At 70.7% G+C, this 55,177-nt stretch carries 48 protein-coding genes and 6 pseudogenes; 23 read left to right on the top strand and 31 right to left on the bottom strand.

Translation table 11 applies throughout. The annotated features are described in order from the left end of the window. A pseudogene (locus AB0B01_RS22670) lies at positions 1–158 on the top strand (IS5/IS1182 family transposase); the annotation flags it as partial. A gap of 19 nt (positions 159–177) precedes the next feature. Here the strand turns inward: AB0B01_RS22670 and AB0B01_RS22665 are convergent. Beyond that, a complete protein-coding gene (locus AB0B01_RS22665) occupies positions 178–1,098 on the bottom strand; it encodes a LysR family transcriptional regulator (protein ID WP_361721919.1) in 921 nt (306 codons plus the stop codon). A 71-nt stretch (positions 1,099–1,169) separates the two neighbouring features. Here AB0B01_RS22665 and AB0B01_RS22660 point away from each other — a divergent pair, with 71 nt between their 5' ends. Further along, positions 1,170–1,832, top strand: coding sequence for a maleylpyruvate isomerase family mycothiol-dependent enzyme (locus tag AB0B01_RS22660; RefSeq protein WP_361721916.1), 663 nt, complete (start codon positions 1,170–1,172; stop codon positions 1,830–1,832). A gap of 26 nt (positions 1,833–1,858) precedes the next feature. On the opposite strand, the gene AB0B01_RS22655 is transcribed toward AB0B01_RS22660, so the two are convergent. Next, positions 1,859–2,176, bottom strand: coding sequence for a hypothetical protein (locus AB0B01_RS22655; RefSeq protein ID WP_361721913.1), 318 nt, complete (start codon positions 2,174–2,176; stop codon positions 1,859–1,861). 175 nt (positions 2,177–2,351) lie between these two features. Here AB0B01_RS22655 and budA point away from each other — a divergent pair, with 175 nt between their 5' ends. The 3 genes from budA to AB0B01_RS22640 all read left to right on the top strand — a co-directional run bounded on the left by budA (position 2,352) and on the right by AB0B01_RS22640 (position 4,147). Continuing rightward, positions 2,352–3,242: an acetolactate decarboxylase gene (gene budA / locus AB0B01_RS22650; protein ID WP_361721910.1), complete on the top strand. Its 891-nt coding sequence runs from the start codon at positions 2,352–2,354 to the stop codon at positions 3,240–3,242. 141 nt (positions 3,243–3,383) lie between these two features. Beyond that, entirely contained in the window at positions 3,384–3,593 is a 210-nt protein-coding gene (locus AB0B01_RS22645; RefSeq protein WP_030315760.1) for an HTH domain-containing protein, read from the top strand. Beyond that, positions 3,593–4,147, top strand: coding sequence for a Clp protease N-terminal domain-containing protein (locus AB0B01_RS22640; RefSeq protein ID WP_361721907.1), 555 nt, complete (start codon positions 3,593–3,595; stop codon positions 4,145–4,147). Before AB0B01_RS22645 ends, AB0B01_RS22640 begins: the two co-directional genes overlap by 1 nt. Before the next feature lie 81 nt (positions 4,148–4,228). Here AB0B01_RS22640 and AB0B01_RS22635 read toward each other — a convergent pair. Continuing rightward, positions 4,229–4,276: pseudogene (locus AB0B01_RS22635) on the bottom strand (hypothetical protein); the annotation flags it as partial. On the opposite strand from AB0B01_RS22635, the pseudogene AB0B01_RS22630 reads away from it, so the two are divergent. Beyond that, positions 4,268–4,519 (top strand): annotated as a pseudogene (locus tag AB0B01_RS22630) (NAD(P)-binding domain-containing protein); the annotation flags it as partial. The pseudogenes AB0B01_RS22635 and AB0B01_RS22630 sit on opposite strands and share 9 nt — an antisense overlap. Before the next feature lie 16 nt (positions 4,520–4,535). On the opposite strand, the gene AB0B01_RS22625 reads toward AB0B01_RS22630, so the two are convergent. From AB0B01_RS22625 to AB0B01_RS22535, 19 genes and pseudogenes are all read right to left on the bottom strand, one after another. Continuing rightward, on the bottom strand, positions 4,536–5,345 hold the full coding sequence (locus AB0B01_RS22625) for a hypothetical protein (RefSeq protein WP_361721904.1): 810 nt from the start codon (positions 5,343–5,345) through the stop codon (positions 4,536–4,538). A gap of 64 nt (positions 5,346–5,409) precedes the next feature. After that, complete coding sequence (locus tag AB0B01_RS22620; protein WP_361721901.1) at positions 5,410–5,925, bottom strand: hypothetical protein; 516 nt, start codon at positions 5,923–5,925, stop codon at positions 5,410–5,412. A gap of 174 nt (positions 5,926–6,099) precedes the next feature. Next, the gene (locus AB0B01_RS22615) at positions 6,100–6,750 is read right to left on the bottom strand and encodes a PIG-L family deacetylase (RefSeq protein ID WP_361721898.1); all 651 of its coding nucleotides are present in this window, start codon (positions 6,748–6,750) and stop codon (positions 6,100–6,102) included. Continuing rightward, positions 6,747–7,562 carry a WbqC family protein gene (locus AB0B01_RS22610; RefSeq protein ID WP_361721895.1) on the bottom strand — a complete coding sequence of 272 codons (816 nt, stop codon included), beginning with the start codon at positions 7,560–7,562 and terminating at the stop codon, positions 6,747–6,749. Before AB0B01_RS22610 ends, AB0B01_RS22615 begins: the two co-directional genes overlap by 4 nt. 15 nt (positions 7,563–7,577) lie before the next feature. Next, positions 7,578–7,745 (bottom strand): hypothetical protein, encoded by a 168-nt coding sequence (locus tag AB0B01_RS22605; RefSeq protein WP_361721892.1) that lies wholly within the window; start codon positions 7,743–7,745, stop codon positions 7,578–7,580. A gap of 67 nt (positions 7,746–7,812) precedes the next feature. Next, positions 7,813–7,899, bottom strand: a pseudogene (locus tag AB0B01_RS22600) (4'-phosphopantetheinyl transferase); the annotation flags it as partial. A 138-nt stretch (positions 7,900–8,037) separates the two neighbouring features. Further along, on the bottom strand, positions 8,038–8,577 hold the full coding sequence (locus AB0B01_RS22595) for a flavin reductase family protein (protein ID WP_361721889.1): 540 nt from the start codon (positions 8,575–8,577) through the stop codon (positions 8,038–8,040). Beyond that, positions 8,570–9,910: a hypothetical protein gene (locus AB0B01_RS22590; protein WP_361721886.1), complete on the bottom strand. Its 1,341-nt coding sequence runs from the start codon at positions 9,908–9,910 to the stop codon at positions 8,570–8,572. The genes AB0B01_RS22595 and AB0B01_RS22590 overlap by 8 nt, the downstream gene beginning before the upstream one ends. Beyond that, positions 9,907–10,917, bottom strand: a complete 1,011-nt coding sequence (locus tag AB0B01_RS22585) for a hypothetical protein (RefSeq protein WP_361721883.1) — start codon at positions 10,915–10,917, stop codon at positions 9,907–9,909. The genes AB0B01_RS22590 and AB0B01_RS22585 overlap by 4 nt, the downstream gene beginning before the upstream one ends. Beyond that, entirely contained in the window at positions 10,914–12,455 is a 1,542-nt protein-coding gene (locus AB0B01_RS22580; protein WP_361721880.1) for a Gfo/Idh/MocA family oxidoreductase, read from the bottom strand. The genes AB0B01_RS22585 and AB0B01_RS22580 overlap by 4 nt, the downstream gene beginning before the upstream one ends. An 18-nt stretch (positions 12,456–12,473) precedes the next feature. Then, positions 12,474–14,966 carry an SDR family NAD(P)-dependent oxidoreductase gene (locus tag AB0B01_RS22575; protein WP_361721877.1) on the bottom strand — a complete coding sequence of 831 codons (2,493 nt, stop codon included), beginning with the start codon at positions 14,964–14,966 and terminating at the stop codon, positions 12,474–12,476. Further along, positions 14,963–19,129 (bottom strand): beta-ketoacyl synthase N-terminal-like domain-containing protein, encoded by a 4,167-nt coding sequence (locus AB0B01_RS22570; RefSeq protein ID WP_361721874.1) that lies wholly within the window; start codon positions 19,127–19,129, stop codon positions 14,963–14,965. The genes AB0B01_RS22575 and AB0B01_RS22570 overlap by 4 nt, the downstream gene beginning before the upstream one ends. Before the next feature lie 36 nt (positions 19,130–19,165). Further along, positions 19,166–19,972 (bottom strand): SDR family oxidoreductase, encoded by an 807-nt coding sequence (locus AB0B01_RS22565; RefSeq protein ID WP_361721871.1) that lies wholly within the window; start codon positions 19,970–19,972, stop codon positions 19,166–19,168. A gap of 5 nt (positions 19,973–19,977) precedes the next feature. Then, positions 19,978–20,781 (bottom strand): phosphopantetheine-binding protein, encoded by an 804-nt coding sequence (locus AB0B01_RS22560; protein ID WP_361721868.1) that lies wholly within the window; start codon positions 20,779–20,781, stop codon positions 19,978–19,980. 55 nt (positions 20,782–20,836) lie between these two features. Continuing rightward, positions 20,837–21,541: an ABC transporter permease gene (locus AB0B01_RS22555; protein ID WP_361721865.1), complete on the bottom strand. Its 705-nt coding sequence runs from the start codon at positions 21,539–21,541 to the stop codon at positions 20,837–20,839. A 40-nt stretch (positions 21,542–21,581) separates the two neighbouring features. Then, the gene (locus AB0B01_RS22550; RefSeq protein ID WP_361721862.1) at positions 21,582–22,496 is read right to left on the bottom strand and encodes an ABC transporter ATP-binding protein; all 915 of its coding nucleotides are present in this window, start codon (positions 22,494–22,496) and stop codon (positions 21,582–21,584) included. Between the two features lie 42 nt (positions 22,497–22,538). After that, positions 22,539–23,156: a hypothetical protein gene (locus tag AB0B01_RS22545; protein WP_361721859.1), complete on the bottom strand. Its 618-nt coding sequence runs from the start codon at positions 23,154–23,156 to the stop codon at positions 22,539–22,541. 87 nt (positions 23,157–23,243) lie between these two features. After that, the gene (locus AB0B01_RS22540) at positions 23,244–24,410 is read right to left on the bottom strand and encodes an LLM class flavin-dependent oxidoreductase (RefSeq protein WP_361721856.1); all 1,167 of its coding nucleotides are present in this window, start codon (positions 24,408–24,410) and stop codon (positions 23,244–23,246) included. A gap of 38 nt (positions 24,411–24,448) precedes the next feature. Next, positions 24,449–25,441 carry an Ldh family oxidoreductase gene (locus AB0B01_RS22535; RefSeq protein ID WP_361721853.1) on the bottom strand — a complete coding sequence of 331 codons (993 nt, stop codon included), beginning with the start codon at positions 25,439–25,441 and terminating at the stop codon, positions 24,449–24,451. 553 nt (positions 25,442–25,994) lie between these two features. On the opposite strand from AB0B01_RS22535, the gene AB0B01_RS22530 reads away from it, so the two are divergent. Next, positions 25,995–26,366 carry a hypothetical protein gene (locus AB0B01_RS22530; RefSeq protein ID WP_361721850.1) on the top strand — a complete coding sequence of 124 codons (372 nt, stop codon included), beginning with the start codon at positions 25,995–25,997 and terminating at the stop codon, positions 26,364–26,366. A gap of 21 nt (positions 26,367–26,387) precedes the next feature. Here AB0B01_RS22530 and AB0B01_RS22525 read toward each other — a convergent pair whose 3' ends face one another. The 5 genes from AB0B01_RS22525 to AB0B01_RS22505 form a co-directional block, all read right to left on the bottom strand. Then, positions 26,388–27,401, bottom strand: a complete 1,014-nt coding sequence (locus tag AB0B01_RS22525; protein ID WP_361721847.1) for a HEAT repeat domain-containing protein — start codon at positions 27,399–27,401, stop codon at positions 26,388–26,390. Positions 27,402–27,407: 6 nt separating this feature from the next. Continuing rightward, positions 27,408–28,076, bottom strand: coding sequence for a HEAT repeat domain-containing protein (locus tag AB0B01_RS22520; protein ID WP_361721931.1), 669 nt, complete (start codon positions 28,074–28,076; stop codon positions 27,408–27,410). Positions 28,077–28,228: 152 nt separating this feature from the next. Continuing rightward, positions 28,229–29,302 carry a nucleotide disphospho-sugar-binding domain-containing protein gene (locus AB0B01_RS22515; protein WP_361721928.1) on the bottom strand — a complete coding sequence of 358 codons (1,074 nt, stop codon included), beginning with the start codon at positions 29,300–29,302 and terminating at the stop codon, positions 28,229–28,231. Then, the gene (locus AB0B01_RS22510; RefSeq protein WP_361721844.1) at positions 29,220–29,867 is read right to left on the bottom strand and encodes a hypothetical protein; all 648 of its coding nucleotides are present in this window, start codon (positions 29,865–29,867) and stop codon (positions 29,220–29,222) included. The genes AB0B01_RS22515 and AB0B01_RS22510 overlap by 83 nt, the downstream gene beginning before the upstream one ends. Positions 29,868–29,936: 69 nt before the next feature. Further along, a complete protein-coding gene (locus AB0B01_RS22505) occupies positions 29,937–30,170 on the bottom strand; it encodes a hypothetical protein (RefSeq protein WP_361721841.1) in 234 nt (77 codons plus the stop codon). 725 nt (positions 30,171–30,895) lie between these two features. Between AB0B01_RS22505 and AB0B01_RS22500 the strand changes: the two genes are divergently transcribed. The 3 genes and pseudogenes from AB0B01_RS22500 to AB0B01_RS22490 all read left to right on the top strand — a co-directional run bounded on the left by AB0B01_RS22500 (position 30,896) and on the right by AB0B01_RS22490 (position 32,192). Beyond that, positions 30,896–31,369 carry a hypothetical protein gene (locus tag AB0B01_RS22500; RefSeq protein WP_361721838.1) on the top strand — a complete coding sequence of 158 codons (474 nt, stop codon included), beginning with the start codon at positions 30,896–30,898 and terminating at the stop codon, positions 31,367–31,369. Positions 31,370–31,385: 16 nt separating this feature from the next. Further along, positions 31,386–31,661, top strand: a pseudogene (locus AB0B01_RS22495) (polyprenyl synthetase family protein); the annotation flags it as partial. Between the two features lie 363 nt (positions 31,662–32,024). Beyond that, positions 32,025–32,192: a hypothetical protein gene (locus AB0B01_RS22490; RefSeq protein WP_361721934.1), complete on the top strand. Its 168-nt coding sequence runs from the start codon at positions 32,025–32,027 to the stop codon at positions 32,190–32,192. A 227-nt stretch (positions 32,193–32,419) separates the two neighbouring features. Here the strand turns inward: AB0B01_RS22490 and AB0B01_RS22485 are convergent, their stop codons facing one another. Continuing rightward, positions 32,420–32,809, bottom strand: coding sequence for a hypothetical protein (locus AB0B01_RS22485; RefSeq protein WP_361721835.1), 390 nt, complete (start codon positions 32,807–32,809; stop codon positions 32,420–32,422). An 849-nt stretch (positions 32,810–33,658) separates the two neighbouring features. Here AB0B01_RS22485 and AB0B01_RS22480 point away from each other — a divergent pair. Together AB0B01_RS22480 and AB0B01_RS22475 are read left to right on the top strand one after the other, a co-directional pair. Further along, positions 33,659–36,754: a hypothetical protein gene (locus AB0B01_RS22480; RefSeq protein WP_361721832.1), complete on the top strand. Its 3,096-nt coding sequence runs from the start codon at positions 33,659–33,661 to the stop codon at positions 36,752–36,754. A gap of 153 nt (positions 36,755–36,907) precedes the next feature. After that, a complete protein-coding gene (locus AB0B01_RS22475; RefSeq protein ID WP_361721829.1) occupies positions 36,908–38,305 on the top strand; it encodes a M20/M25/M40 family metallo-hydrolase in 1,398 nt (465 codons plus the stop codon). 25 nt (positions 38,306–38,330) lie between these two features. Here the strand turns inward: AB0B01_RS22475 and AB0B01_RS22470 are convergent, their stop codons facing one another. Next, the gene (locus AB0B01_RS22470; protein ID WP_361721826.1) at positions 38,331–39,629 is read right to left on the bottom strand and encodes a peptide ligase PGM1-related protein; all 1,299 of its coding nucleotides are present in this window, start codon (positions 39,627–39,629) and stop codon (positions 38,331–38,333) included. A gap of 140 nt (positions 39,630–39,769) precedes the next feature. Then, the gene (locus AB0B01_RS22465) at positions 39,770–40,450 is read right to left on the bottom strand and encodes a DUF2071 domain-containing protein (RefSeq protein WP_361721823.1); all 681 of its coding nucleotides are present in this window, start codon (positions 40,448–40,450) and stop codon (positions 39,770–39,772) included. A gap of 269 nt (positions 40,451–40,719) precedes the next feature. Between AB0B01_RS22465 and AB0B01_RS22460 the strand changes: the two genes are divergently transcribed. From AB0B01_RS22460 to AB0B01_RS22430, 7 genes and pseudogenes are all read left to right on the top strand, one after another. Continuing rightward, on the top strand, positions 40,720–41,154 hold the full coding sequence (locus AB0B01_RS22460; RefSeq protein WP_361721820.1) for a YciI family protein: 435 nt from the start codon (positions 40,720–40,722) through the stop codon (positions 41,152–41,154). Next, a pseudogene (locus AB0B01_RS22455) lies at positions 41,151–42,015 on the top strand (DUF6596 domain-containing protein); the annotation flags it as partial. The gene AB0B01_RS22460 and the pseudogene AB0B01_RS22455, both read left to right, overlap by 4 nt. 260 nt (positions 42,016–42,275) lie before the next feature. Beyond that, positions 42,276–43,655: a polysaccharide lyase family 1 protein gene (locus AB0B01_RS22450; protein WP_361721817.1), complete on the top strand. Its 1,380-nt coding sequence runs from the start codon at positions 42,276–42,278 to the stop codon at positions 43,653–43,655. 143 nt (positions 43,656–43,798) lie between these two features. Next, positions 43,799–44,266, top strand: a complete 468-nt coding sequence (locus AB0B01_RS22445; protein ID WP_361721925.1) for a SigE family RNA polymerase sigma factor — start codon at positions 43,799–43,801, stop codon at positions 44,264–44,266. After that, entirely contained in the window at positions 44,263–44,946 is a 684-nt protein-coding gene (locus AB0B01_RS22440) for a hypothetical protein (protein WP_361721814.1), read from the top strand. Before AB0B01_RS22445 ends, AB0B01_RS22440 begins: the two co-directional genes overlap by 4 nt. A gap of 337 nt (positions 44,947–45,283) precedes the next feature. Then, on the top strand, positions 45,284–46,837 hold the full coding sequence (locus tag AB0B01_RS22435) for a cellulase family glycosylhydrolase (protein WP_361721811.1): 1,554 nt from the start codon (positions 45,284–45,286) through the stop codon (positions 46,835–46,837). A gap of 14 nt (positions 46,838–46,851) precedes the next feature. Beyond that, positions 46,852–48,579: a glycoside hydrolase family 6 protein gene (locus AB0B01_RS22430; protein WP_361721808.1), complete on the top strand. Its 1,728-nt coding sequence runs from the start codon at positions 46,852–46,854 to the stop codon at positions 48,577–48,579. 112 nt (positions 48,580–48,691) lie between these two features. On the opposite strand, the gene AB0B01_RS22425 is transcribed toward AB0B01_RS22430, so the two are convergent. Next, on the bottom strand, positions 48,692–49,777 hold the full coding sequence (locus AB0B01_RS22425) for a LacI family DNA-binding transcriptional regulator (protein WP_361721805.1): 1,086 nt from the start codon (positions 49,775–49,777) through the stop codon (positions 48,692–48,694). A 442-nt stretch (positions 49,778–50,219) separates the two neighbouring features. On the opposite strand from AB0B01_RS22425, the gene AB0B01_RS22420 reads away from it, so the two are divergent. The 4 genes from AB0B01_RS22420 (at position 50,220) to AB0B01_RS22405 (ending at position 55,083) form a co-directional block, all read left to right on the top strand. After that, positions 50,220–51,551, top strand: coding sequence for an ABC transporter substrate-binding protein (locus AB0B01_RS22420; protein WP_361721802.1), 1,332 nt, complete (start codon positions 50,220–50,222; stop codon positions 51,549–51,551). Positions 51,552–51,675: 124 nt separating this feature from the next. Continuing rightward, positions 51,676–52,680: a sugar ABC transporter permease gene (locus AB0B01_RS22415; protein ID WP_361721799.1), complete on the top strand. Its 1,005-nt coding sequence runs from the start codon at positions 51,676–51,678 to the stop codon at positions 52,678–52,680. Between the two features lie 40 nt (positions 52,681–52,720). Beyond that, entirely contained in the window at positions 52,721–53,584 is an 864-nt protein-coding gene (locus AB0B01_RS22410; protein ID WP_361721922.1) for a carbohydrate ABC transporter permease, read from the top strand. A 56-nt stretch (positions 53,585–53,640) separates the two neighbouring features. Next, a complete protein-coding gene (locus AB0B01_RS22405) occupies positions 53,641–55,083 on the top strand; it encodes a GH1 family beta-glucosidase (protein ID WP_361721796.1) in 1,443 nt (480 codons plus the stop codon). The last annotated feature ends 94 nt before the right edge of the window (positions 55,084–55,177 follow it).

Raw genomic sequence — 55,177 nt, 5'->3', positions numbered from 1 at the left:
ACAAGCAGCGGAACACCGTCGAGCGCCTGATCAACAAGCTTAAGGCCTGGCGAGGCATCGCCACCCGCTACGACAAATCGCCCGAAAGCTACCTCACCGGCCTCCACCTCCGCGCCGCAATGATCTGGATCGACGACCTACTCAAGACCAACGAATGATCAGGACATCACACAGGCCCTAGCCCGCGGGCGGCTTCGGCAGGGCTTCGCGCAGACGATCGAGGAGCGCCTGGGCCGCCGGGCTCGCGGGTCCGGTGGCCCGCCAGGCGAGCGCGATGCGGGCGCGCATCTCGGGCCGGACGATGCGCAGTGTCCGGAGCTGTCGTCCGTCGCGAGCCAAGCCGGCCTCGCCGGCCGGCAGCACCGCAACGCCCAGGCCGTGGCCGGCGAGCTGCGCGAGCACGTGGGGGGCTGCCGCCTCGAAGGTGACGCGGGGACGGAATCCGGCCTGCGCGCAGCCACGTTCGAGTGCAGCGCGCACTCCGGTGCCGCGCGGCAGGCAGATCAGCGGCCGGTCCCGCAAGTCTGCCAGCGGCACACTCGTGCGTTCAGCGGGATCGAGGAGGGGATCTCCGGGTGCGACGGCGGCTGCCAGCGGAACGTCGATCACCGTCTGGAAGGCCACTCCGGGCGGGGGCGCCTCCTCCGCCGGCCCGAGGAGGGCGATATCGAGCTCGCCGGCCAGGAGCGCGGCCTGCATACGCTCCGAGGTGTCCTCGGTGAGTGCGACCTCCAGAGTGGGATGGGCGTCGTGGAAGTCGGCGAGGAACGCGGCGATGTCGAAGGCGTGGCCGGCGGCGCCGGACACCAGCCCGAGCGTGACCCGGCCGCGGAGCAGCCCCGTGTACGAGTCCACCGTCTGCTGCACCGCATCCGCCGCGGCCAGTGCGGCGCGGGCGTAGGGCAGGACTGCCCGGCCCACCTCCGTCAGGGTCACCGACCGGGCGGATCGGTCGAGCACGGGCTGCCCCAGCTCCTTCTCCAGCTGACGTATCCGGGCGCTGAGACCCGGCTGGGCCAGGTGCAGCCGTGCGGCGGCGCGGGTGAAACCGCCCTCGTCGACGACGGTGACGAAGTAGCGCAGCTGTCTGAGCTCCATAACCCAGGATTCTAGGTCGGAGCAGAAACATCTATTGGAGATATCGACCGGCGGCCCGCACGCTGGATCACATGGAGAACGTGACAGCGCGCAAGGCGACGAAGGCCGAGGTGAGGGCTGCGATCGCGACGGAGCGACGGGAACTGGCCGATGTACTCGACGGCTTGCGGCCCGACCAGTGGAACGGGCCGAGTCTCTGCGCGGGATGGCGGGTGCGGGAGGTCGCGGCCCACATGTCGATGGGGTTCCGGCTCTCGCTGCCGGCGACGCTCGGCGAGCTGGCAAGGGCACGCGGTAGCCTGCACCGTATGACCGACCGCGTGGCACGCAGGGACGCGGCCGCCCACTCAGCCGCCGAGCTCGCCGCCTTCGTACGGGACAACGCCGACCACCGCTGGACCCCGCCGGTCGGCGGGGTCGCGGCGGCCCTCGGCCACGATGTGGTGCACGGGCTGGACATCACCGTCGCTCTCGGCCTCGACCGGCGCGTCCCCGAGGACCGGCTGCGGATCCTGCTCGACGAGATCCGGCCCAGCAGCCTGAAGTTCTTCGGCGCCGACCTCGACGGCGTACGGCTGTGTGCCGAGGACCTTGACTGGTCATACGGCTCCGGCTCGCCCGTGTACGGCGTCGCCCAGGACCTCCTCCTGCTGGCCTTCGGGCGCAGGCTTCCGGCTGGACGGCTCCGAGGTGAGCCGAGCGGCCGTTTCGTCCGAGCCGCCACGGAGGGATGACCCATGGGCACCCCGATGTCGGCCGTTCATCTGCGCCAGGGCAGTCGGGGCCCGTGGCCCTGGATGTGGGAGACCGTGAGGACCGCGCCGATCCAGGCCATCACACCGCCCCACGCCAAGGGTTCGGATTCCACGAGACTCGCCGAAACGAGAAGCATCACCGCCGCCGGCAACAGCACTGCCGTCACGCCCAGACGACGTGCTCTGCCTGTTTCCGGACGTCGCGTTCGCGTGGACTCCGGCGCGGCGGAGCCATCGTCCAGCTCCGCGACCAGCTGGTCCCAGAGCGCGGATTCCCGTGCGGTCAGCTGGGTCCCGGCCATGTCCACCTCCTTGAACGCCACACAACGGCTGTGCCGGAACGCATGCCCTCCATCCCCAGGCTCATGCCATGGCGCGCCTTGAAGACGCTGGTCGCGCGTCCTCGTGGTGGGGGCGCGTAGGGGTGTCACACGGCGGGGGCTGGTCCGGTGCACTGCCGAGCGCAACGTGCGACCGTGTGCGCGCCGTTGTGACGATATGGCTGGTTCCATAACGTGCTGCGTGCCGGTCTGGCGGGGGAAGCGGATGCGCACTGCGAAGTCGCCGGCGGACCGTCGCGTTGACGGGAACCCAGGGGGACACATGCGGGAACCGGAGTCGACTCCGTGCGACAGGCCGGAGCCACAGGAATCGCTTACCCGGCCCCGGGGGAGGATCTTCCAGGCATCGACCATGACGGCCATGCTGGAAGGCGTCTACGAAGGCACGACGAGCATCGCCGAGCTCTGCCGCCACGGCGACTTCGGCATCGGGACCTTCGACCGGCTCGACGGCGAGATGATCGTCCTCGACGGCCGGTGCTACCGACTACGCGCCGACGGGACCGCCGGGGAAGCCGACCTCGCCGCGCGCACTCCCCTCGCGGCGGTCACCTACTTCCACGGCGAGTACGACTGGCGGGTGACCGAGCCCGTCGACGCCGCAGGGCTGCGGGCGGTGGTCGACACCGCGCTCCCCAGCCCCAACATGTTCTACGCGGTCCGTGTCGACGGACACTTCGACCACATGGTCACCCGGATGCTCCCCGAGCAGCACCGCCCCTACCCCCGGCTGATCGACGCGGTGGCGGGTCAGATCATCTCCACCCACACCGACCTGCACGGGACCATCGTCGGTTTCCGCAGCCCCACCCACATGCTCGGGGTGGCCGCCGCCGGATACCACCTGCACTTCCTCTCCGGCTGCCGCACGCGCGGGGGACACGCCTACGACTTCGTGCTCCGCTCCGGGCGGGTACGGGTCGACGTGGGCTACGAGCTCGTCCTGCGCATGCCACGCACGCAGGACTTCCACACCGCTCAGCTCGGCCGCGGCGATGTAGCGGGGGAGATCGAGGCGGTGCTCCAGGGCGGCCCGAAGCGGCCATAGGCAACGCCGCGTGCCTGCGCGGAATGACCGGGCCCCGCCGCAGAGGCCGGGGCGCGTGCGGGAAACGGCGGCATGAACCGGGCCGGGGGTCGCTTGTCAACCAATGTTGACACAGCAGTGTCGTCAACGTAAGTTGACATCATGACCGATGCGACCGATCTCGCCGCGCGGGCGGGCGACCGCGACCCTCGGGTCGGGTTGCGGGCCGTCTCCGCCCTACGGCGACTGTTGGAACAGCTGGAAGCCGTCCAAGTGCGCAGTGCGCGCAATCAGGGATGGTCGTGGCAGGAGATCGCGACCGAACTGGGAGTCAGCCGGCAGGCCGTCCACAAGAAGTACGGGAGGCAGTGATGTTCGAACGGTTCACGAAAGCCGCACGTGCCGTGGTGAAGGGGGCGGTCGAGCACGCGGATCGGGCCGGAGCGGTGGCCGTCACCGAAGAGCACCTGCTGCTGGCCCTGCTCGACCGAGACGACACCCGGGCGGCAGCGGCGCTCCGGGAGCTGTGCCCGCCGGACCGCCGCCCGTCCCTTGCAGCCGCCCTGGCCGACGCCAGGCGCCGGGCAGGCTTGTCCCGTGCGGACACGGAGGCGCTGGCGGACCTCGGCATCGACGTCGGGGCGATCGTGGAGCGGGTGGAGGAAACCCACGGCGCAGGCGCGCTGGCGGGCGATCGCAAGGACGCGGGGTGGCGGTCGCGGCGCCCGTCGTTCTCGCGGGAAGCCAAGACCGTCCTGGAGAAGTCCCTCCGGGTGGCGCTGGCACGCAAGGACCGGGAGATAGGCGACGAGCACATCCTCCTGGCGCTCACCACGACCGGCGGGATCGTTGCGGAGGCACTGGCCGACCATGGCGTGACGTACGCCTCCGTCGACACGGAGGTCTCCAGCCCGGCCGCCCCCTGATCGAGGTTGACCACCAGATCGGCCCCCTTGCGGGTGGGGCGGCGCGACCAGCAAGGCGCCGCCCACCGGGCTCGACGGACCCTTGTTCAACCAGGCGGACGCCGTCCAGCAGCCCAGGCTGTGGGCCACCAGCACAACGCGCACCTTCTAGCGTCGTGGCGAACGGTCCGGGCAGGTTGGGCGCTCGCCGGCCACTGGGTCCGGGCCGGGCACGACGTGGCGGTCGGCGGACGGGACATGCACAAGGCGGAGCGGCTCGCGACACGGCTCGGGGGCAGCGCGAAGCCCGTCGGTCTGCGTGCGGCGGCCGACTTCGGGCAGGTGGTAATGGCCGCGCTGCCCTTCGACGCAGGCGCGGTGGTGCGGGATGTCGGGTCACCGCCAGGCATCAGGGCCGGTCCTGGGGTGGTGTGACCTCCACCAGGCGGGGGGTGACGAAGCTCCAGCGCAGCCACAGCACTGACTCGATGTCCCAGTACGGCGCCACGGCCAGGCCGTCCGCCACCGGGATCCGGAACCCCTGGGCCGCGACGATCGCGCGCAGCGTCATGTGCACCGCGGCGAAGTCCCGGGCGGCCTTCGCCCAGTCGGGGTAGACGTCGTCGCCGTGAACGAGGGGATAGCGCCCGACGAAGGCCACCCAGTCGCCTGCGCCGCCGACTTCGAGGATGTCGGTGGCAGGGGCGGTGACCGGCAGCTGCCACGTCTGCCAGGGCCGGGGATGGAGACTCGATCCCAGGTCGAGGTACATCCGCCACATGCCCGGCCCGTCAGGCTGTGCCGTGGACGTGTAGAGCCCGAGGTGGAACGGCTTCGCACTGGGCGGAGCCGGGTCCCGGCCCGGTGCGGTGAAACGCTCCCGCGCCAGGGCTGGTTGCCGGTGGGGCGCCAGTTCGTGGGGGCTGGTGCCGATCCAGTGCTGGCGGGCCCGGTCAAGGGGCCCTCGGACGAGGCTCTCTCGGTCCCGGGCGAGCCGGCCCAGCAGCAGGCAGCTGTCGGCGATCTCGTCCGCTTCCTCCACCTCGGAGGCGGCGAGGACCGCCGGACCGCCCGCCAGAGCCGTCGTTTCGGGCTCGGTCCACCCCGTCATGACGGAGGTGAAATGGCGCAGGGCCTGGTCCGTGTCGGCGGTGACGTGCGCAGCGGCGTCGAGCTGCGTCACTCGGCGGCGCAGGATCCGGGCGGGGATGGGGCGCACGCCGGAACTCCTTCCCCGGCGGCGCGCCCGTGCACCACGGGGTTGTCCTGCCGGCGGCCGCGGATCAGCAGCTGAGGGCCACTTCCTCGCCGAGGCCGTTGCCGGAGCCGGTGGGGGGCCGGTAGCCGGGCGGGAAGACGACCTTGAAGTACATCCAGCCGCGGTAGTTGCCGGGAGAGCAGCGCACCGCCGCGTTGTTCTGGCCGCTACGGGTGTTCCTCTGCGTCCTCAGCGCGGACTGGTTGACGAGCTGTCCGTTCTTGTAGAGGGCCGCCCGGGTGGTGATCTCCGGCACCGGTGCGGTGCACGAGACCGTCACGACCACGTTGACGGTGCCTGGCACGTGAGTGGAGTTGTGCGGTCGCTGTACCTGGCCCTCGCACCGGATCACCGCGGAAGCATCGGCGTCCGAGCCGGACCTCCCGGCTTCCACGCCGCCCTCGTGAAGGCTCCCTGTGGACACGGTGGCCGGAGCGGAGTGGTCCGTCCCCGCCCCTGTCGCCGCGACGGGGGAGGTGGCGCCGATGAGCGCCAGGACCGCCATCGACGCGGCGCCGGCCGCCGTCCTCCATGTACGCATGACTGCTCCTCCGCGTTCGCCCGCTCCGGATGGGCGCGAGCACACCAGAGATGACCATACACAAAGTAATCGATTCAGCACCCACGGTGAGAATGTGTTCGAGGATGCATCCGGCCAGTCCGATACGGATGCGCTCCGCTGCTGCGGGCGGGGCCGGGACGGCCGTGCGTCGGGCTACGTCCCGCTTCCGAACTCGATCGAGCGCTGCACCCTGAACATCTCGCAATAGGCGGAGTCGTCACCGAAGCGCTCGACGACCCGGTGGTGGACGTGCTGGCGGTACGCCACCGCCCCCAACTGCCGGAAGACGTCCATGTCCAGCTGCCGCTGCGAAGCGAAGGACTCCAGGGCCTTGACCTTCGCGTCCATCAGCTTCTCCGTACCGACGAAGAACATGTTCGGCTCGAATCCGGTGCTGTACGGGGAGCGGAAGTAGCGCAGTCCCATGGCTTCCCGCATCGCCACGGCAGTCACCTCCTGCCCCGTGATCGAATGATCGAGGTGCTGGTCGTCCGGATAGTGCGTGTAGACGATGTCCGGACGCGATGCGCCGATGACCCGGAAGAGCTCGGAATTGATCCGCCCCCTGTGTTCCACGAAGCGGGTGTCGGGGACGTCGGAGAAGGTGTATTGCTCCACCAGCAGTACGGCGCCCGCGCTCAGGCATTCGTTCCGCCGCGTCTGCGAACCCTTCTCCTCGGGTTTGCCGGTGCTCAGGCAGTGCACGTGCACGCGGACGCCGCACTGCGCGTACCAGTGGATGCGCATGCCCATCGAGATCTCGGCGTCGTCCGGGTGGGCGACGACTATCAGGACGTTCTTCATTTCCCCCCTATCCGGTACAAATTCGGCCGCTCGCGTGCGCCGGTACCGGTGCCTGCGCCGAGCAGGATGTCCCGCGCCTCGGGGCCGTGGTTGAACAGCAGGTCGTAGGCCGTGAGCTCCTCCTGGAAGGGGAAGCCCGGGGTGTGTTGGGCCTGTGCGTAGCGGGGGTGGCGGTAGCCGAAGGTCCGTACGCGCACCCCCCGGGCCTCCATGACCTCGTGTTCCGCAAGGGCAGGGTCCTTCCCGGACGGCCGGCGCAGGTAATGGTCCTCACCCATGGGGTGTGAGCAGGCGAGGTAGGTGAGGGAGGGCTCGCGGCCGGACGGGATCACGGTCTCGGCGGCGCGGTGTACGACGTCGGCGAGCAGGGCGCCCTTGGCCGCCTCGGGCTCGCCCATGAGGTGCGATGCGCGCAGGTAGGGGGTGGTGATGCCGAACCCCTTGCGCGCTACGTCCGTCAATGCGTCGCACAGGTCGTTGAGATACGTCCAGGAGGCCGCGTAGACCTCCCCGAGCGCCCCCTCGTACGCGCTGAAGTACGGTGTGCCGCGGTAGATCGAGGTGATGCGGTCCCAATGGGAGGCAAGCGCCGGGGGATCCGCCAGGACTTTCCTCCGGATCGCCTCCCGGCCGCCCCGTACCGGAAGGGTGAGCCACCGGCGGACTCCTTCGTGGACGAACACCTGCCGGTTCTGCCAGTCCGATCGCGCGAACTGCACGTGGTCCAGCGACACGAACACGTCGGAGATCGCCATCTTGTAGAAGTAGTAGAGATGTCGGTGGTATCCGGGCTGGTGCACTGCCACGCGCACGGCGGTCTCCCTTTCTCAGGCGGTACGTGTGCTGCCGGGCCCGGAGTGCTGCTCGGCGGCCGGAACGGCGATCACTGTGAGGAGCAGCCCCCGGTCGGCGGTCCACCGGCCGGCGAACGTGTCGGGGACGGCCCCGGCCACCGGCAGATCCGGCTCGGCGTCGATGCCGATGGCGGCAGGCACGGGTGCGGGCGACGGCGGCTGCCCGGTAGCCGTCGCAGTGGGTCATGCTGCCGACGACCCCGCCGGGCCGGCGGGGAGCGCCCGCTTCATCAGGTACCAGGGGATGCGGCCCCTCACCGAGCCGGTCCAGAGCCTTTCGCGCACACCAGCGCACCGTGGTGAACTCCCGGCGGCGCTTGTCGGTCGCGCGGCCGAGCACGGCCCCCTCCTGGCGGAGCAGGACGGCGTCCGGGGGGTCGTGGAACGCCTCCGCGACCACGAGGGGCAGGAACAGGATGCGCTCCAGCACCCCTCACACCTCCCCGCCCGGTGCCGCGAGCCGGGCATAGCGCCCCCGGTGCCGCAGCAGCGGGCCACCGCCCGAGGAACCCGTGTGGTGCAGCCGGACGACGACGATGTGGTGGTCTCCGGCGCGGTGCTCGTCGACGACGGAGCACTCCAGCCACGCGACGGATCCCCCCAGCACCGGCATGCCGCCCGGGGACGGCGTCCACGACACGCGGGCGAACCGGTTCTCCGCGCCGGCGAACTGGCGGGAGAGGTCCTGCTGGCGCTCGTTGAGGATGCTGACGCACAAGCCGCCGGCCGCTCGGAGCTGCGGCCACGTGCGGCTCGTGAGCGCCGGGCAGAACAGGGCCAGCGGGGGTTCCAGGGACACGGACGTCAACGAGGAGACGGTCATGCCGACCGGCCGGCCCCGGTCATCGAGGGCTGCGACGACCCCGACGGTACCCGCCAGGGTCCGCATCACCTCCCGGAACCCCGCCGGGCACGAGGGGGAACCCGCGGTCACCACCGGGTCGATGCGGCCCGTGTCGACGGCGTCAGCCATCGCACGTCCTCCTTTCGTGTCGGCCGCCGGGCGGCGGCGCGGCGTGGGTGCGCACCACGAAGGCGCTGTGGAGGCGGCGGCCCTCGATGCCGCGCCAGCGGAACCTCCTCTCCCCCGCCCCGGGCCACTGGAGGTAGTGGAGGTTGCCGACCACCTCGTGCTCCCCCTCGCGCCGGAAGGCGATCTTCGAGGACTGTCCCCCGTCGAGGTGGTGGGCGGTGCGCGGATCGACGCCCGACCTCTCCAGGTCGCGGACCACCTCGACGGGGGTCATCCCGCGGAAGGAGTCCGTCAGGGGTGCGCCGTCGACGACCCGGAAGCAGAGCGTCCGACCTTCCGGCCACAGCAGGGTCCGCGCGTAGCGGACGGGCCGGAAGGGGGAGGTCCCCAGGCTCGCGTCGTACGCCGCCACGTCGCCGAAGGCCGCGTCGGCGGCGCTCGGGCCGATGGAGATCCCGCTGCCGAGATGTTCGGTGGCCAGGCCCGCGATGCCGGTCACCCGTACCTCGGTGCCGACGGCCAGGGGCCGCGCGTGAGCGGCGGCGGCCCGCAGCACGTAGCTGCCGCTGAACAGGCTCGCCCCGCCGCCCGGGTGGACGCTGCGGATCACGTGCGCGTCCCGTGCCACGCGCTGGACCACTGCGTCCACCACGCCCGCGTCCCGGGGGGTCACGTTCTCCGTGCGCTCCACGAACCGGGTGAACCCCGTCAGCGCGTCGTCCGCGTAGCGGATCGTGCAGTTGGCGGCGCCGAAGACGGCGAGCGCGCCCCGCCGGAGACTGGCCGGGGCAGCGGTTTCCTTGGAGCCGATCCATTCACGGACGGCCCTGCCCAGGACCAGGGTCCCGACTGCCGGCAGGGTGCGGAGCGACGGCCGGCCGCGGTGCACCAGGAAGGCCGGTTTGGTCACGGTCGGCAGGCTGACCGTCTCCCCCTGACGGGAGCAGAAGTCCAGGCAGGGCTCGGCCGGCTGGTGGTCGGGTTCGTCGGAGATGAAGGAGAACGATCCGCTGACGGCTGCGACGGCGTCGGCGCCGCACCGGTCGCGCAGGGCGAACCCGACCGGGTCCGACTCCACTTCCACCCGAGCCGCCGACCGGGCGACCCGCAGGGTGTGGACGTTGGCGAAATCGCCGCCGCCCAACTCCACGCTCTCCTCCTGGAGGCGGACACCGGGAGCCAGGACACGCTCCCGGGCCGCGACCCGCACCGCGAACGGGCGCTGATCGCGGGCGATCTCCTGGATGTCGTGCACGTGATAGCCGCGGGCCCTGAGGGCCGCGAGGGCCAGCCGGTCCTCGGCGTGCGGCGGAGGGGGGACGGAGAGCGTCATCGGGCGCCCGCCAGTGTGACGGCCAGCTCCTGCGGCGGGAAGGGACCCCGGTCCAGCAGGCGGATCACCGCCTCCCTGAGCCGTTCGCGCTGCTGCGCGCGCAGCCCCAGGTCGTAGGGAACCCTCGCGTTGTCCAGCCGGTACAGAAGCACCCCGGCGGCCACCGCCGCGAGCAGGGCCGCTTCGCGCGCCTCGGGCGGGCGGCCCGCGCCGTAGGCGTCGAGCAGCGCGGGAGCCACGGTGGGCAGGTGACCCGGCCAGGCCACATGGTGGATCAGCAGGTGGGCCAGTAGGTAGCCGACGTCGAAGAGCGGCCGGCTCCGGTGCACGTTGTCGAGGTCGCACAGGGCGACCCGCCCGCCGGCCAGGCTGAGGTTCTTCGGGGCCAGGTCTCCGAGGACGAGCTGCTGCGGATCCTGGGTGCGCAGTTCCTCGCAGGCCCGCTCCAGCGCGGGGTGGCCGCTGCCGCGCAGGCAGTAGTCGAAGGTGTGCTCGCGGAACCACACGTCGCCCTGGGACCGGATGGTGACGCGGACGTCCTTCGTCGCCCCGTGGATCCGCCGCACGGCCGCGCCCAGGCGCACGAGCTCGTCCGCCGTTGCGGGGCGTTCCCGCAGGTGGTCCTCGTAGGTCCGCCGGTCCTCGAACACGTCGGTCATGACCATGGCATGAGCCTGCGGGTGGAACGCCAGGACGCGCGGAAACGTCGAGGGCACCAGCGCCCCGTACACGTCGAGGGCCCGCCGTTCGTCCGCGATGTACGCGGGATCCGTACGCAGCGACGGAATGCGGGCGAACACGGCCGTGCGCACCTTCAGGACGACACTGCCGCGCGGCCCCTCCACCCGGAACACGTGGCTGACGTTGCCGCCCTTCAGCCGGCCGATCGCGGTGACGGGGCCCACGTGGGCCCGGCAGTCGGCGAGGACGTCGGGCAGCGCGTCGCCCAGCAGGTCGGCGGGGGCCGGCAGGACCGTCGCGGGTTCCCGTCCGAGGAGGCCGGTCACAGCGGTACGTCCATCAGGTGGGGCGCGCCCCCGCCACCCCGGCGGGGGCCGGGCCGCATGGCCCCGTCGCCCTGCTCGCGAAAGTCCAGTCGGGCGATGGAAGGGCCGCCGACCCACTGCCGGGCGGCGGACAGGTAGGCCCCCGCCATCAGCGTCGAACCGCGCCGGTGGTCCACGAGTTCCGAGGACATCTCGGCGCGACTGCGCCGGCCGTTGACGTACTCCAGGAACTCCTCCACGGCACGGCGCCGGGAGGAGGACTGTGTCGGTTCCTCAAGGCCGGATGCGGACACGGTCGTGAGCGCGTCGTAGTCGAGCGTCTCGTACTTCTTCCAGCGCGATTTGAAACCGCTGTTGCGGAAGACGTGCACCTCGATGTGTCCCTGGCTGCCGATGCCGTAGGCGTCCCCGTCCTGCTCGTCCCCGCCCAGGGTCTGCAGCGAATGGAAGTGGATGGCCTGGAAGGGTCCCTGCTGCAGGATGTGGCTCTCGTGCCGGACGCGGCCGTTGCCCTTGTAGAGGTTGGCGTGGGCCGGGGCGAAGCGCCCGCGCTGCGAGAAGCCGTTGTGCACCAGGTTGATGCTGCCGAGCGTCATGGTCCGGCCGCGGCTCTTGTAAACCATGGAGACGAACGCGTCGACCTCGCCGAACGACTCGGTCGCCGCGATCAGTTGTTTCTGCGTGTACGGATTGGCCTCCTCGAACTCGGGGAAGAGCCGCGCGTAGTCGTCCAGGTCGAGCTGCGCCAGGAAGTCACCGGGCCGGCTGAAGTTGGCGTGCACCTCCACGCTGTCGAGTTCCTTGCCGGGCGTCTCGCCCGCCCGCAGCAGCCAGGGAACGATGTCGAAGAAGTGGTAGCCCGAGTGGGCGCACTTGCCGTAGCCCTGGTCGAAGGAGTGGTAGGAGATGTCTATGAGCTCGTTCGGCATCCGCCATTGGCCGTCGCTGTGGAAGGACTGCACCGAGGTCACCGGGCAGTTGGTCTCCTCAGCCATCTCGGCGATCAACTCCCTCATCCTCAGGAAGGCCGGGTGGTGGCGGCGTTGGCACTGCACGGCGACCAGGACCTCGGGGTGGACCCGGCGCACGGCCTCGTAGCGGTCGAGCACCTCGTCGAAATCGGTGAGGATCGAGGCTGCCCGGTCGGGATCGACGGAGCAGTTGACGTGCACACTGAGCGGCTTGTCGAGCAGCACGCTCAGCCCGCGGTCGAGCGCCCAGTGGGTGTAGACCATGTGGAAGGCCGGTTCGGTCGAGACGACGACCGCGTCGATGGCGTGCTCGTGCACCAGCGTGTCGAGGGTGTCGCGCACCGCGGCGGGCAGGGTGCGGCAGGCCGGGTCGAAGGGGGTGATGAAGGTGACCGGTATCCGGGTCCCGACCGCGGCGGCGTTGAAGGCCGCTATGTCTTCGGCGGCATGGGTGAGGTCGACCCCGATCACGGTCCCGACGAGACCCGCCGCCCGGCCGGCCGCCAGCGTCGGGAGATGGTTGCGGCGCGCGTGGGGACCGATGCCGACCACGAGGAAATTCTTCACGTTGCCTTCCTTGGTGACCTATGACTCGCGCCCGGTGAGTTCGAGGTTTCGGATCTCTGCCATGACCCGGCCGGCAGGATCGGCCAGTGTCACGTTCAGCTGTTCGTCCCCGGCATCCACGAGGGCCCAGCCTTCGGACGGACCGTCGCCGAGCGGGGCATGGACCGCCAGTTCCCCGACGGCCGTGGGCAGGCCGCCCGCGCGGGATCCCGGGTGGAAGACCAGCGTCTGGAGGGCGAGGTCGAGGAGGCCGACACCGAGGAAGGACGGTCCGCGGACGTCAGCGGTCCAGTCCGCACCGGCCTGTAGCCGCGCCAGGTGCAGTGCGCTGTCCTTCCCCCGGCAGCAGGAGACGATCTCGCGGAAGGCCGGCCCGTAGTGGATGCCCTGGGTGGCGAACTGCTCCGTCAGGCCTGCCACCGGCACCGGCTCGGACTGCGGGAGGTCGGTCTCGATGCGGGGTGCGGGCCGCTGTCCGGTCAGTGGATGCACGTCGGCGCTCGCGTGCTCCAGTGTCACCGGGATCCAGCCGTGGTCGGGCCGCACCGGCGAGCTCTCGACGCTCACGTGCAGGCTGCCGTCCTGCTGCCGGACCAGTGTGGTCCGCAGTTCCCTGGGCCGGTCGGGCGCCAAGGTGAGCGGCTGGTGCACCCGCAGCCCGCGCAGGGTGAAGCCGCCGGTGTCGTCCAGGCACGCGGCCGCGGACTGGCACACCAGTTCGGCGAAGAAGGCCAGAGGGACGCGCACGTTCCCGTCGACACGGTGGTCACCCAGGGCGCCGTCCAGTTCCGGCTGATAGGTCCACCGGGCCTCCCAGCGGCCGGGGCCGGTCTCGTGGCACAGGTCCACCAGCCGCCCCTTGACCGCCCTGGCGGAGCTCCAGGGGGCCGTGGTGCGGGTGACCGCGGTCTCCTCGGGCATGTCGCGGTAGCCCAGGGTGAGGCAGGTCGGCACCCTGCCCGGACTGCGCAGCAGCGCCCCTGCCCAGGCCAGGCCCTCGGACACCTTCATGAACGGGATGTCCCTGCGCTCCAGCGCGGCCCGGGAGGACGGGCGCACCGCCATCCCCACCTCCGCCCAGGCGGGCCAGGCCACCGACCGCACCCGGGCGGCGGGGAAATCGGCCGCCAGCCGGTGGGCCGCGGTCCCCAGGAACTCACTGGCTCCGGCGTAGTCGATCTGTCCCGGGTTGCCGTACGTCCCTGCGGCCGAGCCGAACAGCATGATCAAGCGGGTCTCGTCCCCCAGCACCGGGCTCAGGTTGTACAGGCCGCCGGTCTTGACGGCGATGATCCGTTCCCAGGACTCCCGGGTCTTCCCGCACAGCGGCTTGCTCGTCTCCACGCCGGCGCCGTGCAGCAGGGCCTGGACCGGGCCGCCGGCCCTGACCACCTCCTCGGCGAAACGGCGCGTGGCGCGGCCGTCCGTGACGTCCAGGCACCGGTATTCGGCGCGGGCACCCAGGTCCCGCAGATGGGTCACGGTCTGCAAGACCTCCAGGGAGTTGGCGATCCGCGCCCAGTGGCGTTCGAAGGCGGGCGGCAGCAGCGCCGGGTCGTCGCGGCGCATCGCCGCGAACTGCCGCCGCTTGTGCCCTGCGAGTTCCTCCGGGGACATGTGCAGGAGCTCGTCCCGGTCGCCGACCCCGAGGGCCGCCTTCACATCCACCAGGTCGGTGGTTCCGAGCAGCACGTAGCGGCACGGCACCTCTTCGGCCATCATCCGCACCACCCTGGCCGTCACCCCGCGCCCGCCTCCGGTGGCCAACACCGTGTCACCGCGCTCCAACGGCAGGCGCCCGTCCGCCCCCGGCACGTCCGCGGGCTGCTCGTAGGCGGGGACGAGCGTGGTGGTGTACGAACGGGACCCGGCGAGCCCCAGTTCCACATGGCCGTGCGCGGTGTCCGAGGCGAGCTGCAGCAGCCGGTCCACGGCGGTCCCGGCGGAGACCGAGGCGCCGACGTCGAGCACGACCGTACGGATCACCGGGATCTCCACGTGCAGGGCGCGCACCGCCCCGTGCAGTAGGCCGGCAAGCGCGTCCCCGGAACGGGCGCCGGAGAGTCCGAACCTTCCGTCCGCCCGGGTGACCACGGCGAACCCGCCGGAGCCACGCTGCACCCAGCGCCGCCCGAGCTCGGACAGGGTGTGGAACAGGGTCCGTGACATCCCGTGCGCGTAGAGGCCCTCTTCCGGGCGGAACTTCTGCTCCGGGCGTGCCCTCCCGGTGTACCCGGGCAGGAAGAACACCCAGTCCGGCAGCGGTCCGGAGGCGAGGCGTCCGGCCAGTTCCTCGGCGCCGAGGAGCCGGCCGCAGTAGCCCGAGGCGTTCGCGCGTACCGTCTCGCGCACGGTCACCGCCTCGGCCTCGGCCCCCGCCGCGGCAAGCCGGTCCAGCGTCTCGGCGGCGAGGCCGTCGCCGTCCGAGAGCACGAGCACCCGCCTGCCGGACAGGTCACGGCGGATCGGACGCGGCTCGGCCGGCGTGGCGATGGGGATCATTCCGATCATGGTGCGACCTCCCTGGTGGTCACGGCGCGGACCGGGTCGGTGTCGGTCAGGCCGATGGCCCACAACTGTGCTGCTGCACGCTCCAGTTGCGTCAGCTCTCCGCCCTTGGGGTGGAGCAGGTGCACGACCCGTACGCCCTCGGCCGGCGCGCCGAGGTTCTCCGTGACGAGCGAGGACAGGGCCCGCTTGGGACCGGTCTCGACGAAGACGCGCGCCCCGCGGTCGTAGGCGTCGCGGATCATGGTCTCGTAGTAGACGGGGAGCACGTACTGGTCGGCCAGGCTCTGCCGGATCCGGTCGGGCTCGGCGTCCTGCGGGTAGGGGCGCGAGGTTCGCGTCTCGTAGACCGGCGCCGACGGTGCGGCGAGGGGGACGGCGTCCAGGAACTCTCGGTATTCCGGGACGGCTTGCCTCAGCAGCGGCGAGTGGAAGGCACGCTCGATGGGCAGCGTACGGCCCTCGATCCCCTCCGCGGCAGCGCGTCCGAGGACGCGGGTGATCGCGGCGGCCCGTCCGGCCAGCACGATCTGCCGCCGGCTGTTCCAGTTGGCGATCACGACGTCGGACTCGTCCTCCCCGATCAGCCGTGCCCCCTGTGCGGCGGAGGTGAAGAGCACGGCCATGCTCTGGGAGGGGCCGCCCCGGGCCCGGCCGGCGATGACGCCCCGCCGGTGGGCGGTGCGCAGCGCGTCCTCGAAGGAGAGGGCTCCGGCGGCCGTCAGTGCGGAGACCTCGCCGAAGCTGTGGCCCAGGTGGAAGTCGGACGGCACGCCGAGGGCGGTGAGCCAGTCCCCGAGCACGGTACTGACCAGCAGGGTGGCGACCTGGCAGTTCTCGGTCCGCGACAGCCACGCGTCGCTCGCCCCGGGTTCCGCGTGCCAGAACCCGTCCAGTAGTCCCGGCAGCTCTGCGGTGAGGGCCTCGGCCGCTGCGCGCAGCCTGGTCTCCGCGCCGTCCACGGCCCGGGCGGCGTCCCGCAGCATTCCCGCGTACTGGCTGCCCTGGCCGGGATAGAGCCGGCAGACCCGGCCGGGGGTCACGTCCGTGCGGCCGGTGAACACCCCCATGGCGTCCCATTGCGCGGGGGTCAGCGTTCCGGGTCCGGTGGCCAGGTACCGTCGGACCCGCTCGCGCAGCACCTGGTCCGCTTCCGGGCCGGTGCCCGTGTGGATCGCGAGCCGGTGTGCGTGCTCCGCGGCCGGGGCCGGCGGGGCCTCACCGTGCTCGGCGAACGTGGTCAGCGCGCTGAGCATCTCGGCGGAGCCGGGGGCCGTCCAGACCGCGGTGTGCGCCGGTTCCGCCTGCGCCACTGCGGCCCGGCCGACCGACCGTGGCCCGGGCCGGGGAGGTACGTACTCCTCCAGCACGGCGTGGTAATTGATGCCCCCGAGGCCGAAGGCGTTCACGGCGGCGCGGCGCGGGGCCCCGTCGCGCGGGGCCGGCCAGGGCTTGGACTCGGTCAGCACCCGGAAGCGGCGGCTTTCCAGCTCCAGCGCACGGTGCGGAGTCCCGAAGCCGGGGGTGGGGACGAGCTCTCCCCGCTGGAGGCAGAGGACGGTCTTGATCACGGAGGTCATGCCCGCGGCGGCCTTCTGGTGGCCGACGTTGCCCTTCACGCTTCCGAGGAAGACGGTCTCCTTGTTCGCGAGGGCCCCTGACAGGGCTTCCACCTCGGACAGGTCCCCGAGCGCCGTCGCCGCGCCGTGTCCCTCCACGTAACTGATGCCCGCCGGGTCCAGGTTCGCCCCGCGATAGGTGCGCTCCATCGCGAGCAGGCGTCCGGCGGCGTTGGGAGCGAGCAGGCTGCGCCCCTTGCCGTCACTGCCGCCGCGCACCTCACGTACGACGGCGAGGATCGGGTCCCCGTCGCGTTCCGCATCCGCCAGCCGCTTCAGGCACAGCAGACCGGCGCCGCCGCCCATGATGAACCCGTCGCCCTGGTCGTCGTACGGACGGCCCGCTCCGGTCCCGCTCAGGGCCCGGATCGAGGCGAGTGCCGAGTGGTTCACCAGGCCCACACCCATGCCGACGGCTCCGCACAGGACGAAGTCCAGCGTGTGCTGGCGCAGCTCCTGCAGGGCCAGCGACAGTGCGGCGAGCCCGGTGGCACAGGCCGCGCGTACCGCGTAGCTCTTTCCCCTGAGGTCGAAGGAGCTGGCCAGCGAGGAGGCGAGGGTCGAACCGAAGCCCGCCACCGAGGTGTCCTGGTTCACGGCGTGCAGGTCGAGGGCGGGGTCGTTCCACAGCTCGTCGCGCAGCACCTGCCAAGGGGCCTCGATGCCGCGTGCGCGGGCGAGGCCGCGCAGCCGGCGCAGCCACGGCATGAAACGCAGGGACTGCATGAGTTCGAACTCGCGGTCCGAGTCGGGTAGTTGACCGATGATGCAGCCCGCACGGGTGGGGTCGACCGATGCCGTCGCCTGCTCCACGGCGGTGGCGAGGTTGGCGGCGCACGACAGCAGGACGAGGTACTCGTCGGTCAGGTCCGGCACCTGCTTGGGCAGGATGCGGAAGCGGGCGTTGTCCACGGTGCGCGGGACGTCGGTGAGCGCCGCGTTCTGCAGGTACTCCGCCTGGCGTTCCAGACCGGCATCGTCCAGGTCCCGTTCGAGACCGGGCACCCGTACCCGCAGGTCCCTGCTGCTGGGCCGCCCTGCCCGGAGGTTGCGCCAGAAGGCGTCCGCGTCCGCGGCGTCGGGTTGGACCGCCTCGACCGCCGTGATGGCGATGGGCACCCGCTGGGGACGGCGCGCGGGCTTGGGCCGGGTCGTTCCGGCGCTTTGCCCCTCGGGCTGTTCGAGGAGGAGGTGGTAGTTGATGCCCCCGTATCCGAAGGCGCTCACGCCGATCCGCCACGGCCGGCCCGGCACCCGGGCGAGCGGCTCCGCCGAGCGCTGGAGCCGGAGCCGATCGGCTGCCTCGGCGGCTTCCGGCCTCAGCTCGTCCACGTTCACCGTCGGAGGCAGGTGGCCGGAGCCGAACACGAACAGGCCGCGCAGCATCCCGACCAGGCCGGCGCTCTCGACGGTGTGGCCGACCAGGCTCTTGGCGGAGCCGAAGGGCAGCGGACGCGGGCGCGGTACGGAGCCGTACGTGCGGGTCATCGCCGCGAGTTCGGCTCCGTCACCGGCCTGGGTGGAGGTGCCGTGGGCTTCCACGTAGTCGACGTCCTGCATACCGAAGGGCATACCGTCGAACGCGCCGCGGATGGCGCGCTCCTCCGCCTCGGCACTGGGGGCCCAGGTCGAGGTGGTGCGTCCGTTGGCGCTGTGCCCGATGCCGCGGATCACACCCAGCACGGGCCGGCCCTCACGCCGGGCGTCCGACAGCCGCATCAGCAGCATTCCCACGCCGCCTTCGCCCGGCACCAGGCCGCCGGCGGCGGCGCCGAAGGGGAAGGCTCCTTCCGCGGACAGGGTCCGGGCGGCGCTGTTCACGACGAAGATGTCCGGGGTCAGGATGCCGAGCGCCGTCACCAGCGCGGCATCGAACTCCCCTTGGTGCAGTCCCATGCAGGCCGAGTGCACTGCCGCCAGCGAGCTGCCGCACGCCGCGTCGATGCCGTAGTGGGCACCGCGGAGATCGAAGTAGTTGGCGATGCGCCCGCCGATCGTCCCGGACTCCCCGTTGAGGGCGAGGTCCTCGCGCTTGTCGGCGTACCGCTCCCGTTCCCGCTCCTGGACCTCGTCGAGGACGTTCGCGAGGGCGGGCTCCCGGCGGCGCACGGCGGCCGCCCACCGCTCGGCCTGCACTTTCATGTTGGCGTTGACCCGGCTCGTGGAACCGCCGGCCACATTGGCGACGATCACGGCCGTCTCGTCCTTGGGCAGCGGGCCGCTCCGCTCGGCCCGGCCGATGACCCGGTGCGCCAGTTCCATGCCGAGCGCGTGGACGGGGTCCATCCGCTCGATCACCCGGGGGGCGATGCGGAAGGTGCCCGGATCCAGCTGCCAGGGGTCGAGGAACCCTCCGAGGTCGGTGTACGAGGTGTTCGTGTGGCCGCCGGCATTCTTGTCGTAGATCTCGCACCCGTCCCAGAAGGCCCCGTCGGCCTTCCTGATCGAGCAGACTGCGCGGCGGTTGTTCGCGTAGAAGTCCTCCAGACGGGCGGCTCCGGGAAGTCTGCAGTCGGCAGCCACGATCGCGATCGGTTCGAATTGCATTCTCTCCACTCCCAGACTGGGACGATGGACGGCGGTTCACTCCGAGGTCGAAGTGGGCCCGGCTCCGGCCGGGGCGGTGCGCTGTACGGAGGTCAGCCAGCCGCCGTCCACGTTGAGGACCTGGCCGGTGATGTAGTGGGCGCCGCCGGAACAGAGGAGCAGAATCGTTTCCGCAAGCTTCTCCGCCGGCGGCGGCCCGAGCGGCGACTCCCGGTCGCACATGGCCAGCCAGTCGTCGCTGCCGGAGAAGTAGCGCAGGGAGAGGCTGGGGAAGGCAGTGGTGCGCACCCCGTTCACCGTGATCCCCGAGGGCGCGAGTTCCAGGGCGAGCGACCGGACGAGGGCCTCGCTCGCCGCCTTCGCCGCGCCGACGACGCCATAGCCGTGCGAGGCCCGGATGGCGCCCATGCTGCTCATGTAGACGAAGCGCGAGCCGGGCGGCATCAGCGGCGACAGGTGCCGCGCCAGCGTGACGAGGGAGTACGAGTTCACGCTGAAGGTCCGCTCGAACATCGGCAGGGTGGCGTCCATGACCCGCGCCTCGGACCCTCCGGCCGCGCAGTGGACCACGATGTCCAGACGGCCGATCTTCTCGCGCACCACCTCGGCCATGGCCGCCACCTGGTCCTCGCGGGACACGTCGGCGCAGATGTACTGGGCCTGGCCTCCTGCGTCCCTGATGGACCGTGCGACGATCCTGCCGTCCACGGCGGTCGAAGCGGAGTTGACGATGACCCGGGCCCCTTGGCCGGCCACGAGCTCCGCGATCCTGCGCCCCAGGCCCCGGCTGCTGCCGACCACGAGCGCGACTTTTCCGGTGAATCCGGGTAACTCGTCCCGCATCGCGGTCAGGTCTCCGTGGTCAGGCGGCCGACGATGTAGTCGGCCATCTTCCCGATGGTCGCGTAGTCACGCATGACGAAGTCCTCGTCCATGGGCAGGCCGTACTCCTCGCGAACCCTGCCCAGCGTCTCCACCTGTTTGATGGAGTCGATGCCGAGGTCCACCTCCAGGTCCAGGTGGTCCTCGAACACCTCCGGCGGATAGCCGCTCACCTCCGCGACCAGTTCGACGAGTCGGGCCTTCACTTCCTCTACGGAGGCTTGCCGGCGCTCCGGGCCGGGGCCTTCCTCCTCGTCGGGGTCGAAGAAGTCGACCGTTGCGGCCGGGGCCCGGACGGCACCGGGGTCCGGCTCCGGGCGGGCGGCGGGCGCTGCCGCCGCTGACGGCGCCACCGCTGCTTCGGCGGCGGCGGCCGCCCCGGAACCGGTCCCGCCGGCCCGGGAGGCCTCGGCCCGGGACGCCTCGGCCGGCTCGGCCGACGCGGACGGGGTGCCGGCCGGAGCGGTTGCGGCGGCGGGGGCGGTTGCGGCGGCGGCTGCGGTTGCGGCGGGCGGGACCGCACGGGCGGTGGTTCGGGCCGGGGTCTCCTCGGAGCGCCGGTCGGCCGGCCGGCGCGGCCCACCGGGGCCGCCGATGGCGGCGAAGGTCGTCCAGGCATCGAGGAGGAGCTGCCCCCAGGACTCCGGGTTCTCCTGCAGCGAGTTGAGCATCTCCTCGTCGGCGGCGCGCAGCAGCTCCTCGCCGAAGAGCACCTTCCAGGCGAGCTGCGTGGATGCGGAGACGCGGTCGTGTATCCGTACTTCGGGCACAGTGCCCTCCTGTCGTGTGGATGGTTGCCTGACTTGCCCGGTCGCTCCGGTCCCTCTAGTTGGCCTTCCACTGCATGCGCGATCCCGCGAACCAGAGCGTGACCCCGGTGAGCCCCGCCAGGACGAGCAGGTCGATCCAGAGGCGTCCGGTCACCGGGCCCACCAGGACCTGCCGCAGCGCCGAGGCCGCGTACGTCGTGGGGCTGACATGGCTGATCGTCAGCAGCCATTGCGGCAGCCGGCTCGCCGGGATGATCACAGGACCGAAGAACAGCAGAAGCATGGTCACGAGCAGGGTGAACGAGCTGGACTCCTCCTGGGTGCGGGCCAGCACTCCGATGACCGCTCCGATTCCCGCGAGGGGAAGTACACACAGGGGGACGACCACGAGGACGAGCCAGCTCACGGAGAGACTGACACCGAGCAGCGTGGACCCGAGCAGCAGAGTGACCACGAGTGCCGGTGCGGAGAGCACGAAGAAGGCGAGGACCGTCGCCAGAATGACCATGTAGCGGCGCACCGGGAGGGTGCCCAGGAAATCCAGTGTCCCCATCGCCTTCATGAAGGCGAAGTTCTGCGCCACCTTGTTCTGGTTCTCGAACATCAGCGACAGCAGGATGCTGCCGGTGAGTACGTACGTGAGCGCTTCCTGGCCGCGCCCGTGGGCGAATGCTCCGAGCGCGGCGATGCTCATCATGGGGGCGAAGATTCCCGTGACGACCATGGCGCGCCAGGACCATCGCCAGTTGGACAGCTGCATGAGCCACAGGTCAACGAACTGGGCTCCCATTCCCGGGCGTTCAGTCTGAAGTCGCATAGTGAAGGTACAAGTCTTCCAGGGTTGCCGAGTAGAGCCGGTAGTCGACGGATTCGTGCAGCCGCAGTTCGGACAGCAGGGCCGGCGCGCGATCGCGCGGGACGGACAGGACGACGTTGTCGTCCGATTTCCAGTGCTGGGGGATGTCCGGCGGGAAGACGGGTGGCTCACCCGGAGCCAGCCATACTTCGAGACGCATGTGTTCCAGCAGTTCACGCTTCAGTTGGGCGGGCTGACCGGTCACGAGGAACCGGCCGTGGCGCATGATTCCGACGCGATGGACGATCCGCTCCGCCTCGATTGCGTCATGGGTGATGAACAGAATGGTCGTGCCGTATTCGGCGTTGGACTTCTTCAGTACTTCCCATACGTGCTTCCGGTTGACCGGATCGAGGTCGTTGGTCGGCTCGTCCAGCACCACGACGGGCAGCCGTCCGGCCATGGCGAGGGCGAGCTGCAGCAGGCGCTGCTGACCGCCGGACAGGCGGGAGCTGGACTTGTCCCGTACCGCTCCCAGCTGCCAGGTCTCGATCATGGCGTCGCGCTCCAGGCGCGCGTCCCGGCGGGTCATACCGCGCAGGTGAGCAGCGAAGTAGATGGCCTCGCCCACCTTCAGCCGGTTGAGTGCACCGCTGCTCTGCGGCATGAAGGCGACGGACCGGCTCACGTGCAGCGGGTGCTGGGAGACGGGCCGACCGAACAACCGGATCTCACCCGATGTCGAACGCAGCAGGTTGACCATCTGCCGTACCAGCGTGGTCTTTCCGGCTCCGTTGTCACCGAGGATCCCGAACACTTCCCCGGTACGGATGTCGAGCGAGACGTCATTGGTCGCGGGTTCGGTCTGGTGCGGGTAGATCTTCACGAGGTGTTCGATCTCGTATGCAAGGTCGGTCAATTGGCTCTCTTTCCGTCGGCGCACGGCACGAACGATCGCGAATCACAGTTCGTAGTAGACGCTGTGACTCTTGTCGAGGGCCAAACGGTCCTCGACGATGTGTTCGCTGTATTTCCGTGCCTGCTTCGCGTAGTGCTCGAACTTGAGCTCCATGTCGATGTTCTCGGTGGCCACGAGTCCGAATATCTGATTCGGCGTGATGTCCATCAGGTCGAAGTCCATGGCCATCAGGTCGAACCGTTCGAGCGCCAGCGTCTCCTCGACCTCGGGGTTGTAGTAGTACCCTCCCTCGATCAGGCGGGTTTCCCGGCTGCCGAAGTCCATCATCCAGGTGCGTCCGCCGAGGTCGATCTCCATCGCGATGTGCGCCGTGGACGGGCCGAAGCCCGGCACCCTCCGCTCGTGGTAGACGATGGTGGGCCGGATGCCGTGGTGCCGGAGCACCGCGGAGGCAACCAGGGTCCGGTCCGGGCAGGGACCGAAGGCCATCACGTCGCCTTCGGCAAGGATCACCGGCACCGTTCGGTTGCCGAAGGACTTCTTGAGCCGCTCCATGTCCCACACGCTCTTCGGGACACTCTGGTGGATGAGGTCCACCACGCAGAGCAGGAGGCCGGCACCGGTCTCGCAGAAGGTCGGGATCCTGAGTTCGCCGGGCATGTCTCCTCGTTCCACACGTCGTTGCCGCAGGTCATGGCCGCAGGTCATTGCTGCTGGGAGTGGCCGCAGGTCGTTGGCGCCTTCCCGTCACCCGGCGGCGACCAGGGGCGGCGCGAGCCCCCGGTGGCGCAGGAGCGGGAGCACTCCCTCGCCGACCCAATAGGCTTCCTCCAGGTGGGGGAACCCGGACAGGATGAACTCCTCGATGCCCAGGTCCGCGTATTCCTCGATGCGCTCTGCCACTTCCTCGTGGCTGCCGACCAGAGCGGTTCCGGCACCGCCGCGCAGGAGCCCGACGCCGGCCCAGAGGTTCGGATGGATCTCCAGGTCCTCGCGGGCCCAGCTGCCGCGAAAGCCCTCGTGCAGGGAGCGCATGCGGGCCTGGCCCGTCGACTCGCTGGCTCCGAGGACGTTCTGCACCTGGGCGACGTGCGCCGGGTCGAGGCGGTCGAGCAGCCGCTCGGCTGCTGCCCACGCCTCGGCAGCGGTGTCGCGCGTGACCACGTGGAAGCGGATGCCGAAGCGCAGCGTACGTCCTTCTTCGGCCGCGAGCTTCCGCATCCGGCCGATCTTCTCCGCCACCAGCGCCGGCGGTTCGCCCCAGGTGAGGTAGGTGTCGACATGGCGGGCGGCGACGGGCCCGGCAGCCTCGGACGAACCGCCGAAGTACACCCTGGGCACCGGGTCCGGGGGTGCGGCGACGGTGGCACCGCGGACGTCGTAGTACTCGCCGCTGAAGTCGAAGGGGACTCCGCTCCAGGAACCGCGCAACACCGTGAGGAACTCGGCCGTCCGTGCGTAGCGCTCTTCCTTGGAGAGGTGATCACCGAATCGGGCCTGCTCGTCGCGCTCTCCGCCCGTCACCACGTTCAGCAGGAGCCGTCCGTGGGAGAGCCGTTGGAAGGTGGCGGCCATCTGGGCGGTGAGCGTCGGGGAGATGAAGCCCGGCCGGAAGGCGACCAGGAACTTCAGCCGCGCGGTCTCCCGGGCCAGCGCCGCGGTCACCAGCCAGGCGTCCTCGCACCAGGTACCGGTGGGGGTCAGGATACCGTCGAAGCCCTGGTGCTCGGCGGCGCGGGCGATCTGGCTGAGGTAGGACATGCTCGGTGCCCGGAATCGGTCGGCGCCGCCTTCGGGCGCGTGCTCACCGCCGGCGGCCGATCCGTGCGTCCCGTGCGTACCGACGGTGAGAGACCGTCCGTCACTGGCTGTGGGCAGGAACCAATGGAATTTTGCGGTTGATCGTTTCGACATCGCACTCCGTAGAAGTAGAGGAGGCACCCCGGAGGGGGTCAGTCGCAGGCGAAATCCCCCGCGGCGCGCGCCTCAAGCCTCCGGTAGACGGACTCGTCGACAGTCAGCTGTCCCGTAGAGAGGGCCGTACGACGGCGTTCACGACTTTCCTGTCCGGGAATCCGCAGCGGCAGGCCGTCGCGCGTGACCACGCCCTCCATCGACCGGACCAGCTTCGTGTTGGCGTCCGGGAACCCGTCGAGCACTCCGCCGAAGGACGGGTCCACGGCGATGAAGGTGTACCCGGTGGTCCAGGTCGAATCGATGTCCCCGCTCATCGGAAATCCGAACAGGGACCCGGTCATGATCTGGATCAGCAGGGAAAGGGAAAATCCCCTGTGATCTCCGAACACCATCGCCGACGCAGCCTCGTTCGGGTCGGTGGTGAAATTCCCGTCGCGGTCCACGAAGGCTTCTGGGGGAAGTGCCGTACCGGCGCGCCGCGCTTCCCACAGCACGCCCATGGGTGACCGGGTGGTCGACATGTCCACCACCAGCGGCTCACCGCGGGTCGGAACGGCGTAGCTGATCGGGTTCACCCCGAGAAAGGGCGTCCGGGCTCCGGTCACCGTACTGTCGGCCCGGGAGGTGTTCATGACGATCCCCAGGAAACCTGCCCTGGCCAGGTGTCCGGACCAGGGTGACAAGACCCCGTAGCGCTGAGTGTTGATCATGCCGACGATTCCCACGCCCCAACGTCGCGCCCGGCTCTCCGCGGCGCGCACGGCGTAGTCCGCGCTGACCGGCCCGATCTCGCGGCGGGCGTCCACGACGGCGAGCGCCCCGTGCTCGCGCACCGTGCTGGGCGTGCCCTGCCGCTCACGGAAGAACCGGGATTCGAAACAGAATTTCGCCACGCCGTGCGAGTGCTTCCCCTGGGTCTCACCGAGGAGGAAATGGTCGACGACGGGGTCGACGGATTCCTCAGGAACTTCGGCGTGGCGACAAGCCTCCACCATCAGGCGGCGCACCTGTGCGAGGTCAACTCTCATATGACTGTCCAGAAAAAACGAGCAATTTTCAGCGCCCTCGTTTCTGCAATGGTGCTGCAGTCGCTCTCGCCCTCCCCGACTCCCTCACTGATAACGAGCGTCACATGCGCAAATGCACAACACAAGTGTGCGGTCAGAAATTCGCCACGGAGACGATCACGGCGGTCTCCGAGCCCCTGCTCGTCCCGACGGACGAGCGCCCCCTACGTAGGGTGAAGGGCCCCCGTAGGACGTCCCGCCGGCGAACGCGCAGCGTAGCCCCTCCGAAAACGGCCAAGCACAGACACGTGGCGCACGAGGGCAGATCGTGGCCGGAAACCACCGAGGTTGCCCTTTGGCCGAGTCACGAGGGGCGTGGCAGCACGCGTGTTCTCTGTGCCGTCGGCCCGCACTCGCCACAACCCATCAGCCCCGTTCCGCGTCCTCTTCGCAGAGCCATCTCCGACCGACGGGTGCGGAGCAGCGCCGAACCTGGAGGAACCTCATCGCTACTTTCACCCCCGGCCGTCCCGACCAGGCCGCGCGGGCCCGCCGGACGACCGGAATCGGCAGGATGCTGCTGGGCGGCGTGGCGGGTGTCCTGCTGACCGTCGTCCTCATGACCGTTCTGTTCCTCATGACCGTTCTGTGGTGGCCGCGGACCGAGGTGACGTACCGCAGCAGTGCTCCCTCAGCGATCGTCTACGACCGGTCACCCTACTTTCTGGCGCTGGTGCACTCTTACAGCCTGTCCGGGCGGGACGCCTACAGGCTCGCGATCGGCAGGTCCCCCACCCCGTCCTACGGACACTGGGTGGACGTCGACACCGCTCTGGGCGCCGGGGGAATCGAATCCACCACATGGAGCGACTCCGGTGTACGCGTCCGCTTCCCCACCGGCCACGAACTCTTCGTCCCGGCCCGCTCGTTCCTGGGCGGCAGGTGACCCCGAGAAGCCGTGGATCCGTTATCGGGCGTCGCGTATCCCGAGAACGTACGCCGCAGTCAGCGCAACGGCGCGGTCTTCGTCGTGCGACAGATCCGCGAGGGCACGTGACGCCGTGCTCCCCGGGATGTCCGCGAGCGCCTGGGTCAGCCGGCTGCGTACAGAGGGTGCAACGGTGCCGTGGGCGAGGCGGTCAACGAGCCGGGTGGCGATCTGGTCCGCCACACCGGGGCGAGTCGCCAGCGCGCTCAGTGCGTCGGCTGCATCGGCGTCGTTCGTCCCGTCGACGATCATGTCGATGAGCGTGGGGACCGCGTCGGCTGCTCCGCGTGCCCCGAGCGCCAGAGCTGCATACCTGCGGACCACGATGTCGGAATGCGTGAGGGCGGCCTGCAGCAGTGCGGTGGCCTCGCCGTTCGGAATCTCGGCGATGGCCTGGACGGCACGTTTGCGCACCTCGGCTGCTCGTGAGCCGAGGCCCTCCGCCAGCAGTGCCGATCCGCCGCCGTCGCCGTCGCCCGACTGCGCCAAAGCCCATCGCAGGGCTCCGGCGACGTTCGGGTCCGTCTCGCTCAGCGCTGCCTCGACCAGTGCTTCCACCGGCAGCGGAGCCGTCCCCACTGCGGACAGGGCTGCGCGCTGGCGCTTCCCGGCGCTCTCCGACCCCAAGGCCTGGAGGAGTGCGACGGTCTGGAGGACGTCCTCCCAGTCGGCCGGTTCCGCGGCACCGATCCGACGGAGGCGTGTGAGCAGCGCCGTCTCGCGCGCGATGCGTTCTCGCGTCTGGCCGATGAGGTCGTCGACGAGCTCCGAGGGCTTGAAACCGGGATCATCGAGCGCGCGCCCGATGTCCCGCAGCGACAGCCCCAACGACCGCAGGCTCTCGATGTGGAAGATGCGCCGGATGTCCTCGCCGGCGTACTCCCGATAGCCCGCCTCGGTACGACCCGTTGGCCGCACCAGGCCGAGTGACTCGTAGTGCCTGAGCATGCGGGCGCTGACCCCGGACCGTCGCGCCACATCACCGATCAGCACTGCTTCTCACCCCTCCTCGCCCGTGGTGCCGAGGGCCATGATGCGCTTCGCCTCCTCGATCGCGAACTCGAACCCGGCGTCCGGGTTGCGCAACAGCCTTTCCGTGGCGATGGCGTGCTGCCGTACGCGAGGGTCGGGACCCGTCGTCGCGGCGACCAGCGTCGGCGTGATCACCTCCCCGAGCGCGACCAACGCCCTGCTGAGGCTCAACTGCGTCTCGCGCCCGCCACGTCCGAGCTGTGTCGCCAACACTGCGGCCAGCTCGGGTTCTTCGCCTTCGGGTACGAGTACGACCGCTGCTCTCCAGGCGCTCCGCGCCACCTCGTCGTCGGCGTCGGTCAGCAGCGCCCGTGTGATCGCCGGCCAGGCTTGCCGATCGCCGATCTTGGACAGTGTGTGCAACGCCTGGCTACGTGCCTGCGCGCGCTCCGAGCGGACTTCGTTGAGAAGCTCGGGGACCGTCATGGATGCCGAGTGGCGGGTGAGCGCCCACGTCAGCATTTCACGCACGTGGAACTCGGGCTCGATCGCGCATCGTCGTATGAGCAGGTCGATGAACCGCGGGTCAGGGGTCGTGCCGACCGCCAACGCTGCCCGTAGCCGCAGCGACGAGCTGGCGTTCTCCAGCCCCTGGAGAACGCGCGTCAGATCCGTGTCCTGTTTCGGTGTGGGTATCGGGACCACCTCCTTGGCCCCAGTGAAGACCTTGTCACCATGTCAAGGTCAAGCGGGTCACGCCGCGATGTGACGAGCCGGTTGCCCGCATCGACTTCGTACCTGCCGGTGGCGGGGTGACGGGCACCCCGCCACCGGGGCCGTGCCGTGTTCTAGGAGGTGATCAGGGCCTCCAGCGCGGGCACCGTTTCGGCCGGGGTCGGCAGGGCGGCGTTCTCCGCCTGGAGATTGGCGGCGGCCTCGCGCAGGGCCGGGTCGGTGATGAGGCGGGTGAGGAGCGGGGCGTCGACCTCGTCGGAGGCGGAGCGCAGGGCGGCACCGGTCGCGGTGAGGGCGTCGGCGTTGGTGAAGTGGTCGGCGCCCTGGGGCAGCAGGAGCTGCGGCAGGCCGGCCTGCAGGGCGGTAAGCAGGGTGCCGGAGCCGCCGTGGTGGATCAGCGCGTCGGAGGCGCTCAGCAGCTCGGCGAGCGGGACCCAGGGCAGCGGGCGTACGTTGTCCGGAAGGGTGCCGAGCGGGGTGAGGTCGGCGTCGCCGACGGCGAGCAGGAACTCGGCGTCCACCGAGGCGGCGGCCTCGGTCAGCTGAACGATGGCGCGGACGCCGTCCATCTCGGTGAGCACGGTCCCCAGGGTGACGGCGACGCGCGGGCGGCTGCCGCGGCGGAGCAGCTCGGCGGGGATGATGCCGCCGCCGTTGTAGGGGAGGTAGCGCATCCGCAGGCCGCCCGGGTCGCCGCCGAGCGAGGCGGGGACGATGTTCAGCGCGGTGGGCTCGGCGGGGCCTGCCACCCCGTACGTCTCGTACGCCTCCGTGAAGTTGGCGGCGAGGCGGCCGACCATGTCGAGGCCGGAGGTGACGCCGAAGTTCTGTATCACCGACGGGATCTTGAGCTTGGCTGCGACCAGCGGGGCGGACGCCTGGAAGGAGTCGTAGACCAGCAGGTCGGCGCCCCAGTTGTCGGCCACCTCCAAAAGGCCGTCCACGGTGGCGCGGGAGACGAGTGCGAAGCCGAAGGCCGCCCTGTCGAGGATCTGGTCCGGGGTCATGTCGGGTGTGACGTAGCGCGCTTCCTCGCCGGTGGATTGCTCGAACGCCTCCCGGATGGTGCGGCCGTCGCCGATCTCGACGATCGGGAATCCGGCCTCACGGAGCCGGTTCAGCGGCTGCGAGCTCGCGAACAGCACCTCGTGGCCGGCGGCGTGCAGGGCCTGAGCGGTCGGGATCATCGGGAAGAGGTGGCCGGCTGCGGCCGGTCCGGTGAAGAGTATGCGCACGGTTTCTCCTTGCCAGTGGTCTGCCGGTCGAGGACGAGTCGTGCGGGCCCGCCCCGGTTCCGTTCGGTGAACTGACGGGTAAGCGCACGGTGTTCCCGCAAAGGGGGGCGATAATCGGACGTTCTGCGTCCACGGGTCCTCCGGGATACCTGACGGCTCCCCGTAGCTCCGGGGTGCGGGCGTCGAGCAGCCAGTGGCCGCCGTCCTCCTCCGTCGAGGCGATCACGGTGTCGGCGTCGACGTCGACGAAACCGCAGCCGTAATCGCAGGAGGGCGGGTGCTCGTCGTCATCCGCGGGCCCGGGCTCCCCCCGGGCGAGCACGGAGCCGTCCAAGGCGTGCAGTTCCAGGTCCGCTCCGTAGTGCTCGACGGTGAGGAAGCCGGGGCGCTCCGCGTGGACGTCGATCAGGATGCGGTCCATGGTCTCGTTGAGGTCCCGGGCGGTCAGCTTCGCTCCGTCCCAGCGCGCCCAGTGGAGCAGGATGCCGTCCTGCCCCATGCCGAGGGAAAGGCCCATAACAGCGTTTCGCCGCCTGCGGCCACGGCCCGCACCGCTCGCTGACCCGAGAACACGGCGAACGAGCCGTCAGGGCTCACGGACGGTACGACGCGGTCCCACGCCCACGGCATTGGGGAACACCACCGTCGGCGCACGCTCCCCCGCGAACGCCTCGTCCAGGTCGTGGACCTCCAACTCGTGCCCGCTGCGGAGCAGGGCGCGACGCGACCCGCCGCTCCGGCTTTCCAGGGCGAACCCGTTGACCAGCTCTTCCGGGCCCGGCAGGTGCACGGAGCCACGTAATTGTGCAGTGATCGACATGTCCGGAACCTACCGCTCCGCCCTGACATCGCACCCGACCGGGGCAGCCGTCATCCCTCGCGCCGCCTGCGGCGGAACCGGGCCACGCCCCAGCCCGCGGCGGCGGACCCCGCCGCGCCTGCGTACCGATCCCCACACCCGGCACAGCTCAGCCCCCCGTCGACCCGCGCGACCGCCGGATCCGGCCGGCGCGTCCCACCCCGTACGAGCAGCTGCAAGAGTGCCACGGCGGGGGTGTGCCTCCAGCACCCGCGACCGCGCGTCGACGTAGGCCTTGGCGACACTCGCCGCGGCGTCGGCCATGACCTTCTGCTGCTCTTCGGTCAGTTTCGTCTCACCCTGGGACAGGGTTGCCTCCGCAGCGCCGTCAGAGAGAGGGCCCCTCTTTACCAAGGTCCTGCCGGCGGTCCACGCAGGCAACCCGGGGTGCGGCACCTCGATCACCGTGCCTGTGCAAGCACCCGGTGACGCTCACGTCGGTTCAGCGGGCGGGATCCGCCCGTCCGGAATAACCTGTAATCAGAGTGTTTCTTCAGGGGGATGCCGGTATTCCGCCAGGCGGTTGAGCGTGAGCCCACGTCTGTCGAGGGGCCGGTCACATACCTTCCGCGGCGACGCCGTATGGACGAGCCCGAGGCTTCCCCTCATGAGGGGGCCATCGCCGTCCATTCCGGGTGACTGCGACATCAGCGGTTCGTCGTCTTCTTGCTTCCCGAGGAACAGTCATGCGCCACCTCCCGCACGCAAGCTCCCACCGACAGCGCCGCATCGCGGTCGCAGCCACGGCGATGGCCGTGCTCGGCCTGAGTGTCGCACCGTCTGCGACGGCATCGGCACCTCTTGCACCCACCGATGTGGTCGCCCGGACCGCGTCGACGCCGACCGATGCGACCAAGGGCCCGACGGGCCTCTACTTGTTCCAGTACACGTACCGGAACCATCTGACGATCGGCGGCGGCAACTTCACTCTGGGCGGTCGCGTGTACGTGGTCGTCAAGTACAACTCGGGGCAGGTCAGGTACGACGGCACCGTGACCGCGAAGACGAATTCCGGCGTCCCCGGCGGGGCCGCTTATCTGGAGACGAACATCTCCTCTCCCTGTGCCCCCGGAAACAACGGCTACGCCCGGGCTTACGACTACAGCACCGGTACGTGGTCGCCCAAGCTCCCGGTGCCGATCTGCGTACGGTTCGACTGAGGAATTGCGGCGCGGGATGGAGCTCGTCGATGCCCCGCTTCGCGCAGCCGCGAGCCGGTTGCATCGTCCGTGGCCGCGGTGTGCAGCTACCACCTGGGGTGGGACGCCGGGGACTGCTCGGCAGCGGTGTTTCGGCAGCGGTGTTTCGGGTGGGCAAACGGTCAGGGCGGCGCTCGCGCTGCTTTCGGTCCGCTCCGTCGGCGCCCCGAAGCGTTTCGACGCGGTTGCCGGTACGGCCGTGGAGCTCGTGCACCAGTTTTCCCTGCTCCACGACGACGTCATGGACGGCGACACCGAGCGGCGGGTGCCGGCCGCGGAACAGATGGTGGCCGGCCAGGCAGAGTACCTCACCTTGGAGGACCGGCCCCTGGGCGAGGTGTCAGTGGGGCGCTACGTGCAGATGGCGCGCGGCAAGACCGGTGCGCTCTTCGGCTGTGCGGCGGCCCTGGGCGCTGTCTGGCGGAAGCGCCACCGCCGATCTGGAAGTGGCGTTCCAGCTCCTCGACGACGTGCCCGCTCTGGACGAGGGCGTCCCGAGAACGTGCGGCAGCAACGGCACGGGCTCGTCAGGTGTCTGTTTCCGTCGCGGACGATGACCCGGAACTGCCCAGGTAAGACCCCGCGCGACGTTCCGCGTACGAAGAGGAGACCCACGGTGCCGCCGCCCAGTCCGTACGCCTTGCTCGTCCACGACGTCCACAAGTCCTACCGGACGCGCCGAGTGCTGAACGGGGTCTCGTTCCGCCTTGAGCCGGAAACGCTGGCCGGAGTCGTGGGGCCGGGTTACTGCCCGCAGGAGGCGGTGCTCAGCGACGCGCTCTGACAGCCCTGGCACACCAGGCCGCGTTGCCCGGCGACGGCCGTCGTGGGGCCGCGGTTCTGGTGGGGGGCGGGATCACGTACGGCTACCGCGACCGGCTCTCCCGCCGTCCCGCTGCGCCGCACCCGCTGTGCTTCGGCCGGGCGCGGCCGTGGGGCGAGGTCGTACCGCACAGCGTTCCGGTCGGCGCACAACGAGGATCCGGCATGCGGTGTCGCCGCACGGTCCGGCTAGAGCTTTGCGATGTCCTTGTGGATCACTTCGATCCCGCCGTCGTGGTAGGCGGCCAGGCGCACCTTGAGCTGATGGCCCTTGGGCGCCTTGATGATCCGGTTGAGCGTCTCCCCCATGCTGCCGCCGTAACACGGGGGCTCGGAGTTGAGGGCGGTCCAACCGTCCCCCACGTCCTTCGGGTCGTTCCACTCCACCCAGACGCAGTCGGGCTCGCCGGAGGAGGCCTCCAGCGAGATGATCTTGACCGAGTTCACTGCGCCGTCGACGCGCTCGTAGATCACGGTCGCGGAATTGTGGTGGCGGCCGGTACCGGCCTCCAGGTTGACCGGGCTGACCACGGTGTCGGCAGCGGCCGGAGCCGCTCCTCCCGCTATCGTCGCAGCCACCACCGCGACGGTGACAGGCAGGGCAGATAAGCGCATGTTCCGCCTCCATGAGGCCAGTTGAGGAGATCTCACCCTATCCGCGCGGACGGACGCGCGCTCCGACAGCACCAGCCAAACGATGGCCTGAATCGAAAGCCACCGCGGGTGAGGACGAAGTGCTCGGCGGATCCCCGAGGTGCCCGCAGCCGTGTGAGGTGCCGGAGGTCAGTCGGCAGGCCGGAAGCGGAGTGCCGACCAGGTGTCGTCGATGGCAATCTGCCGTACGGGGCGCACGCCCTGCTCGGAGCGGCCCTGAGGGAGTCACGATTCAGATCCGCGAGCTTTCCGCCTTTCGGGTAGGCCACCCAGGCTAGGGCGTCGCGCCGAGCAGCGGCGACCGCTGCCTTCGCGTGCTCCCCCAGGAGGTCCCCGGAGGTGGTCACGAAGGCGAGCACCACGTCGGCCGAGGCGCGGTTGCCGTCGGCGTCGACGTCCAGGTCCGCGTCGGCTGGTTGACCCAGTACGACGACACTCTGGTCGGGCTTGATCTGCAGCTTGCTCGTGATCGCCACCTCCCTGACCCTGCCACCCGAGGTGCCGCTGCGCACGCGGCCCGCGCCCAGGTGTTGCGCGGTTCGATCCCCGGGCGCGGGTTCGGCAGACCCGGGGGTCATGGGGCACTCGGCGCTGTGCCGGCCGTCAGCGGGCGGCCTGGGAATCCACCCGGACTCGCCGGGGGAGCTTCGAAGACGTGCAGAACGCCAACCGGCAAACTGTCGCGCGCGGTCAGCGTGCCGGTCTCCCTCCAGTGGAACGGATCGCTGCCTTTGCGTTCCTTGGGCCCTGGCGCCCGCAACGAGAGGGACTTCTATGCGACGAACCGCGAAGCGGCTGCACACCATGGCCGCTCTGGCGGGATTTGCGCTCCTACCGGCATTCGTGTCAGCCCCCGCGCAGGCGGCGGGCACCCGCCCGTTCTCGGTGACCATCACCCATGTCGGGTGCGTCGAGCCGTGTTCCGCGGAGGGGCTTGAGGCCGCGTTGGAAGGGCACCCCGACTTCTACGCGAAGGTGTTCGTCAACGGCGTGGAGCACCGGACGCCCACCGTCGACAACGTCTCGGGGGTCGACCCGTACTGGGTCGTCTCCACCGAACTGCCCGACACCATCCTGAACGTTCCCGTCACGATCCAGATCTGGGACGCGGACGACACCTCGGGCGACGACCTGGGTGACGACACCCCGCACGACCACGACAACAACCTCGACTTCGTCGTCTCCTACACCGACGGCAAGTGGCGCGACACCGCCCTGAACAAGACCGACAACGTGAACTGGCCGCAGTCCTGTTCGTCGGGCGACGGCGGGGAGGACGACGAACCTTCCGTCAAGGTGTGTTGGGACGTCAGCACGGCTTCGACGAGCGGGGACGCGGACGGCGACGGTCTGCTCGACGGCTGGGAGCGCAACGGGTACAACGACGACGGTGACGGCACCATCGATGTGGACCTGCCGGCGATGGGAGCCGAGCCCGACCACAAGGACGTCTTCCTCGAACTGGACTGGGTGGCGGGGCGGGCTCCTGCCCGGGCGGACGTCCAGGCCATGAAGAAGGCGTTCGCCGCGGCGCCACCCGACGCCGGTGCGAGCGCGGCGAGCAGGAACGCCGACAACGGCGGTTCAGGTGTGAACGCACCGCCGAACCCCGACGGCAGGCCCGGCATCAATCTTCACGTCGACACCGGCGGCCTGCTCGACCCGGGGGGCCGCGAGGGCGGGCCGGTCGGTACGTGTTCCGACGGCATCGACAACGGTGCGGACGGGCTGATCGACGGCCTCGACCCCACCTGCAACACGCGGCTGACGGATTACCTCGACGCGAGCGTCGAGAACCCGCAGCCGACGAACTGCGGGGACGGCGTGAACAACGACGGCGACGCCTTCACCGACGCACAGGACCCCGACTGCCTGGTCGGCGACCGCCTCGGCGGCGGCAGCGTCATCCCCGCGTCCGGCGCCTGCGGCCTCGACACGAACTTCTACGCCTCCAGGGACCTGAACTTCACCCGGAACCGGCGGCTGATCTACCACTACGGGCAGATGGCCCCCCGGCCGGCCACATGCCCGCGTCGGACCGGTGGCCAGGGTGAGATCGGGGGCAACGACTTCATCGTCTTCAACCTCGATGCCGGCTCGATCATGCATGAGCTCGGGCACAACCTGAATTTGCGCCACGGCGGCGCCGAGGACCGGCCCAACTGCAAGCCGAACTACGTGAGCGTCATGAACTACGACCTGCAGGGCGGCATCCCCCGCGTGGGGGGCGGGACCATCCTCGACTACTCGCCGCCCAGGACCACGGTCGACGGCACGGCGCGCGGACGCGCTCCCCTGGGCACTCTGGTGGAGAACGCGCTCACCGAACCGACGGTCCTCGACCCCACCGACCCGGTCAACCGGTTCGTGTTCGTCAACAGTGCGGGCCAGAAGGTCCCGAACAACCTCGACACCAGCCCGGACTGGAACAACGACGGCGATCCGCCGTTCGAGACGAGCGTGCCCGCCACGAACCTCGACAACGCCGGCCCCGGCCCCACGCCCAGGCCGCCCGCCTGCGTCAACACCTCGACCAACGAGACGCTGAAGGGCTCCGACGACTGGACCTTCGTGTCGCTGCCCTTCCGTCAGTTCGGTGACTCCGCCAATGCCGCGGTCAACCCGGAGAGCGAGGACGTCCCCACCACCAGTGATCTGCTCGCGATGTACGAGGAGCAGAACACCACCGACGTCGGGGTCACCGTCACCGACAATCCCGACCCGGTCGCGGCCGGCACGGACGTCGTGTACACCGCCGTCGTCACCAACCACGGCTCAAAGCCCGCCGCCGCGGTGACCCTGGTCGACACCCTGCCGTCGCAGGTCTCCTACGTCGGCGACGACGCGGGGTGCCACGCGTCCGACGCGACGGTGACCTGCGGTGTCGGCGACCTCGTCGCCGGTGCCTCGCGTACCGTCACCATCACCGCCCATGTGCCGGCGGACCTCGTGTACGACGCCGGCGGCCCGGTCACCCTCACCAACCATGCCACCGTGGACAACCTCATGGGTCCCGACCCGGTGGCGGACAACGACACGGCCACCACCGACACCCGGGTGGTCGCGGTGGCCGACCTCGCCGTCACGTCCTTCGCCGCCACGGCCCCGCCCACGCAGGTGCTCATCGGGCAGACCCTGGACGTGACCCTGCGCAGCACGGTGGCGAACAACGGGCCGTCCAGCCCGACGGACGCCGTGGTCGTCACCGATGCCACGGCCGACCCGGGGGCCACGGTGACGCCTTCCTCGGCGACCCGGGACGTCCCGGCCCTCGCGGTCGGGACTCCGCAGTCGTTCGACAGCACCTTCACCGTCGGCTGCGCAGAACCGGGATCGCACACCTACCGGTTCACCTCGTCCATCACGCCGGCCCGGCCGGACGACACCGACCCCGTCGCGGCGAACAACCACCGGCCGGCCGAGTTCACCCTCGACTGCGTCGTGCCCGTCGCGATCAACATCAAGCCGGGTGCCAATCCCAACTCCGTCAACATCCCCGCCGACACCGTGCCCCTCGGCGTCCTGACGACGACGGCCGGCGAATACGCACTCCCGCTGGCCTTCGACGCCACCACGATCCAGCCGCTGACCGTGCGCTTCGGACCGCGCAGCGCCGTGTTCGGCGGTACGGGCGGGAGCGCTGAGGTGCACAACAGGGGCCACATCGAGGACGTGCCCGAACGCACCACGACTCCGGTCGAGCGCGTCAGGGACGGCGACCCCGACATGGTGCTCCACTTCGCCTCGGCGACCTCCGGTCTCCAGCGGGGAGACACCGAGGCCTGCGCGAAGGGTTCGTTCATCGACGGCGCCACCGGCCGCACCTATCGCTTCTTCGGCTGCGACGCGGTGCGGATCGTACGGTCCTGAGCGACCGCGACCCCCGCTGACCAGGACAGCGGACGGCGCAGCGCCTGCGCCGTCCGCTGCGCCGCGGCCCTGAGCCTGCCCACGGCGCGGGCGCGGGGCGCCGCGACCGGTGAGTCGGCGGTTGAGGCCGGCGAACGCGGGCAGCCGCCGACCATGAGCGCGAGAGAGATCCTCGCGGGGCAGGACGGCTTCCCGGAGCCGGACGCCTTGGACGCCCTGGCACAGTGGGTGAAGGTCCCGTCCGTGTCGTCGGACCCGGACCGGGCGGCCGACGTCGGGCACTCTGCCCGCTGGCTGGCGCGGACACTGCGCCGGATGGGTTGTCCCCGTACGGAGATCTGGCAGACCGACGGCCTGCCGGCCGTCTACGGCTGTTGGCCGGCCGCCGATCCCCACGCCCCGGTTCTGCTGGTGTACAGCCACCACGACGTCCACGCCGTCGCCCCCTCCACATGGCGGGTCACCGCTCCGTTCGCACCGCTACGGCGCGACGGCCTGCTGTACGGCAGGGGAGCGTCGGATGCCAAGGGCCAGATCATGTGCCATCTGTGGGCCTTGGGTGCGCACCTGGCGGCCGCCCCCGGCCGCGTGCCGGCGGTGACGGTGAAGTACCTGATCGAAGGGGAGGAGGAGATCGGCTCCGTGCACCTGGCAGACCTGCTGTCGGAACACGCCGACGAACTCACCGCTGACGTGGTCATGGTCTCCGACACCATGCTCTGGTCCCTGGACGAGCCGGCCGTCTGCACCACGGTCCGCGGGTCGGTCACCGCGACCCTCACCGTCCGCGGCGCCCACCGCGACATCCACAGCGGGGCCGTTTCGGGCGCCGCCACCAATGCGGCGTCCGAACTGTGCAGGCTGCTCGGCACCTTGCACGACGGAGCCGGCCGGATCACGCTCCCCGGGTTCTACGACGCGGTGGCCGAGCCCGGTCCCGCCCTGCGGGAGTCACTGGACACCCTGCCCTTCGACGAGCGGACCTGGCGCGCGGACACCGGTACGTTCGGAGCCGGCGGCGAGGCCGGTTTCAGCGTGCCGGAACGGCTGTGGACCCGCCCCTCGGCCGAAATCGCCCGGCTCGCGGCCGGCCGTACGGACGCACCGGCGCTCGGCCTCATCCCCGCCGAGGCCGACGCGGACCTGCTGCTGAGGCTCGTTCCCGACCAGCGGGCCGACGAGGTCGCCGAACAGCTGCGCGCCTGGCTGGGTGAGCACCGCACATCCGATTTCAGCTACGACCTGGAGATCTCCCCCACGATCTCGGACCCGTACCGGACACCCGCGGAGCATCCGGCTCTCGCAGCGCTCTTCCGCTCGGTGAGCCGCGCCTACGGTTCCCCGGCCCGGTGCATCGGGAACGGGGGCGCTGCCCCCGCCGCGCAGCTGGCCCGTGCCTGTGAGGCGCCCGTGCTCTTCTTCGGGACAGGACTCCCCAGGGACCGCTGGCACGGCCCTGACGAGAAGGTGGAGACCGCTGCGCTCCGTCTGGGAGTCAGCGCCCTGAGCGCGTTCCTGGGGGAACTGGCGTCGGTGCCGGTGAGCCGGTGAGCCGGTCACCCGGTGACGGGCCGCCTCAGGGGACGGACGCCCATGACGCGTGCAGCATCGCCTCGTACCGCGCCAGCGCCGCATGGCCGTCGGCGATCACCGCGTAGCGCCACGTGCGGCCGTCCGGTGGCGCACCGGCGTACAGGACGACCCCTTCTCCGCTCGCGGGATCGTAGGCAGTACCATCCGCGTGCAGCCGGGTCACGGCCTCGTCGAAGCGGTACGGACGCGGTGCCTGCACCTTGCCGGTCGCCCAGGCCGGCTCCCGGGCCCCGGCGGCGGATGCGGACGTGGCGGCGGATGCGGCCGTGGCAGCGAGGCGGGTGACCATGGCTTGCGGCGTGGTCGTCGCCGTGCGCCTGACGTTGCTCTCGCCCGCGAACAGGGAACCGTCGGCCGACACCATCGCATCGAGACTGAAGGGGCCCGCGTAGCCGTGCTCCGCCAGGAAGCCGCCCAACGCCCGCCCCCACTTTTCCAGCGTGGGCCCGGCATGGGCGAGCGGAGGCGTCAGGGGTGACACGTATCCGGTGAAGGAACCCTCGTCGGTCCGCATTTCTCCGCTGAACACCGGCCGCGGCCCGTGCGGCCCCGTCTCCAGCTGGATGCTCACCGAGCAGGCCACGTCGATCCGCTCCTCGACGACCCACGAGGCTCCCGCCCCGCCCACCGGCGCCAGATCGTCGGGGTTCCACTCCCCCGCTGCCGCCGAGAGGAAGCGCAGCCCGTGGCCGCCCGCCGACCGGTCGGGCTTGACCACCACCTGCTCGTGCGTGAGCAGCAGGTTCCGTACGGCACCGGCCAGCTCCTCACGGCGGCAGACACGGCCGTCGGGCAGCCTCATGCCCAGCTCGCGCGCCACGTTCCGGAACCCCGCCTTCGTGTTGAGCAGCCGGGTCACCTCCAGCGCGGCCCCGGCTGCGGCCGCAGAGGCGTACGGGGCCAAGGGGACCCCCAGCCCGTCGGCGAGCGCCACGGCCGAGGCGTCCAGAGCGGTCGGGAGCACCGCGCCCACCGGCCGGCCTCCCGACGCCCTGCGCACCCTCGCCACGGCGCCGTGGTGCCGCGCCTCCCCGTCGACCGCGCCGAAGGCCTGCGGCAGGTCGACCACCGTCACCGATTCCGGCGGGATCCCCGTCAGGCCGCAGGCGTACGCCAGGAACTCCTCGCCGACCGGCACCGGGGACACCAACACGTCGCCCGGGTACAGCATCCACACCTCGCGCGGTGCCTGCTCGGCCCACGTGCGGAGCACGTCGCGCTCGTCCAGGTCCACCGCGAGGTCGGAGACGAGGTTCGCGTAGAGGAGCAGAGGGCGGCTCATCACACGAGTATGGGCCCGCGCAGGGGCGCTGCTCATGTCGATCGTCCGGTCCCACCCGGTCGGCGCGCGCCGCGGTGACCGATGGTGCGGCCCTCGTGACTCATGGCGACCGGCGGCCGCGGTACGCCGGCGCCGGCCGCTCAGCCGCGCCGGGCACATCCGAGCCGCACGGGGCCGACCCCGGGAGAGGTGTGGACGAGGGGGTACCCGGCCGGTTCGGGCAGTCCGGCGGCGGCCAGCACGGACTCCTCCAGCCGCACGAGCGTTCCGCGGAAGAGCGGCCAGGGCTCGTGCGCGGCCGGGGTCCGCCAGAGCACGCCGGCCGACACCGAGTACACGTGGAAGCGGTCGGTCAGCCACGAGTCCAGGAGGTGCGGCGCTTCGATGCGCTCGTCGGTGCGCACCTCAAGGTCATAGCCGGGACCTGCGCGCCCCCGTCGTCCGGTGTAACGGCAGGTGCGGCCCCGGCCCTGTACGGAGAGGTGTCCCAGCGCGTAGGGGATCCCCACCAGGCGCGCGGCCAGCATGGCCGGGTGGGTGACGTCGAGGGCGAGGAACCACACGCCGCTCGGCCCGCCCTTGCGCCGCACATAGGTGCGCAGGTTCGTCTCGGGGAAGGTCCCCCAGGGCATCGGCACGCCCAGGACCCGCGTGGAAGACATGACGAAGGGCGTCAGGCTCACCCAGCCCTGCCCTTCGAAGACATCGACTTCGAGGTGGGGCGGCACGAGGCGCTGGAGGACCGCCGGCGGATAGGGCCAGTGCAGGAAGGCCTGGCGCGTCCAGTGCACCGACAACAAGGGGACCCGTACGTACGCCACCGCAACCTCCCCTGCCGGCCACCACCAGGACGATCGGGGCCTGCTCGTACTCGGAAGAGTGCTCAGGCACCTCATCGTAGGCGTCCGTACGCCACGGAACACCGGGGTCCGGCCTGGCCGCCCGGTGGAGGCCGGGCGCACGCGGCCGTTCGTGCACCGGGATGAACCCGTACCGGTGAGGTACGGCGAGGTGTCGGGAAATGGCGCCCGGCTCCGACGTCTCCTGTGCAAGGGCCCCGAAAGGGGCGGCCCACGGAGGAGGGAACGCGATGAAGTACCTGGTGATGGTGCAGGGCGCGCAGGCCGACTACGACGCCATGAACGGCAAGGCGTCCGCCCACGGCCCGGCCTGGAGCGAGCAGGAGCTCAGGGCGATGTTCGCGTACATGAGCGCGATCAACGACGATCTGGCGGAGACCGGGGAGTTCGTCGACGGGCAGGGGCTCGTCGAGCCCAGCAGGACGCGGTTCGTGACCGCGGACGCGGAGGGGCGGCCGGTCGTCACGGACGGGCCTTACGGAGAGACGAAGGAGGTGCTCGCCGGGTACTGGGTCCTCGACTGCGCGAGCCTGGAGCGGGTGACCGAGATCGCGGCGCGGGTGGCGCAGTGCCCGGCGCCTGCCGGTGCTCCGGTGTACCCCGTCGTGATCCGGCCGATCGACGAGGCCGGTGGCAGCGAGCTCGGCGCGGGTGGGAACGGTTGACGGCACGCGGGACCGTCGAGGACCTGCCGCGGCTGCACGCGCCGCAGGTCCTCGGCGCGCTCGTGCGCCGGTACGGGCACTTCGACGCCGCCGAGGACGCCGTACAGGAGGCGCTGCCCGCCGCCGGGCAGTGGCCGCGGGACGGGGTGCCCGTCAATCCGCGCGGCCGGCTGATCCGGGTGGCCTCCCGGCGCCTCACGGACGCCTTGCGGGCGGAGGCGGCGCGGGTCCGGCGGGAGGAGACGGTCGCACGTCTTGAACCGCGCGAGGTCCGTGCCGCGCCCGCCGAGGACGACACGCTCACCCTGCTCTTCCTGTGCTGCGACCCGGTGCTCCCGCCCGCCGCCCGGATCGCGCTGACACTGCGCGGTGGGCGGCCTGACGACGGCGGAGATCGCCCGCGCCCATCTCGTACCGGAGGCGACGATCGCCCAACGGGTCGGCCGTGCGAAGGCGAAGCTGCGCGCGGCCGGGGCCGACCGCCCCTTCCGCCCGCCGGACGCGCAGGAGCGGGACGCACGCCTCGCCTCCGTCCTCCAGGTGCTCTACCTGATCTTCACCGAGGGCTACACGGCCACCTCCGGGCCCGCTCTGCACCGCGCCGACCGCGCCCGCGAGGCGATCCGCCTGACCCGGGCGGCCCGCCGGCTGCTGCCCCGCGAGCGCGCGGTGACGGGACTGCTCGCCCTGATACTGCTCACCGAGGCCCGCAGCGCGGCTCGTACGGGACCTGACGGCGCGTTGGTCCCCCTCGACGAACAGGACCGCACCCTCTGGGACCGTGCAGCGATCGCCGAGGGCACCGCGCTGGTCGAGGCGGCCCTGACGGAGGGCCCGCCCTGCCCGTACCAGCTCCAGGCCCGCGCCACCCGCCTGGATCCCTGACACGAAGTCGGTGCCCGTGATCCGGGCGTGGACGCTCCGCCGCACGGTTCCAGCGCGCGGTTCAGCGCGCTGGGACGTCATCGCCGGGGAGGGGCCCTGCGGGCAGTGACGTGTATCACGGCAACCTGGCTGCGTCCGGCGGCAACTGAGGGTGTGCAAGGTCGACGCGCTGAAGGGGCGCGCCCCACAGGCACCGGCCGAAGACCTCCCGCACCCCTCACAAAGGATCGATCCGCATGCCCACCGTTTCGCACCGGCGCCCCCGAATGCGCCGTTTCACCGTCCTCGCGGCCACGTCCGTCGCCCTCGCGTGCGGGCTCAGCGCCGTGCCCTTCGTGGTGTCCGCCCATGCGGCACCCGACCTCGACCACTCCGTACTGCCCGCCCGCGACGGCTGGGCAGCCCAGGGGACGGGTACGACCGGAGGGGCGAAAGCACGGGACTCCCGTGTCTTCACCGTCTCCACCCGGGCGCAGCTGGCCGAGGCCCTCAGCGCCGGCCCGGCCACGGAGCCGCGCCTCATCAGGGTCAAGGGCACCATCGACGCGAACACCGACGACGACGGGCGCCGCCTCGGCTGCGAGGACTACGCCGCCGGCACGGGCTACTCGCTGGCCTCGTACCTGAAGGCCTACGACCCGGCCGTGTGGGGCCGTTCCAAGGTGCCGTCCGGCAGCCAGGAATCGGCCCGGTCCGCCGCCCAGAGGAAGCAGGCGGCGCGCGTGGTGCTCAACGTCCCGTCACATACGACGATCGTCGGCGTGCCGGGGACGAATGCCGGCCTCACCGGCGGCAGCCTCCAGCTGAAGAACGCGGACAATGTCATCATCCGCAACCTCACCTTCTCCGACACCCGCGACTGCTTCCCCCAGTGGGACCCGACGGACGGGTCGACCGGCAACTGGAACTCCGCCTACGACGGGATCTCCCTGCGCGGTGCCACCCACGTGTGGGCCGACCACAACACCTTCACGGACAGCCCCCACTTCGACCAGGCCAACCCGCGGTACTTCGGCCGCGAGTACCAGGTCCACGACGGGACCCTCGACATCACCAACGCGTCGGACCTCGTCACCGTCTCGTACAACCGGTTCAGCGACCACGACAAGACGATGCTCATCGGCAGCAGTGACAAGGACACCAAACTGCGCGTCACCCTGCACCACAACGTCTTCCAGGGCACCGTCCAGCGTGCCCCGCTGACCCGGGTCGGCCAGGTCCACCTGTACAACAACCTCTATGACACGACCGAGCGCAACGGCTACTCCTTCGGGTACTCCATCAACTCGCGGGCGAAGGCGCAGGTGGTTGCCGAGTACAACTACTGGACGGTTCCCAGCGGCGGGGCGGCGTCCCGCTTGCTGACCGGTGACGGCACGGGCTCCCTCGCCGGAACCGGGAACCTGGTGAACGGCACGGTGACCGACCTGGTCGCCGCCTACAACGCCGCGAACCCCAAGAAGAAGATCCAGCCCACGGTGAACTGGAAGCCGGCGCTCAGCGCCGGACTGGAGAAGTCGGCGGCCGCGCTGCCCCGTACGCTTCCCCGGACGGCGGGAGCGGGGGTCCTCTCCGCCTCGGGAGCCCTCGCCAAGAACACCACGCGCGCGTCGTGAGGCCGGGTTCCGCCCGGGGGCCGGCGGCCGCCGCCACGCCGTCACCGGGGGTCGGCACTCACTACGAGGACTCCGCGGCGGTTCTCGTCCATGACGACCGGTCGGCGGAGTTCCATGCCTTCTTCGAACGGCACCACGCCGAGCTGTCCCGACTGGCCGCCATGCTGACCGGGGACCCGGACTGCGCCGACGACGTGGCCGCGGACGCTCTCGTCGCGTTGTGGCACCGCTGGGACCGGATGCGCCGCGCGGACCACCCCCTCGCCTACGCGCGCGGCGTCGTCGCCAACATGGCCCGTACCAGGATCCGCGCGGCGGTCCGTGAACGGCGGCGCATCACCCTCTTCTGGTCGCACCGGCCCGAACGGGTCGACGCCCCGGACGTGGCCACCGCCCTCGACGTACGGAGAGCGCTGGCCCGGCTGCCGTTCAGGAAGCGGGCCTGTGTGGTCCTGCGCCACGCGCTGGACCTGTCCGAGAGGGACACCGCGCTCGCCCTGGGCATATCGGTCGGCACGGTGAAGAGCCAGACCTCCAAGGGCATGGCGCAACTGCAGGATCTGCTCGGCACGCGAACGACCGAGGAACTCGTGGGACGGAGGAGCCGATGAACGACATCCACCGGGAACTGCGCGACGCGGCCCAGGCCCATCGGCCTGACCGCGACAAGATGCTGGACCGCGTACGGCGGGGGATGGCCGACGCTCCGGACACCCGTCTGCAGGCCCGCGAGACGGCACACCACCGACCCCCGGCGGTCTCCTGGGCCCGGGTCGGCCTCGCCACCGCCGCGGTGGCCACCGCCCTGGTGGCCGTTGCCTTCGCCCTGTCACCGACCGGACCCGAGGGGGAGCGGTCCGGCCAGGTGGCGACGGCACCGCAGGACACCACATCCCCGGCCGCCCAGAGCGGACCGCTGTGGTCCAGCGGCGCCGTCGACCCGCACAGCAACCCGTACTGGGCGCAGGGCAACATCACGCTCCAGAACGGCCAACCGCTCTCCACGCTCACCCTCCAGGTCCGCATCGCCCAGACCGGCGGCGTCGCCACCACCGGCACCTGGCAGACCCGGCCGGGCGAGGACTTCGAGGTCAGCACCGTCCAGACCGACGGCGCCACGGTCTACCGCTGGACCCTCAAGGCCGGCAGGACCGTCCCGCCCGGCCGGCACGTCTTCGCGGTCCAGTACAACCATGCCGAAGGTGACCGCGATGCGCGCAAGGACACGTACGAAGCGACGGCGACCACGGCCGCGGGCCGGCTCCACGAGGTCGGAGGCACGTTCCCGTGACGGGCGGCGGTCCCGCCCGTTCGGGTGAGCGGAGGGGCGGTCGCGGATGCATGGCGGCCGCCCCGCCGTGGTGGCATGCGGAGGCTTCTCCTCGCCCGCTCGGGAGCGGGGCGAGCGAGGAGCACGAGCACAGGTTGTGAACCAGTGGGAGCGCTCCCACTGTGCAGAGCCAACCGAATGGCGTCAAGAGGTTCGAGGAGTCGAAGGCATCCTCGGAGGATTTTGTCCAACTCCTCTGTTGCTTGAAGCGTCTTGCCGCTACGGTCGCCTCACCAGTGGGAGCGATTCCGTCAGTTGGCGCGCCGTCGAGGTGCGCCCTCGCTGCAAGGAGTCGCTCATGCGACACCCCCCACGTCTGTCCGCGCTGTCCTCGGTGTTCGCGGGAACAGCGCTCGTGATGGCGAGCTGTGCCTTCACCGTCATGGCACCGGCCACAGGAGCCTCGGCCGCACCCCCGTGCACGGTGAAGTACTCGGTCGTCGGCCAGTGGCCCGGCGGATTCCAGGGTGCGGTCACCGTCACCAACCACGGTTCCGCACTGAACGGCTGGACTCTCGGCTTCGACTTCTCCGCCGGTCAGCACGTCAGCCAGGGCTGGGGTGCCACCTGGTCCCAGACCGGGGCGGCCGTCACGGCCGGGAACGAAGGCTGGAACGCCGCACTCGGCAGCGGCGCGAGTGTGACGTCCGGCTTCATCGCCTCGTGGTCGGGCACCAACACGACGCCCGGGCCCTTCAAGCTCAACGGAACGCCGTGCACCACTGAGGGGTTACCCGATCCGACCCCGACCCCGACCCCGACCCCGACGCCCACGCCCACGCCCACGCCCACGGGCCCGACCCCGAAGCCCACTGATCCGACCACTCCCGGCCCGGTCCCCGGGGCGCCCGAGCTGAGCGTCGCCGGCAACCGGCTCACCGACCGGAACGGCGCCACCCGCCGGCTCCTGGGCGTCAACCGCTCCGGGGGCGAGTACATGTGCGTCCAGGGGCACGGCATCTTCGACGGCCCCGTCGACGACACCTCGGTGCGCGCCATCGCCGACTGGAAGGCCAACACCGTACGCATTCCCCTCAACGAGGAGTGCTGGCTCGGCCTCGACAACATCAGACCCGAGTACCGGGGCACTCCCTACATCGACGCCGTCAAAGGCTTCGTCGACCGGGTCCTCGCACACGGCATGACCCCCGTCGTCGAACTGCACTGGACGTACGGCCAGTACACCGGCAACTCCTCCGGCTGCGCCGACGTCCACGCCTCCTGCCAGAAGCCGATGCCGAACGCCCGGTACACCCCGGCGTTCTGGACCTCGGTGGCGAACACCTTCAAGCACGACCGGCGGGTCGTCTTCGACCTGTTCAACGAGCCCTATCCGGACCGGGCGACCTCCACTCCCGCGCAGGCGTGGAGCTGCTGGCGCGACGGCGGCAGCTGCCCCGGCATCGGGTACGAGGTCGCCGGCATGCAGGACCTCCTGGACGCCGTCCGCGCGACGGGAGCACGCAATGTGGTGCTCGTCCCCGGCATCGCCTACTCCAACGACCTGAGCCAGTGGCTCGCCCACTCCCCCACCGACCCGACGGGCAATCTGGCGGCGGCCTGGCACGTCTACAACTTCAACACCTGTTCCAACGAGGCGTGTTGGGACAGCACACTCGCGCCGGTCGCCGCCCGGGTCCCCCTCCTGGCGGGCGAGATCGGTGAGAACACCTGCGGACACGCGTTCATCGACCGCGTCATGGCCTGGTCCGACGCCCGCGCCCTCTCGTATCTCGGCTGGACCTGGAACACCTGGGACTGCTCCTCGGGTCCGGCCCTGATCACCTCGTACGACGGCACACCCACCGCATTCGGCACCGGGCTGCGCGACCATCTGCGCGCCCTGAACTGAAAGGCACCCTGGACATGAGCCGCACAACCCGCCGTACCGCCTTGATGGCGGCCCTCGGACTGATCACCGCGACCGGCGCCACCGCCACCGTCATGACCACCACAGCCGGAGCCGCCGCCACCGGCTGCAAGGTCGAATACCAGATCACCAGCCAGTGGAACACCGGCTTCGGCGCCAACGTCGTCGTCACCAACACCGGCGACCCGGTCAGCGCCTGGAGCCTGGAATGGTCCTACGCGGGCGACCAGAAGGTCACCCAGGGCTGGAACGCCGCGATCAGCCAGTCGGGCGCCGCCGTGACCGCCAAGAACGTCGCGTACAACGGGAGCCTGGCCACGGGCGGTTCGACCTCCTTCGGCTTCAACGGCTCCTACAGCGGCACCAACTCCGTCCCCGCGACCTTCAAGCTCAACGGAGTCACCTGCAACGGCGCCACAGAGCCGCCGACCACTCCCCCGACGACACCTCCCACCACCCCGCCCCCATCGGGCAGCAAGGCCGACAACCCCTACGCCGGCGCCAAGGTGTACGTGAACCCCGAATGGTCCGCCAAGGCCGCCGCCGAGCCGGGCGGCGCCAAGGTGTCGAACCAGCCCACCGGCGTTTGGCTGGACCGCATCGCCGCGATCAGCGGCGGGAACGGCGTGATGGGTCTGCGGGACCACCTCGACGCGGCCCTGGCGCAGAAGGGCAGTGGCGAGCTCGTCGTCCAACTGGTGATCTACGACCTGCCCGGGCGCGACTGCGCCGCGCTGGCCTCCAACGGCGAACTGGGCCCCACCGAGATCGACCGGTACAAGACCCAGTACATCGACCCCATCGCGGCGATCCTGGCGGACCGCAAGTACGCGGGGCTGCGGATCGTCACCACGGTCGAGATCGACTCGCTGCCGAACCTGGTCACGAACGTCTCCGGGCGCCCGACGGCCACCGCCAACTGCGATGCGATGAAGACCAACGGCAACTACATCAAGGGCGTCGGCTACGCACTGAACAAGCTGGGCTCGATCGCCAACGTCTACAACTACGTGGACGCGGGACACCACGGCTGGCTCGGCTGGGACGACAACTTCGGCGCCTCCGCGGAGATCTTCAAGCAGGCGGCCTCCGCCGAGGGGTCCAGCCTCTCCCGCGTGCACGGCTTCATCGTGAACACGGCCAACTACAGCGCACTGAAGGAGGACCACTTCTCGATCGGGGACTCGGTGGGCGGCACGTCCGTACGCCAGTCGAAGTGGGTCGACTGGAACCGGTACACGGACGAGCTGTCGTACGCCCAGGCCATGCGGGCCAAGCTGGTCTCGCTGGGCTTCGACCCGCAGATCGGCATGCTGATCGACACCTCCCGCAACGGCTGGGGCGGCACCGCCCGGCCGACCGGCCCCGGCGCACTGACGAACGTCGACACGTACGTCAACGGCGGCCGCTACGACCGGCGCATACACGCCGGCAACTGGTGCAACCAGTCGGGCGCCGGGCTCGGCGAGAGGCCGCAGGCCGCCCCGGCCGCAGGAATCGACGCATACGTGTGGATGAAGCCCCCGGGCGAGTCGGACGGGGCGAGCAAGGAGATCCCGAACGACGAGGGCAAGGGCTTCGACCGGATGTGCGACCCGACGTACCCGGGCAACGCGCGCAACGGCAACAGCATGTCGGGGGCCCTGCCGAACGCTCCGCTGTCGGGCCGGTGGTTCTCGGCCCAGTTCCAGGAGCTCCTGAAGAACGCCCATCCGGCGCTGTGACACGCCGCCGATGAGCACCCCGGAGCCGTACGCGATCCCTGGATTCCGTACGGCTCCGGGCCGCGTGCCGCCGCTCTCAGGAGCACGCCCAGGAGCACGCGCAGGAGGACGCTCAGGACGAGGCCCGCACGATGAGCTCCGTCGGAAGGACCCGGCGGGGCTCCTCCGCCGGCGGGCGACCGCCCACGGCCACGGCCTCGGACTCGGGCGGCTCCGTGATCTGCTGGAGCAGCATGCGGGTCATCGTGCGGCCCATCTCCTCGATCGGCTGGCGCACACTCGTCAGGGGCGGGTCCATCAGCCGGGCCACCGCCGAGTCGTCGACCCCGACGAGGGCCACGTCGTCGGGGACCCGGCGCCCGGCCTCGCGCAGCACGCCGCGGGCGCCGGCCGCCATCACGTCGGAGGCGGCGAAGACGGCGTCCAGTCCGCGGCTGCGCGCCAGGAGTTCCCGCATCGCCAGCCTGCCGCCCTCCTCGGTGAAGTCCCCGGTCGCCACGAGCGACTCGTCGGGCGCGCGCCCCGCCTCGGCGAGGCCCTGCCGGTAGCCGCCCAGACGCGCGCGGGCCACGTACATGTCGAGCGGCCCGCTGATGGTCGCGATCCTGTTCCGGCCACGCGCCACGAGGTGGGAGACGGCCGCCCGCCCTGCGCCGATGTTGTCGGAGTCGACGTAGGCGACGGGTTCGCCCTCGGAGCGCCGCCCGTTCATGACGACCGGCAGCCCCATCCCGCGTATCCGATCGGGCAGGGGGTCGTCACCGTGCACGGACGCCAGCAGCACGCCGTCCACCCGCTGGGCGGCCAGGTACTGTTCGAACCGCTGCCGCTCCCGCTCGGTCCGCACCAAGGTGAGCAGCAACTGCCGGTCGGCCTCCGCGAGTTCGGCACTCACCCCGCGGATGAGGTCGAGGAAGTACGGTTCCGAGAAGAGCCGGGCCTCGGTCTCCGGGATGACGAGGGCGACCGCGTCGGTCCGACTGCCGGCCAGCGCGCGTGCCGCCTGGTTGGGTACGTACCCCAGTTCGGCGACGGCGCGGGCGACGGCCTCCCTGGCCTGCTCACTCACCCTGGGCGAGCCGTTGATCACCCGTGAGACCGTGCCCCGCCCGACGCCGGCCAGGGCCGCCACCTCTTCCAGGGTGGGCCTGCCGTTGTGCCGTCCGCTCACGACCCTCGAACTCCCCTCGTGCGACATCGCGCGCCGCACCGGTCGGCTCGCGGTTGATCAGGCAAGGCGGTGGTGGCTCTTCCTTGCGGTTGCTCTTCCCCGTCGGCCGCTCTTCCCCGCCGGCACCGGCACGCTACACCGACCGCGGGTGGGAGCGCTCCCACAGTACTCGCGATCTCCGCTCGGAGCCATGGGCCGCGCGCAGGACCTGCACGATGCCTTGGCAAGCCGAGCCGCGCGACTCCGCTCCGACGCCCTTCCACTCATCAAGCAGCGTTCATCTCTTGACACTTGGACCCATGAGGCAGCAACCTTCCGGCAGCGGTGGGAGCGCTCCCACGCTTGGATGGGCACGGCCGGCCTTCGCCGACGGACCCGGTCCGGGCCGGGCCCGGCCCTTCGCCGAGTCGCAGAAGCCCGCGGGCTCCCCTGGCGCACACAGAGCACCACCTTGGACGAGGAGAGTGGAATGCGCACTGCCAGCAGCAGACGCCGCCGCACCGCGATCGCCGCGGCCGCCGTCGTCGTAATCGGCTCGACCGTGCTCACCGCCTGTGGCGACGACGGCGGCGGTGGCGCGGCCGGCAGCGAGAAGATCACGCTGCGCATAGGCACGTTCGGGTCCTTCGGCTACGACAACACGACCGGGGCCAAGCTCTACGCCGAGTACGAGAAGACCCACCCCCGGATCCGCATAGAAGAGTCGAACGTCGCCGACGGGCAGAAGTACTGGGACACGCTCAAGCTGCGCCTGTCGCGCGGCAGCGGTCTCGCGGACATCCAGGCCCTGGAGGTGGGCTACATCTCGGAGGCGACCGGGCCCGCCATGGCGGACAAGTGGATCGACCTCGGCAAGACGGGCGGCGCGGACCTCGGCGGGTTCCTCGACTGGAAGGTCAAGCAGGCCACCACGGGCGACGGCAAGGTCATCGGCCTCGGCACGGACATCGGCCCCATGGCCATCTGCTACAACAAGGACCTGTTCGCCCAGGCCAAGCTGCCGACGGAGCGCACCGAGGTCGCCAAGCTCTGGGCCGGCGACTGGGGGAAGTTCCTGGCGGTCGGAGAGGCGTACAAGAAGAACGCGCCGGCCGGAACGGCATTCCACGACTCCGCGAGCGGCCTGTTCAACGCCGTGGTTTCCAGCGAGCCCGTGCAGTACGCCAACGCCAAGGGCGAGCTGGACTACGAGAACAGTCCCGGCGTGAAGAAGGCCTGGCAGACCGCCGTGGCAGCGGCTCAGGGAGAACTGACGGCAAAACTGCGCCAGTTCGACGAGAAGGGCACCTGGAACGCGGCCTTCAAGAACGCGAGGTTCGCCACCGTCGCCTGCCCGAGCTGGATGACGGGCATCATCAAGGAGCAGGCCGGCCCGGAGAACCAGGGGAAGTGGGACATCGCCGCGCCGCCCGTCGCCGGCAACTGGGGCGGCGCGTTCCTCGCCGTACCGAAGTCCGGCAAGCATGCCAAGGAGGCCGCCGAGCTCGCCGCCTGGCTGACCGCGCCGGCGCAGCACGCCAAGGTCTTCGGCGTGAACGGCAACATTCCGTCTTCCAAGGACACGCTCACCTCCCCGGCGGTTCAGGACGCCAAGCTGCCGTACTTCGGCGAGGCCCCGGTCGGGAAGATCTACTCCGAGGCCGCGGCCGGCATCACGCCCGCGCCGATCGGCCGCTGGGACGGCCAGGTGAAGACCTTCCTCACCGACAACGGCATCCTCGACATCGAGCAGCGCGGCACCGACCCGGCGAAGGCCTGGGAGAACGTCAAGAAGCTGGTCGACGACAAGATCGACCAGTAGCGGGAGCCGTGTGACGGCCGACCGCTGCCTGCAACGCGTGACGGCCGACCGCCGCCTGCAGGCAGCAGGCCGTCCCCGTACGCAGCATCCCGCCCACCACCCACCGACCTGGAAGGACGCCCCCGTGGCCACCTCCGCACGGGTGACGAGTGGCAGCTCCCCGCCGCCCACCGCACCGCCCTCCGCCAGCAGCTCCCGCCGGGGCCCTTCCGGCCGGGACAGCCGGCGCAGCACGCTCCACCGCCTGGACCTGAAGGCGACCCCGTACGTCTTCGTCGCCCCGTTCTTCCTCACCTTTGCGGCCTTCGGCCTCTTCCCGCTCATCTACACGGGCTGGCTCTCGCTGCACCGGGTCGAGCTCGGCGGAAACGCACAGTGGAAGGGACTGGAGAACTACAACTCTCTGGCGACCAGCGAGTTCTTCTGGAACGCGCTCGCCAACACCTTCACGATCGGGGTGCTCTCGACCGTTCCCCAGCTGCTGATGGCCCTTGGCCTGGCGCACCTGCTCAACTACAGAATGCGCGGCCGGGGCTTCTTCCGGGTCGCGATCCTCGCCCCGTACGCGACCTCGATCGCCGCAGCGACGCTCGTCTTCGCCCAGCTGTTCAACACCGACTACGGCCTGGTCAACACGGCCCTGGAGTGGTCCGGCTTCCGGCCGGTCTCCTGGGAGTCCGCCAAGTGGCCTTCGCAGATCGCGATTTCGGTGATCGTGACCTGGCGCTGGACGGGCTACAACGCGCTCATCTACCTGGCGGCGATGCAGGCGGTCCCGCAGGACCTGTACGAGGCCGCGGCGCTGGACGGGGCATCGCGCCTGCGCCAGTTCCTCAGTGTCACCATCCCCTCCATCCGGCCGACCATCCTCTTCACGATCGTGGTCTCCACCATCGGGGCCACCCAGCTGTTCGGCGAACCGATGCTCTTCGGCGGCAGCGTCGGCGTCAGCGGCGGCAGCGGAAACCAGTTCCAGACGCTGAGCCTGCTCATGTACGAGAAGGGGTGGGTGACCGGCGCGCTGGGCCAGGCCTCCGCCATCGCGTGGGTCATGCTGCTGCTCCTGCTGCTCGTCGGCGCCGTCCAGGCGCTGATCTCCCGCTCGAACCGCAGCAAGCAGGGGAGTTGAGTTCATGCCCGCCCGCACACCCGACACGACCACCACTCCCATGCGGCCGCGCGCCCGGCGGCTTCGCCCGTCGGCAGGCCGCCAGCACCACGCGGGTCCGCTGACCTACGTCCTGCTGGGCCTGGCCGCAGTGGTCTCCCTCTTCCCGCTCTACTGGAACGTCGTCGCCGCCTCCCACTCGGGCGAGCGCGTGGTCGAAGCACCGGCCCCGCTCCTGCCCGGCCCCCGGCTCTTCGACAACCTCACCTTCGCCTGGAACCAGGTCGACATGGGTCAGGCACTGTTCAACACCACGATAGTGGCCGGGCTGGTGGCACTGTCCACCGTGCTGTTCTCCACCCTGGCCGGCTTCGCCTTCGCCAAGCTGCCGTTCAAGGGCCGGAGCGCCATGCTCGCACTGGTGGTGGCGACCATGACCATCCCGCCGCAACTCAGCGTGATCCCCCTCTACCAGATCATCACGGACCTGGGCTGGGTCGACCAGCTCCAGTCGGTCGTCCTGCCCTCGCTGGTCGCCGCCTTCGGCGTGTTCTTCATGCGCCAGTTCCTCACCGAGGCACTGCCCGTGGAGCTGGTGGAGGCGGCCCGGATGGACGGCGCGCACAGCCTGCGGATCATCTGGCACGTGGTGTTCCCGGTGGCCCGGCCCGCGATGGCGGTCCTCGGGATGCTCGTCTTCGTCCAGGCCTGGAACGATTTCTTCTGGCCGTTCATCGCGCTGACACCGGACGGGAATCCGACCCTCCAGGTCGCCCTGGCCGGCCTCGGCGCCGGCAACCACACGGTCGACCAGGCCGTGGTGCTGACCGGGGCGCTCCTGTCCACGCTGCCGCTGCTCCTGGTCTTCGCCGTACTCGGCAAGCACATCGTCGGCGGCATCACCGCCGGCGCCGTCAAGAACTGACCGGCTCGTCCGCCCGCCCGTACCGTATCCGTACTTCGCGTTGGGAGCGCTCCGCCATGACCGCGTCCGAGAGCCGGCCGCTCACCGCCATCCGCTCGTTCCCGTCCGACTTCCTGTGGGGCACGGCCACCGCCGCATACCAGATCGAGGGCGCCGCCCGTGAGGACGGCCGGACGCCGTCCATCTGGGACACCTTCTCGCACACGCCGGGCAAGGTCTTCGGCGGCCACACGGGTGATGTGGCGGTGGACCACTACCACCGGTTCCGCGAAGACGTCCGGCTGATGTCCGAACTCGGTTTCGGGGCCTACCGTTTCTCCGTGTCCTGGTCCCGGGTCCAGCCGACCGGGCGCGGCCCGGCCGTCCAGCGCGGCCTGGACTTCTACCGCCGGCTCGTCGACGAGCTGCTCGCCGCCGGCATCGAACCCGCCCTCACCCTCTACCACTGGGACCTGCCCCAGGAACTGGAGGACGTGGGCGGCTGGCCGGAGCGCGCCACCGCCGGCCGGTTCGCCGAGTACGCAGGACTCGTCGCGGACGCCCTGGGAGACCGGGTGAGGCGCTGGACCACCCTCAACGAACCCTGGTGCAGCGCCTTCCTGGGTTACGGCTCCGGGGTCCACGCCCCGGGCCGCACCGACCCGGTCGCCGCCCTGCGCGCGGCCCATCACCTCAACCTCGGGCACGGTCTGGCCGTCCAGGCCCTGCGGGCCGCGCTGCCCGAGGGCCGTCAACTGGCGGTTTCGCTCAACCTCCATGAGATCCGCCCGCTGACCCCCGCGGAGGAGGACCGGGAGGCGGCCCGGCGCATCGACGCCGTCGGCAACCGGATCTGGTTGGGCCCGATGCTGGAGGGCGCCTATCCGGAGGACCTGTTCGCGGACACCGCGCACCTCACGGACTGGTCGTTCGTCCAGGACGGCGACACCGCGACCAGTCACCAGCCACTGGACCTGCTCGCCCTCAACTACTACACCCCGACGATCGTCTCGCACGTCGCGGAGGGCGAAGAGAGGCCGCAGGACGACGGCCACGGAAACAGTGCGCACTCGCCCTGGCCCGGTGCGGACGACGTCGCCTTCCACCGGGCGCCGGGCGAACGCACCGCCATGGGCTGGCCGGTGGACCCGGGCGCACTCCACGACCTGCTGACCCGGACGGCCGCAAGGTTTCCCGGCCTGCCGCTCCTCATCAGCGAGAACGGCGCGGCGTACGAGGACGAGATCGGCCCGGACGGCACGGTCCACGATGCGGAGCGCGCCGCCTACGTCCACGCGCACCTTGAGGCCGTACACCGGGCGATCGCCGCCGGGGTGGACGTGCGCGGCTACTTCCTCTGGTCGCTGCTCGACAACTTCGAGTGGGCGTACGGCTACGCCAAGCGGTTCGGCGCGGTCCACGTCGACTACGACACCCTGAAGCGCACCCCGAAGTCGAGCGCACGCTGGTACGGGACGGTGGCGCGGACGGGCGAGCTGCGTCCCCCGGGCGACCTCTAAGTGAGCGTTTGATTCTCGGTTGTCTGTTTCATTTGGCTTGGCTGTCGCGCCAGTTGTGGGTGGTCTCGTGTGTGAGGCGGCGGGTCATGAGGTT

This window comes from Streptomyces sp. NPDC044571, from assembly GCF_040647115.1.
Taxonomy (GTDB): Bacteria; Actinomycetota; Actinomycetes; order Streptomycetales; family Streptomycetaceae; genus Streptomyces.
This window is presented reverse-complemented; position numbering and strand designations above follow the sequence as displayed.

Excerpts from the sequence above, each read along its gene's own strand:
- AB0B01_RS22665 (WP_361721919.1), bottom strand. The coding sequence starts at position 1,098 with ATGGAGCTCAGACAGCTGCGCTACTTCGTCACCGTCGTCGACGAGGGC.
- AB0B01_RS22660 (WP_361721916.1), top strand. The coding sequence starts at position 1,170 with ATGGAGAACGTGACAGCGCGCAAGGCGACGAAGGCCGAGGTGAGGGCT.
- budA (WP_361721910.1), top strand. The coding sequence starts at position 2,352 with ATGGCTGGTTCCATAACGTGCTGCGTGCCGGTCTGGCGGGGGAAGCGG.
- AB0B01_RS22645 (WP_030315760.1), top strand. The coding sequence starts at position 3,384 with ATGACCGATGCGACCGATCTCGCCGCGCGGGCGGGCGACCGCGACCCT.
- AB0B01_RS22640 (WP_361721907.1), top strand. The coding sequence starts at position 3,593 with ATGTTCGAACGGTTCACGAAAGCCGCACGTGCCGTGGTGAAGGGGGCG.
- AB0B01_RS22620 (WP_361721901.1), bottom strand. The coding sequence starts at position 5,925 with ATGCGTACATGGAGGACGGCGGCCGGCGCCGCGTCGATGGCGGTCCTG.
- AB0B01_RS22615 (WP_361721898.1), bottom strand. The coding sequence starts at position 6,750 with ATGAAGAACGTCCTGATAGTCGTCGCCCACCCGGACGACGCCGAGATC.
- AB0B01_RS22595 (WP_361721889.1), bottom strand. The coding sequence starts at position 8,577 with ATGGCTGACGCCGTCGACACGGGCCGCATCGACCCGGTGGTGACCGCG.
- AB0B01_RS22590 (WP_361721886.1), bottom strand. The coding sequence starts at position 9,910 with ATGACGCTCTCCGTCCCCCCTCCGCCGCACGCCGAGGACCGGCTGGCC.
- AB0B01_RS22575 (WP_361721877.1), bottom strand. The coding sequence starts at position 14,966 with ATGATCGGAATGATCCCCATCGCCACGCCGGCCGAGCCGCGTCCGATC.
- AB0B01_RS22570 (WP_361721874.1), bottom strand. The coding sequence starts at position 19,129 with ATGCAATTCGAACCGATCGCGATCGTGGCTGCCGACTGCAGACTTCCC.
- AB0B01_RS22565 (WP_361721871.1), bottom strand. The coding sequence starts at position 19,972 with ATGCGGGACGAGTTACCCGGATTCACCGGAAAAGTCGCGCTCGTGGTC.
- AB0B01_RS22555 (WP_361721865.1), bottom strand. The coding sequence starts at position 21,541 with ATGCAGCTGTCCAACTGGCGATGGTCCTGGCGCGCCATGGTCGTCACG.
- AB0B01_RS22545 (WP_361721859.1), bottom strand. The coding sequence starts at position 23,156 with ATGCCCGGCGAACTCAGGATCCCGACCTTCTGCGAGACCGGTGCCGGC.
- AB0B01_RS22540 (WP_361721856.1), bottom strand. The coding sequence starts at position 24,410 with ATGTCGAAACGATCAACCGCAAAATTCCATTGGTTCCTGCCCACAGCC.
- AB0B01_RS22535 (WP_361721853.1), bottom strand. The coding sequence starts at position 25,441 with ATGAGAGTTGACCTCGCACAGGTGCGCCGCCTGATGGTGGAGGCTTGT.
- AB0B01_RS22530 (WP_361721850.1), top strand. The coding sequence starts at position 25,995 with ATGCTGCTGGGCGGCGTGGCGGGTGTCCTGCTGACCGTCGTCCTCATG.
- AB0B01_RS22515 (WP_361721928.1), bottom strand. The coding sequence starts at position 29,302 with ATGATCCCGACCGCTCAGGCCCTGCACGCCGCCGGCCACGAGGTGCTG.
- AB0B01_RS22510 (WP_361721844.1), bottom strand. The coding sequence starts at position 29,867 with ATGGGCCTTTCCCTCGGCATGGGGCAGGACGGCATCCTGCTCCACTGG.
- AB0B01_RS22505 (WP_361721841.1), bottom strand. The coding sequence starts at position 30,170 with ATGTCGATCACTGCACAATTACGTGGCTCCGTGCACCTGCCGGGCCCG.
- AB0B01_RS22500 (WP_361721838.1), top strand. The coding sequence starts at position 30,896 with ATGCGCCACCTCCCGCACGCAAGCTCCCACCGACAGCGCCGCATCGCG.
- AB0B01_RS22480 (WP_361721832.1), top strand. The coding sequence starts at position 33,659 with ATGCGACGAACCGCGAAGCGGCTGCACACCATGGCCGCTCTGGCGGGA.
- AB0B01_RS22475 (WP_361721829.1), top strand. The coding sequence starts at position 36,908 with ATGAGCGCGAGAGAGATCCTCGCGGGGCAGGACGGCTTCCCGGAGCCG.
- AB0B01_RS22470 (WP_361721826.1), bottom strand. The coding sequence starts at position 39,629 with ATGAGCCGCCCTCTGCTCCTCTACGCGAACCTCGTCTCCGACCTCGCG.
- AB0B01_RS22460 (WP_361721820.1), top strand. The coding sequence starts at position 40,720 with ATGAAGTACCTGGTGATGGTGCAGGGCGCGCAGGCCGACTACGACGCC.
- AB0B01_RS22450 (WP_361721817.1), top strand. The coding sequence starts at position 42,276 with ATGCCCACCGTTTCGCACCGGCGCCCCCGAATGCGCCGTTTCACCGTC.
- AB0B01_RS22440 (WP_361721814.1), top strand. The coding sequence starts at position 44,263 with ATGAACGACATCCACCGGGAACTGCGCGACGCGGCCCAGGCCCATCGG.
- AB0B01_RS22435 (WP_361721811.1), top strand. The coding sequence starts at position 45,284 with ATGCGACACCCCCCACGTCTGTCCGCGCTGTCCTCGGTGTTCGCGGGA.
- AB0B01_RS22430 (WP_361721808.1), top strand. The coding sequence starts at position 46,852 with ATGAGCCGCACAACCCGCCGTACCGCCTTGATGGCGGCCCTCGGACTG.
- AB0B01_RS22425 (WP_361721805.1), bottom strand. The coding sequence starts at position 49,777 with ATGTCGCACGAGGGGAGTTCGAGGGTCGTGAGCGGACGGCACAACGGC.
- AB0B01_RS22420 (WP_361721802.1), top strand. The coding sequence starts at position 50,220 with ATGCGCACTGCCAGCAGCAGACGCCGCCGCACCGCGATCGCCGCGGCC.
- AB0B01_RS22410 (WP_361721922.1), top strand. The coding sequence starts at position 52,721 with ATGCGGCCGCGCGCCCGGCGGCTTCGCCCGTCGGCAGGCCGCCAGCAC.
- AB0B01_RS22405 (WP_361721796.1), top strand. The coding sequence starts at position 53,641 with ATGACCGCGTCCGAGAGCCGGCCGCTCACCGCCATCCGCTCGTTCCCG.